Source organism: Delftia sp. 60 (genome assembly GCF_002754395.1).
Taxonomy (GTDB): domain Bacteria; phylum Pseudomonadota; class Gammaproteobacteria; order Burkholderiales; family Burkholderiaceae_C; genus Comamonas; species Comamonas acidovorans.
In genome coordinates this window covers 3,285,619-3,341,763 of the sequence record NZ_PEFD01000001.1, presented here as the reverse complement: position 1 = coordinate 3,341,763, position 56,145 = coordinate 3,285,619, and the positions used below count along the sequence as shown (strand labels likewise).

The following is a 56,145-nucleotide window of genomic DNA, read 5'->3' as shown; positions in this document are numbered from 1 at the left end:
GCCAGGAAAGAGTTGACCTCGAAACCCCGCAGGAAGAACTGCGTGCGTTCTCCGCCCCCGATCTGGCGTGTGCTCAGGCCCGTGGCATCCAGGGCAACCTCCTCCAGCGACTGAAAACCGCGGTCATCGATCTGCTCGCGCGTGATCACGCTCAGCGATTGCGGGGTCTCGCGCTGCGACAGGCCCAGCCGTGTCGCCGTGCTGCTGGGTCCGGTGGCCGCATAGCTGCCCGATCCTTGCGTCACGGCGCTGCGCTCGGCCTGCGCCGTGACCAGCACCTCGCCCAGCGCGGTGGCGCCTGCCGCCTGGACGGCCTGGGTCGCCTGCCTGCGCAGCGTGTAGCTGCCATCGCTGCGCGCCACCATGTCCAGCCCGCTGCCGGCCAGCAGGCGCTGCAGCGCCTGCTGCGGCGCATAGTGGCCGGACAGGGCCGGGCTGGTCAGCCCTTCGGTCAGCGCTGGATCGAAGGACAGCGAAATACCCGCCGCCGTGGCCACGCCGGCCAGCGTGCGGCCCAGCGGCCCGGGCGCGATCTGGTAGGTCTGGGCTGCGGGGGCCGGTTCGGCCGCCTGCACGGCGCCTGCGGCCAATGCCATGCCCAGCAGGGCCAGTCGGGCGGCATGCGCCAGGGGATGGAAGACGGGATGCGGCATGGGTACGGCAGGCATGGAAATCGGTCCTTGGAGGCGGTGAAGAAAGAAGCTCTTTCCCCGTTGCCAGCCGAGATCCGAAAAAGTACCAGCCTGCCTCGATTTTTTTAGTTCCTGGCGACCACGGTGATCCAGTAGCCGCGCATGCGTGTCTGCACGTCGACGGGATAGGTGGAGGCCAGCATGGTCAGCGTCCGGTCCGTATCGCCCAGCGGGAAGGAGCCGGACACGCGCAGCGCGCGCACCTCGGGCGCGCACTGCAGCAGGCCGGGCCGGTAGCGCGACAGTTCGGCGCAGAACGCGGCCAGCGGCATGGCGTCGGCCATCAGCATGCCGTGGGTCCAGGCCGTGGCTTCGGGCTGCAGGGGCTGGGGCGCGGTCACCTCCCCCGCTCGCAATACCGTTTGCTGACCGGCTTGAACGACCAGCGCCGGGTGAGCGGCGCCGCGCAGCGTGACCTCCACGGCGCCCTCGGTCACGGCCAGGCGCACGGGGCCGCCGTCCGCACTGTCGCCCTCCTGCCGCACGGTGAAGCGGGTGCCCAGCGCGCGCAGCCGGCCATGGGCGGTGTCCACGACAAAGGGGCGGTGCGGCGTGGCGGTATCGGCCGCCGTTTCTATGGAAATCGCGCCCTGGCGCAGGGTGAGCAGGCGCAGTGCGCCATCAAACCGGATGTCCACCGCGCTGGCCGTGTCCAGCAGGAGGCGGCTGCCATCGGCCAGATGCTCGGTGCGGCGCTCGCCGGTGGCGGTGCGCAGGTCGGCGCCCCAGCCGCGCTGGTCCGCCGCGCTCCATACCAGCCAGCTTGCAGGCGCCACGGCCAGCAGCGCGGCCAGCCGGGCCACGGCGGCGCGGCGCTGGGCGCGGTGGCTTCGGGGCCGGTCCAGCGCCGGCATGGCCAGAGCTGCAGGCAGGCCGCCCAACTTGCCCAGCAGCCGCTCGGCACGCTCCCAGGCCAGCGCATGCTGTGGGTCGGCCTGGCGCCAGCGTTCGCAGGCGGCACGGTCGGCATCGGTGGCGCCGCTGTCGTGCAGGCGCATCAGCCATTCGGCGGCCTCGTCGAGCACGCGCGCTTGCAGGGGGGTCTCCATCACGCCATTGCCACCAGGCATTGGCGAAACGCCTGGGCCATGTAGCGCTTGACGCTGGTGAGCGAGACCTCCAGCTGCTGCGCGATGTCCTCGTACTTCATGCCGTCCAGTTGGGACAGCAAAAACGTGCGCCGCACGATGGGCGGCAGCGCGTCCAGCATGGTGTCTATCTCGTGCAGGGTCTCCAGCACCAGGGCGCGCTGCTCGGGCGAAGGCGCCACGGGCTCGGGCAGCGCGGCCAGGGCTTCGAGGTAGGCCCGCTCCAGCGCCTGGCGCTTGTACCAGTTGACGAGCACGCCCTTGGCTACCGTGGTCAGGTAGGCACGCGGCTCCTGCACACCGGCCAGGTCGCGCACGCCCAGGATGCGCACGAAGGTGTCCTGCGCCAGGTCCGCCGCATCCGCCCCGTTGCCCAGCCTGCGGCGCAGCCAGCCCTGCAGCCAGCCATGGTGGGCGGTGTACAGGGAGGCGGCTTCTCGGTGCTGGGGGTGGAGGCGGATGGCATGGCAGGTCCCGATTCCCTTGAGGGCGGGGCCCGCAATCAAACAAGAATCATTCTTATTCGATTGTATCCATGCCAGGAAGCGTGCAACCGCGCTTTCGACCGGCCTGATGGCGCAAGGCCTACCAGATGTACCCGAACCGAACCACCATGTTGCGCGCTTCGCCGTAGTTGCAGGCATTGGCGGAAAAGCACGACGCCGTGTGGTACTTGTCGAACAGGTTCTTGACCGTCAGGCTCACGCTGGCCCCGCGCCAGTCACTGCGCATCTTTCCCAGGTCATAGCGCAGCGAGGCATCCACCAGGGTGAACGACGGTACGCGGAAGCTGTTGTCCGCATCGCCCCAGCTCCAGCCGATGTAGCGCGCCCCCACGCCCGCCCCCAGCCCCAGCAGGTCGCCCCCAAAGGCATAGTCCACCCAGGCCGACACCATCTTGCGGGGCACTTCGTAAGGCGACTTGCCCTGCACGTTGCCGCCCCACTGGTCTGGCTGGGCCCGGGTCACCTTGACGGGGTTGTAGGTCAGCGCTGCCAGGAGCTTGAGCCCGCGCGTGGGCTGGACTGCCGCCTCGAACTCGATGCCGCGAGAACGCACTTCGCCCTGCTGTATGGAATAGCGGACGTTCTCGGGGTCGGTGGTGAGCACGTTCTGCCGGCGCAGCTCGAAGGCGGCCAGCGTGAAGCTGCTGCGCTCGTCGGGCGAGTACTTGACGCCGACCTCGACCTGTTTGCCGGTTTCCGGATCAAAGGGCCGGTCGTTGCGGTCAGCGCCCATCAGAGGGACAAACGACTCGCTGTAGCTGACATAGGGCGCCACGCCGTTGTCTGCAAGATAGGTCAGGCCCACGCGGCCGGTGAAGGATTTGGGCTTGCGCACGCTGGTGGACACGGGGTCGGCCAGGCGGCTGGACTGCTCCAGGCGGCTCCAGTCGTGGCGCCCGCCCAGGGCCAGCACCCAGCGGTCCTTGCGGATGCGGTCCTGCACGTAGAGGCCTGCCTGCTGGGCGCGCTCATCGCGCAGCGCATCGGGCTGCAGCAGCGAGGTGTCGATGAAGCTGCCATAGACGGGCCGGTAGATGTCCAGCTGCGGCCCGTCGGCAATATAGGAGTCGAAACTCGAGCGGCTGCGGTTGTAGTCCAGCCCCACGATGAATTCATGCTGCAGGCCGGCCGCCGCGAATTGGCCCGACAGGCTGGTGTCCACGGTGTAGACGCCGCCCTTGCCATCGCGCGAATCGATCTCCCGGTTGGTGATGGAGCCGTCGATCAGCGGCCCGTAGCGGAACATGTACTGCTCGTGGTTGCGTGCGTGCAGGTAGCGGAAGTTCTGCCGCAGCGTCCAGCCGTTGTCGAATTCGTGCCGTGCGTCGTAGCCCAGCGATGCGACCTCGGTCTCTTCACGGTCGAAGCCCGGCTCTCCCAGGAAGCGGTTCAGGGGCAGCCGGCCATTGGGGTTGCGCCCGTTGAGCGCATCCCACTGCACGTTGGTGGACATCATGGCGTGGTTCTTCTGGTAGAAGCCGCGCAGCGTGACGCTGGTGCGCGCGTCCGGCGCCCAGGTCAGGCTGGGCGCCAGGTAGACGCGGTCATCACGCATGAAGTCGATCTGCTGGTCGGCCGCCCTGGCCAGCCCCACCAGGCGGTAGCTCACCGTGCCATCGTCACCCACCGGCCCTCCGAGGTCGAAGGCCGCCTGCCGGCGAGCATGGCTGCCCACGGACAACTCCATGCCGCGCACCGCATCGGCCGAAGGCCGCTTGGACACGAAGTTCACGATGCCGCCCGGCGAGTTCTGGCCATACAGCACCGAGGCCGGCCCCTTGAGGACCTCCATGCGCTCGGCCCCGTAAGGCTCCATGCCGAAAAAGCCCAGCGTGCCCAGCGGCATGAGGCGCAGCCCGTCCAGGTAGAAATTGCCCGAGAACTGGCTGAAGCCGCGCACCGACAGACTGTCGTCCGCAGGATTTGCCCCGCCCGTGTTGGTGCGCACGCCGGCCGTGTACTGCACGGCGTCGTTGAGCGTGCGCACGCCCTGGTCGTCCATGCGGTCGCGCGTGATGACGGACACCGATTGCGCCACCTCCAGAATCGACGCATCGGTCTTGGTGGCCGTGCTGGCCCGGCGCGCCACATACCCGCTGGTGCTGCCCCAGGGGCTTTCTGCCGGGGCCGCGGCGGTCACCCTGACCTCACCCAGCACGGTCGATGCCTGGGTGGCCTCGGGCACCGCACGCAGCACAAAACCGCCCTCCCCCGCCGCCTGCGCCTGCAGGTCGGTGCCGGCCAGCAACCGGTCCAGCGCCTCGCGCACCGTGAGGCGGCCCTGCACGCCCTGGGTGCGCCGGCCCTGCACCATGGCGGGCGGTGCGCTGATGCTCACGCCTGCGTCAGCGGCAAACGCCGTGAGCGCGGCGGCCAGCGGGCCTGCCGGCACCTGGAACGGACGCTGCACCGCGCTGACCGCCGCCGCACCGGCCTGGGCCAGCGCAGCGCGCGGCAAGGCGGCGCCTGCCACCAGGCCCGCTGCCATGAGCACGGCGAGACCTGTCTGGGACAGTGGAAAGAGCAAGGGGGAGGGAGTGCGCGCCACGCTGCGCATGCCGGGCCGGAGAGCCATGGTCTGTTTTTCCTTCGGAAGTCGTTCGATGAAATCGGTTGCCATCGAACAGGACACGGCCTGCCGCAGAAAGGGGCCAGATTCCGAAAGAAATTTCAAGCCGGTGGTGTACCGCGCGCCGCCACCGTCACCCAGTAGCGCGTGCGGTAGTGGACCTGCACGGGCAGCAGGTGCACGAGGTTGGCGAGCACGGCGTCCGTGCCGGTATCGGCATCGCCCAGTTGAAAGGCGCCGGTGACGCGCAAATCCGCCACAGACGGATCGCAGTGCAGCCAGCCGGAGCGGTAGCGCGACAGCTCGGCCACAAAGTCGGCCAACCGCATGTTGTCTGCGGCCAGCAGGCCGCGCGCCCATTGGGCGGCGCTGGCGTCCGCAGGCTCGGCACGGCCTATGCCCATGGCGTCAAACCACAGTTGCTGGCCTGCCTGCAGCTGCTGCACGGCGCCGCCACGGGTGGTGATCTGCACGGCGCCCTGCAGCACGGCCACCTCGCTGCGCTCCCGGACACTGCGCACGACAAAGCGCGTGCCCAGGGCGCGCACCCTGCCCTGCCCTGTGGTGACCACGAAGGGCCGATGCCGGGACTGCGGGTCGGGCGCGGTCTCTATGAAGACGGCGCCCTCACTCAGGTGGACACGGCGCAGCGCCTCGTCAAACAACACATCGACGGCACTGCCCGTATCGAGCACAAGACGGCTGCCATCGGCCAGCGTCCATTCGCGGCGCTCGCCCGTGGCCGTGGCATGGGTGGAGGTCCACTGCAGCCAGGGCGTGGCGCGCCAGGCGAGCCAGCCCACGGGGGCGGCCGTGATCAGCAGGGCCAGCGCGCGCACGGTATCGCGGCGGCCCATGGCGCCCAGGCGGCGCTGCTTGCGGCCCAGGGCCGGTGCCCCCAGTGCGGGCGGCAGGCTGCCCGCGCGCTGGCTCACGGCCAGGGCGCGCAGCCAGGCCTGCTCATGGACATCGGCACGGGTGCGCCAGGCCTCGAAGGCGCGGTGGTCGGCCTCGCTGGCCTCGCCCGAGTGCAGCAGCACAAACCATTCGGCGGCCTGCAAGGCGATTTCGCGCGACAGCGGCGCTGCGGCCCGGGAGTCCACGGCGTTCATGCCGACAGCAGGATGCACTCGGCCATGGCCTGGGCCATGTAGCGCTTGACCGAACGCAGGCCCATGCCCAGTTGCTCGGCAATGGCCGCATAGGTCAGCCCCTCGACCTGGGACAGGATGAAGACCGCGCGCACCTTGGGCGGCAGGCCGTCGAGCATGGCATCGACCTCCTGCAGCGCCTGCAGGATGAGCAATTGCTGCTCGGGCGACGGCGCCTGCGGCGCTGGCAGCGCGGCCAGGGCCTGCAGCCAGGCCTGCTCCAGCGACTGGCGGCGCAGGTGGTTGATCAGCAGGCGCCGCGCCACCGTGGCCAGGTAGGCGCGTGGCTCGCGCAGGGCGGGCAAGTCGCCCGCAGGCGCGGTGAGCAGGCGGATGAAGGTGTCCTGCGCCAGGTCGGCCGCGTCGCAGGCATTGCCAAGTCGGCGGCGCAGCCAGCCCTGCAGCCAGCTGTGGTGGCCAGCGTAGAGGGCGGAGATTTCGCGGTGCAAGGGGCTGGAGGCGGCGCTGGAGGCTGGGGCGGATGGCATGGTAGGACCCGATGGCTTGAAGGCGGGATACACCATCAAACAAGAATCATTCTCAAATCATTGTAACCAGCGGCAGCACTTGCCTAAGAGTGCCATCAGGCGGACCATCCATGGGCGAACAGAGGGAGCAAGTGCGATCAGGTGTGGCTGGACATTCAGCTGCTGCGCCGGATCGGTATCATTTAGAAACAACCATCATCAGCTCAGCATCCATCAGGAGAGCGAACCATGTTCGAAACGCGGGTAGCAGGCACGGCAGGGCAGCAGGCGCTGTGGAGCACGCTGGACAAGGCCATGGCGCTGGCGGAGTTCACGCCCGAAGGCCGGCTGATGCGCGCCAACGCCAATTACGAAGCCATTCTTGGCTACCCCACCGCGGGCGCCGAGGGCCTGCTGCACAGTGACCTGTGCACCCAGGCACATGCCGATCCCGACGCCTACGGCCGGTGGCGCCAGCGCTGGGGCGCGGGCGAGACGATTTCGCGCGTGGGCGAACACCGCCGCCGCGACGGCAGCACCTGCTGGCTCGAGGCCACCTATGCCCCCGTGCTGGATACCCGGGGCGCGCTCAGCCATGTGCTGTGCATTGCCACCGACATCACGACCCGGGTGCAGGCCGACCGCAGAAGGCAGGAGCATTTGCGGCGCCTGTCCCTGGTGGCCGATGCCACCGACGCGGCCGTGGTGATCGCCGACGGCAACTGGACCATCTCCTATGTCAACGCAGGCTTCACCCGCATGTTCGGCTGGAGCAGCGAAGAGGTTGTGGGCCGTGCGCCCATCGCCCTGCTGGTGCCCCATGCCTCACCCGAATTCACGGCCGCCTACCGCGCCGAACTGGACGCAGGCAAGCCGGTGTACCGCGAGGAGATCCTCGTCGGCAAGGACGGCGAGCGGTATTGGGTCAGCGCCCAGGCCAATCCCGTCATGGGCCCCGACGGCCGCCTCCACACCACGGTGACCGTGATCACCGACATCACCGAGGCCAAGATGCACGAGGTGCTGCAGCGGCGCGCCCTGGAGGCCATGGCGCGCGACCAGCCGCTGACCGAGGTGCTGGACCTGGTCTGCCGCGAGGTCGAGCGCATTGCGCCCGATATCGCGGTGTCGGTGCTGGAAGTCGATGACCAGAACCGCCTGCATCCGCTGGCCGCGCCCAGCCTGCCGGCCTCCTATTCGGCGGCGCTGGACGGCGTGCCCATCGGCCCCAATGTCGGCTCCTGCGGCGCGGCGGCCTTCCACAACCGGCCCGTGCTGGTGGGCGACATCGCCACCGATCCGTTGTGGGCCGACTTCAAGCACCTCATCCTGCCGCTGGGGTATACGGCCTGCTGGTCCACGCCCATCTGCGGGCTGCAGGGCGGCGTGGCCGGCACCTTTGCCTTCTACTACCGCCATTTCGACCGGCCCGGCCCCGATCCCTTCCACCAGCGGCTGGTGGAGGCCTGCACCGACCTGTGCGCGCTGGCGCTGGAGCGCGAGCAGGCACGCCGCCGCATCCGACAGCTGGCCTTCTACGACGGGCTGACCACCCTGCCCAACCGCAGCCTGCTGCTGGCCCAGGCCGAGCAGGCGCTGTCCGTGGCTTCGCACGAGGGCCACGAGCTGGCCGTGGTCTTCATCGACCTGGACCGTTTCAAGCAGGTCAACGATTCGCTGGGCCACCCGGCCGGCGACCGGCTGCTGTGCAGCGTGGCCCAGCGCATCCAGGCGGAGCTGCGCACGGGCGACATTGCCGGGCGCCTGTCGGGCGATGAATTCGTCATCGTGCTGCCACACTGCGGCGGTGCGCAGGCAGCCGAGGTGATAGAGCGGCTGCAGTCGGCACTTGGCGAGCCCTGCATGATCGACGACGTGTCCCTGGCCAGCACGGCCAGTTGCGGCATTGCCGTGTTTCCCGCCGACGGGCGCGACATGGAGACGCTGCTGCACCGCGCCGACATGGCCATGTACCAGGCCAAATCGGGCGGGCGCGGGCTCTACAGCTTCTTCAGCCCCGAGATGAACCGCCTGGCGCAGGAGCGGCTGGTGCTGGAGACGGCGCTGCGCGACGCCCTGCGCAGCGGCGGCCTGCGACTGCACTACCAGCCCCAGCTCGACCTGAAGGACGGGCGCCTCTACGGCGTGGAGGCCCTGGCGCGCTGGAGCCATGCGGAATTCGGCGAGATCTCGCCCGCACGCTTCATTCCGCTGGCCGAGGAATGCGGCCTGATCGGCGAGCTGGGCACCTGGGCACTGCGCGAGGCCTGCCGCCAGCTGGGCGAGTGGCGCAGCCGGGGCATTGACGTGCCGGCCATGTCGGTCAACCTCTCGCCCACGAGCTTTCACAACCTGGACCTGCCGCGCATGATTGCCGACACGCTGGAGCACAACGCGCTCAAGCCGCAGGACCTCACGCTGGAGATCACCGAAAGCCTGCTGCTGGACACCAACCCGGGCACCATGCGCACGCTGCAGGCCGTGCATTCCCAGGGCGTGCGCCTGTCCATGGACGACTTCGGCACGGGCTACTCCAGCCTCAGCTACCTGCGCCGCCTGCCGGTCAGCGAGCTCAAGCTGGACCGCAGCTTCGTGGCCGACCTGGAAAACGACGAAGCCGCCCAGGCCCTGAGCAACGCCATCCTGGGCATAGGCCGCAGCCTGCACCTGACCGTGGTGGCCGAGGGAGTGGAGACGGCGGCGCAGAACACCATCCTGCGCGAACAGGGCTATCCGGTCGCGCAGGGCTATCTGTTCTCGCGCCCGCTGCCGGCAGCGGATCTGGAGCGGTGGCTGCAGGCATCGAGCCTGCAAGCCGGCGTGGCGACGGACGTGTGAACGGGCATGTGAGCGGGTATGTGAACGGACCAGGCCATGCGCGCGGAGACCTTGGCCGACAAAAGTAACAATCCGCAATAAATATTCGGACTGGACCTATTTTTCCCTAAGCCTCGCCGGCAAGTGACCGATAACTGCGGCATGGCGGGGCCGAGTGTCGGTCCCGCTGATCGCCCCCGATCGCCACCGCATCCCCTCGATTCGCAGCCACCGCCGCTCACCCGCTTTCGCTTCTCGCCGTACGGCACTCCCCACCATGATGTTTTTCCGCAATCTGAAGCTGGCCCACAAGCTGCTGGCCTCTTTCATCGCCCTGCTGCTGCTGACCGCCGGCCTGGGCCTGTTCTCCGTGGTCCAGCTGGACCGTGTCAACCGCACGGCCACCGACCTGGCGCACCACTGGATGCCCGCCGAGCGCGTGATCATGGAGATGCGCTACCAACTGCAGCGCTACCGCTCGCAGACCATGCAGCATGTGCTGGCCACCTCGATGGATGAAATGGCCGTCTACGACAAGAGCATGCCGGCGCTGTGGTCCGAGCTGCTCAAGAACCAGCAGGCCTTCGAGCGCTATGCCAACACCGCGCGTGAGCGCGAGCTGATGGCCGGCATCAAGGACGACCTGGGCCAGTACGCGCAGCACACGGCAAAGATCGTGGACCTGTCCCACGCCCTGCGCACCGACGAGGCGTCCGAGGTGCTGCGCGGCGATTCGGTCAAGACCAGCCGTGCCATCAACACCAAGCTGGACGAACTGCTCAAGATCAACGCCCAGGGCATCGAGGATGCCAACCAGGCAGGCGACGACATCTTCACCGCCGCGCGCTGGTGGGTGATCGCCCTGCTGGCGGGGGCCGTCCTCTTCGGCCTGGGCATGGCGCTGCTGATCGCCCGCAGCGTGGCACGCCCCCTGCAGCAGGCCGTGAGCCTGGCACAGGCCGTGGCCGCCGGCGACCTGGGCAGCCGCATCGAGGTGCATGGCAAGGACGAGACCGGCCAGCTGCTGCAGGCCCTGCAGCACATGAACGAGAGCCTGCAGCGCATCGTCGGCCAGGTGCGCCAGGGCACGGACTCCATCGCCACGGCCAGCGGCCAGATCGCCTCGGGCAACCAGGACCTGTCGGCACGCACCGAGGAACAGGCCAGCTCGCTGGAGCAGACCGCCGCCTCCATGGAGGAGCTGACCTCCACCGTCAAGCAAAACGGCGCCAACGCCCAGCAGGCCAACCAGCTGGCCGCCGCCGCCTCCCAGGTCGCCGTGCGCGGCGGCTCGGCCGTGGCCCAGGTGGTGCAGACCATGTCCGCCATCAACGATGCCTCGCGCAAGATCGTGGACATCATCGGCGTCATCGACTCCATCGCCTTCCAGACCAACATCCTGGCGCTGAATGCCGCCGTGGAAGCGGCCCGTGCCGGTGACCAGGGACGCGGCTTTGCCGTCGTCGCCTCGGAAGTGCGCACCCTGGCCCAGCGATCGGCCGCCGCCGCCAAGGAGATCAAGCAGCTCATCGACGACTCGGTGGGCAAGGTAGAGGAAGGCAGCGCCCAGGTCGACTCGGCCGGCAAGACCATGGAGGAGATCGTGGCCAGCGTGCGCCGCGTGACCGACATCATGGGCGAGATCTCGGCCGCCAGCCATGAGCAGACGGCCGGTATCGAGCAGGTCAACCAGGCCGTCACGCAGATGGACCAGATGACCCAGCAGAACGCGGCCCTGGTGGAGGAATCGGCGGCGGCCACCGGCGCACTGCAGGCCCAGGCCAAGGCGCTGGCCGAAGTGGTCAGCGTGTTCAAGCTTTCGCCGTCCACCGGCATGCTGGGCAACAGCCGTGGCGTCAACCACGCCGCTGCCGTGGCAGCGCCCCGCCACGCGCCGACGGCGCCCCGTCCGCATCTGGCGCCTTCCGCGCCCAAACGCGCGGTGCCCGCACGTGCTTCGGCCGCCCTGCCTTCTGCAACCGGTGCCCCCTCTGCTCCGGCTGGCGCCGCGCGCCCGGCCCAGCCAGCACAGCCGGCCCGGCCCGCCGTGACGGCATCGGCCAAAGCCAAGGCCAAGGCGGCCAGCACGGCTTCCGACGACGATTGGGAAACCTTCTGAACCAGGTTTTCGCCCGCCCCGCCGGGGGCGGACATGCCTGCCAAGGCCCGACCAGCTCCTGCTGGCCGGGCCTTTTTTCCGGGAGGTCTGCAGCCAGATCACGCCAGGGTCCACGCTGCAACCTGTGCATTGCCATGGCCAAGCCCTTCAAATCTGCCATGATCGGCCGCTGCAAGCCCTTGTTTTGAAAGCCATCGTCACACGGCAGCGCGCCTCCAGACCCGCGCGGCGGGCGCTTGCCCCGGCACGATGCCCCAGCATGAGAAAATCGGCGATTCGGCCAAGAACACATTCATCAGAAGAACGGAACACATCATGGAAGCAGAACGCATCAACCTCATCGGCAACACCCTCGAAGATCTGTCGCAGCGTGCGGCAGATCTCCGGAGGTATCTTTGACTACGATGCAAAGTACGAACGACTGCGCACGGTAAATGCCTCGCTGGAAGATCCCAGCGTCTGGAACGACCCCAAGAAGGCCCAGGAGCTGGGCAAGGAAAAGAAGCTGCTCGACGGCGTCGTGCTGACGCTGCAAAAGCTCACCACCGAGCTGGCCGACAACGCCGAGCTGTTCGAGATGAGCAAGGAAGAAGGCGATGAGACCGGCCTGCTCACCATCGAGGGCGAGACCGCCAAGCTGCAGCCGCTGATCGAGGAGCTGGAGTTCCGCCGCATGTTCGGCAAGGAAGCCGATCCGCTGAACTGCTTCGTGGACATCCAGGCCGGCGCCGGCGGCACCGAGGCCTGCGACTGGGCCGGCATGCTGCTGCGCCAGTACCTGAAGTACGCCGAGCGCAAGGGCTTCAAGGCCACGGTCGAGGAAGAGACGCCGGGCGACATCGCCGGCATCAAGAGCGCGACCATCCACATCGAAGGCGAGTACGCCTACGGCCTGCTGCGCACCGAAACCGGCGTGCACCGCCTGGTGCGCAAGTCGCCCTTCGACAGCTCGGGCGGCCGCCACACCAGCTTTGCCTCGCTGTTCGTCTACCCCGAGATCGACGACTCGATCCAGATCGAGATCAACCCCTCGGACGTGCGCACCGACACCTACCGCGCATCGGGCGCGGGCGGCCAGCACATCAACAAGACCGACTCGGCCGTGCGCCTGACGCACATGCCCACCGGCATCGTCGTGCAATGCCAGGACGGCCGCAGCCAGCACAGCAACCGCGACGTGGCATGGCAGCGCCTGCGCTCCAAGCTCTATGAGCACGAGATGCAAAAGCGCATGGTGGAGCAGCAAAAGCTGGAGGACACCAAGACCGATGTGGGCTGGGGCCACCAGATCCGCTCGTACGTGCTGGACAACAGCCGCATCAAGGATTTGCGCACCAACGTCGAAATCTCGGCCACCCAGAAGGTGCTGGACGGCGACCTCGACGCTTTCATCGAAGCCTCGCTCAAGCAAGGCCTCTGATTTCAAGCCCCTGGGCGGCACCGGCCGCACAGGGGCTTGAACTCTGTCCCCTGATATTGGCATAGGAAGGAATCTGTATGCTGCAACTGCGTGACGGGCAGGCCCCTGCCACCGCCATCCACCGCGCCGACTACCAGGCTCCTGCCTGGTGGATCGACACCGTGGACCTGACCTTCGATCTCGATCCGGCCAAGACCCGCGTGCTCAACAAGATGCGCGTGCGCCGCAACACCGAGGTGCCGGCGCAGCCGCTGCGCCTGGACGGCGATGAACTGAACCTTGCGCGCGTGCTGGTCAACGGCGGCGGCACCTCGTTCAAGATGGACGGCGACCAGCTCGTGCTGGAGAACCTGCCCGAGGGCGGCGATCCCGTCGATCTGGAAATCTTCACCACCTGCGCGCCCGCCAAGAACACCAAGCTCATGGGCCTGTATGTGAGCCAGGGCACGTTCTTCACCCAGTGCGAGGCCGAGGGTTTCCGCCGCATCACCTATTTCCTGGACCGTCCCGATGTGATGGCCATGTATACCGTGACGCTGCGCGCCGACAAGACCGCGTACCCGGTGCTGCTGTCCAACGGCAACCTGGTCGAGCAAGGCGCGCTGGAAGACGGCCGCCACTTCGCCAAGTGGGCCGATCCGCACAGAAAGCCCAGCTACCTGTTCGCCCTGGTGGCCGGCAATCTGGTTGCGCGCGAGCAAAAGATCAAGAGCCGCGCAGGCCGCGACCACCTGCTGCAGGTCTTCGTGCGCCCCGGCGACCTGGAGAAGACCGAGCACGCCATGAACTCCCTCATGGCCAGCGTGGCCTGGGACGAGGCCCGCTTCGGCCTGTCCCTGGACCTGGACCGCTTCATGATCGTCGCCACCAGCGACTTCAACATGGGCGCCATGGAGAACAAGGGCCTGAACGTCTTCAATACCAAGTACGTCCTGGCCAGCCAGTCCACGGCCACCGACACCGACTACGCCAACATCGAGTCCGTCGTCGGCCACGAGTACTTCCACAACTGGACCGGCAACCGCGTCACCTGCCGCGACTGGTTCCAGCTGTCGCTCAAGGAAGGCCTGACCGTCTTCCGCGACCAGGAATTCAGCATGGACATGGCGGGCAGCCCCTCGGCACGCGCCGTCAAGCGCATCGAGGACGTGCGCGTGCTGCGCACCGCCCAGTTCCCCGAAGATGCGGGCCCCATGGCCCACCCGGTGCGGCCCGACAGCTACATCGAGATCAACAACTTCTACACCGTCACCATCTACGAAAAGGGTGCCGAGGTCGTGCGCATGCAGCACAACCTGGTGGGCCGAGAAGGCTTTGCCAAGGGCATGAAGCTGTACTTCGAGCGCCATGACGGCCACGCCGTCACCTGCGACGACTTCGCCCAGGCCATGGCCGACGCCAACCCCGGCAGCGAGCTGGCCCAGCGCCTGGACCAGTTCAAGCGCTGGTACAGCCAGGCCGGCACGCCCCAGCTGCACGCCGAAGGCAGCTACGACGCCGCCGCACGCACCTACACGCTGACCCTGAGCCAAAGCTGCGCGCCCACGCCGGGCCAGGCAGAGAAGCTGCCCTTCGTCATCCCCGTGCAGATGGGCCTGCTGGGCCAGGACGGCCGCGCGCTGACCCTGCGCCTGCAGGGCGAGGACCAGGCGGCAGCGGGCGACAGCCGCCTGCTCGTGCTGTCCGAGCCCAGCCACAGCTTCGTCTTCACCGACGTGGACCAGGAGCCCGTGCCCTCGCTGCTGCGCGGCTTCAGCGCGCCCGTGGTGCTGCAGCACAGCGACAGCGATGCCGCCTTGCTGACCCTGCTGGCCCATGACAGCGACGCCTTCAACCGCTGGGAAGCCGGCCAGCGCCTGGGCCTGCGCATCGCGCTGCAGGCCATTGGCGACACCTCCATCACGGCAGATGCCAGCGGCCAGATCACGGCCGCCCTGCTGCCGGCCTCCTTCATCGAGGCCATGCGCGGCGTGCTGCGCCATCCCCAGCTGGATGCGGCCTTCAAGGAGCTGATGCTGGCCCTGCCCGGCGAAAGCTACATCGCCGAGCAACTGGCCGTGGTCGATCCGCAGCGCGTGCACGCCGTGCGTGAAGCCATGCGCCAGCAACTGGCGACCGAGCTGCAGGCCGACTGGCAGCAAGCCTGGCAAGAGCACAGCGACACCGGCGCCTACCGCCCCGACCCCGTCAGCTCCGGCCGCCGTGCGCTGGCAGGCCTGGCCCTGTCCATGCTGTGCCTGGCCGCACGCGTCTCGGGCGACAGCGTCTGGCCCGGCAAGGCGCTGCAGCGCTTCAAGGACGCCGGCAACATGACCGACCGCATGAGCGCCCTGACGGCACTGGTGCAAAGCGGCCACCCGCTGGCCGCCCAGGCCCTGGCACGCTTTCACAAGCTGTTCCAGCACGATGCGCTGGTCCTGGACAAGTGGTTCGCGCTGCAAGGCGGCGCCTGCGACCGTGGCGGCAACGTGCTGCCGGCCGTCAAGCAGCTGATGAAGCACCCCGACTTCCAGATCAAGAACCCCAACCGCGCGCGCAGCCTGATCTTCAGCTACTGCAGCGCCAACCCCGGCGCCTTCCACCGCGCCGACGCGGCGGGCTATGTGTTCTGGAGCGAGCGCGTCATCGAGCTGGACGCCATCAACCCCCAGGTCGCCGCCCGCCTGGCGCGCGCCCTGGACCGCTGGAGCAAGCTGGCAGAGCCCTACCGCACGGCCGCACGCGAGGCCGTCGCCCGCGTGGCGGCCCGCGCTGAACTGAGCAACGACGTGCGTGAAGTCGTCACCCGCGCCCTCGCGGATTGACCCAAGGCGCGGCCCAGGCCGCGCCTCCCGGATTTTTAGGAGTTGAACCCATGAAGAAAAACGTCAGCCTGACCCGCTACCTGGTCGAGCAGCAACGCGTGGACGGCCTCATCCCCGGCCAGCTGCGCCTGCTGCTGGAAGTCGTGGCCCGTGCTTGCAAGCGCATCAGCCAATCCGTCAACAAGGGCGCCATCGGCGACGTGCTGGGCACGGCCGGCAGCGAGAACGTGCAGGGCGAAGTCCAGAAGAAGCTGGACATCATCGCCAACGAGGTGCTGATCGAGGCCAACGAATGGGGCGGCCACCTGGCAGCCATGGCCTCCGAGGAAATGGAAGGCATCTACCTGGTGCCCAACCGCTACCCGCACGGCGAATACCTGCTGATGTTCGACCCGCTGGACGGCTCGTCCAACATCGACGTCAATGTCTCCATCGGCACCATCTTCAGCGTGCTCAAGAAGCCCGAAGGCCACCCCGGCGTGACCGAGCAGGACTTCATGCAGCCCGGCACCCAGCAGGTCGCGGCCGGCTACTGTATCTACGGCCCCCAGACCACCCTGGTGCTGACCGTGGGCGACGGCGTGTCCATGTTCACGCTGGACCGCGAGCAAGGCTCCTTCGTGCTGGTGCAGGAAAACATCCGCATCCCCGAAGACACCAAGGAATTCGCCATCAACATGTCCAACATGCGCCACTGGGATACGCCCGTCAAGCGCTACGTGGACGAATGCCTGGCCGGCGTGGAAGGCCCGCGCGGCAAGGACTTCAACATGCGCTGGATCGCCTCCATGGTGGCCGACGTGCACCGCATCATGACCCGCGGCGGCATCTTCATGTACCCCTGGGACCGCCGCGAGCCCAACAAGCCCGGCAAGCTGCGCCTGATGTACGAAGCCAACCCCATGTCCTGGCTCATAGAGCAGGCCGGCGGCGCCGCCACCAACGGCAAGCAGCGCATCCTCGACATCCAGCCCACGCAGTTGCACGAACGTGTGAGCGTCATCCTCGGCTCGAAGAACGAAGTCGAAAAAGTGACGCAGTACCATTCCGAGGCATGAATTTGCCGTTATAATTTTTGTCTGTCGCCGGTGTAGCTCAGTTGGTAGAGCAGCTCATTCGTAATGAGAAGGTCGAGGGTTCGATTCCTTTCTCCGGCACCAAAACATAGCATCCATGCGGGTTCCGCAAGGATTCTGGGGGAAATTGGGGAAACTCAATTTCCCTTTTTGTTTTGCAGCGGCCAAAGCATGCCTGAGCCTCGGCAGCTCAAGCCACCTGTTCAGCCGATGGCGCTTGCAGCTGGCTCGCCCGCAGCGGCGCTTCTTCCTCAGGCCTCTCCGTACCCTCACCAGCACACCAAGTGCCTTCAACTTGCTCGGATTTCAGATCCGACCAAGACAGTTCGCGGGCTGCGCTCCCCCTACCCATAGAACTGCGAATGCAGGCTCACTAGCCGCTGCGCCAGCGTCTCGGCGTCGTGGCGCATGGCATAGAGCGACGTGGTGCCGATGGAGACATGGCCGTACCAGATGTGGAATCCCTCTAGTCGCAGCAAGTTGCCAACGGAGCAACCATCTCGGATTGCACCGGAGAGAGTTGCCGCCTGGAACTCGAAGAGCTCGACATTTCCATGCAAGATCCGGTCCGTATAGCAACCGGAAACCTGCATATCTATGTGCAGCGTGTAGATCATGGCTTGACGGCCTTGCATAAGCTCCTGATACCGGACGCGGAGTGATCTTTATCTTCCCACTCAGTCTTTTAACAAAAAATATGCGCAGCAAATCTTGACGAGATGCGGTCCGGCAATTTCAATAGAAATCCGCTACGGTGTGATAAGTTTTGCATCAACGACAGAAATCGCAACTCCAAAGGAAAAAGCTAAGATATTAAAAGATTCTGCTATTTTTTTCTTCATAACAATACAGTATGTCCAGAATACAATCATGAAAAATGAGAAGCAAATTAATTGTATTGCAATGAATAGCAGAATCTCATAAATATTTAATTCCATGCTCTCACCATTTTCAACAAGATTATCAAGCCTAACTTATTGCTGATTTCCACATGAGAAAAACTTGATAAATTACCACACGATTGGATAGCAAACACCAAATTAACCGCCGGCCTTTAATGCGCGCAACTGCTCAAGAGGCAACAGAGCTTCTTCGTCTGGGTTTTCTGCCCCGCTCATCAACGCACCCATCATGGGCAACTTAATCAATGAATCTGCTTGGGACGGAGTGCAATGCAGCCAAGCATCCCAGTCTTGGCGCTCCAGAACTATCACACACCTCTTTTCTCTGCCAGGCCTATGCATGAGAGAAAGAATTGGGTGCGCGCTGGCATCTTGTGTGATCACCGTATAGTTCGGCACCTTTTCTCCGCTCACCGGATCGATCCATTCACTATACAGCCCCGCCAACATTGCAGGCTTTCCATCGGAACGTCGGAACATCCAGTTAATACTGCGACCAGATAACCCAGAGTAATTCTCGATCCAGCTGCTCACTGGGATAAGACACCTTCGACCCGCATGCCAAGACGGGCCAAAGACGTAATCATTGCTCAACGTTTCTCTGAACGCTTTTTCCGTTGACATAGGGGAACCATCCAAATTTAAAGGACGCCTGCTTAGCGACGTTGTTGGAATCAACCCCCATTGCCCAACTTCTAAGCATTCACATGCTTTAATATATGGACCGCATGCCAATGGAACTATATATACACCCCACCCCTTTTTAGGGGCAGGTCCTTGCAGCGGATAGAGTTCGTCAATATCAGAAATATCGGGAGAGCTATATCTATTACCCATGCCGAGAGCCTCTTGAATAGCTATACAGGACTTCACAGAGCGGAATTCGCAAGCTTACGAAACAAGCATCCGCTTGGAAACAAACCCATCCTGTTTTGCTTAAGCAAAATGCTCAGTTTTGCGTTATCGATAGGCAATTCTCATCATGCCCTACAGCTATCGAAAAGTAACATCTCATGCCAAAAATTAACATTTTTTTATAAAGTCATCCTGCGTTGCAAATCCAACTTCGGCACTGCAAGAGCTGTCACCCAAAACTGACCTGCAATTAACACAAAAATCCATGTTGCATCCATTTCTCACAACAACTACAGGGAATTTAGATGTAGGTATTAACCCTTAAAAATCATGTACCGAGACGCTTTTTCGTTAATCGTTGCTGGATTGTTTGAACCTGCTCTCGGCCTCTTACATACCGCTAGCTAGTAGTGGGCAAAGGCTAAGTGCCCCCAAAATCCTCTTGACAAACTTTCACAAAAACCCTTATTGATAATAAGAATGATTTCCATCACGCTCCCCGTCTTTATAAATTCCCTCTATGGACGATCAACATGCGTTTTGGAATACCGACACTAAAAGAATTGGCCTTTCTGGTGATTTTTTCTTGGGTCACGAGCAGCCAGGCGGCGACATTTTCAACCTTCATCGACGACCAAGCCGGTTTCCTGTCTGCCATTGGTTCAGGGACATTCTCCACCCACGAAGATTTCAGCACCTCTGTAAACCTGAAGCCCATAGGAAGCGCAGGAAATCCGGATATTTGGAATGGCTTCACTGTAGAAGCCTACGGCCCCAATACAAGCACTGCTTGGTCTCCTTCAAAATATTGTCATGCATTAAATTCCGGATCAGGGACATCAAATTATTCGGAGGAGTGTCTATTTTGGAACCCCCTCGCACCAGCAGTTCCAGGAATATTTGCCGCATTGAACACGGAGAATGGCATCTCCTTTAAACTAGCCAACTCAGCAACTGCTGCTTTCAGCTTCGATTTCGTCGATTGGAACGATTTATTTGAGAGATCTAATCTTCAAATTTTTGCAAGCGATGGAACGAGCGCAATAGTTTCTGATGCCACAAACGCTTTTGATGCCCCACCTCAGAAATTCGGAGTGACTTTGTCTCCTTCTGATATTGCGGCCGGTCTTTTCATAAAAGAGATTCGCTGGGTGGGCCTTGATTCAACGGGTGAAGTTGTCGGCTTCTACAACTTCCAGACTTATACCAATCCAAAAATTCAGAACAATCTGCCGATAGCCAATCCGGACAAATACTCTATACCTAACTCGCCCACCATACTAAATATTTTGGCGAACGATACCGACGCAGATTCGGATACTTTGCAAATCATCAGCATTAATGGAAATCCAATTACTCGTGGTACTCCATCAAACATTTTGATAACAGGCGGAAGCATCGGAGTATCGGCAGTAGGAGAAATCACCTTTTCCCCCTCTGGCAATACTACAGATCCTATCTCATTTCAGTATGAGATTTCTGATGGCCGAGGCGGAACAGCGACTGGCAATGTCACCCTTACAAACATAACTTCTCCTAAACCGACAATCACTGCAGTACCAACCATTGGTGAACTTGGATTAGTCGCTTTATCTTCGATGATCGCCTTTTTGTCGCTGTTACTCCGACGCAAAGCCAAATAAATCAAGAGAGCCGCTGCCAATCAGATTCTTTGAAGTTGTCAGATAATTTACTGCACTTACTTCTGCTTTGAGACTAGACGCGTCATCAGGGGTCGCACGCAGGCTGTAAGTGCGGCCAGCAGCCGCGCCTCGTAGCCCTCGCGGCGGTCGATCTCGACCAGGGCGGCTCGACTGTCGCAGGCCGACCCGTTGCTGAAGTTCGGGAAGCACCGAAGCGGACGCTCAGAGCGCCGGAACGATGATGCTTTCTAGCCACAACTACCTGGGTCGAATCCGCGTGACTATCAAATCAATTCTCGGCATACGGCGAAAACCAACATTGAACGAGCTTGCCGGCGAGAGCTACAGCGCTGAGTCATATCGCGCGGCTTCCGAGGTCTCAGCGAACGAGCGGGTAGCTGCGGTGCTGCAGGGCCGCGCGAAGTTCTTGCTTGGAGAAGTCATCGGGTTATCTGAACTTAAGAAGCTGCCGGAGGGATTGATCGCTCAGCGGTTCCGGAGAGAGCTTCCCGTCACAGCGGACCAGGTGTTGCGCTACATCGAGTCGGAGGGTTTGCCAAAGGAGTTTGGCGACTGGGGAATTCAGCTGACCGAAAGCGCCGGGGCTTGGCATCTGACAGAGGTTGACATCAGGGGGTCAAGTCCGCCCGTTCCGTTCTTCACAAGGCATGAAGCAGAGCTAGCTATGGTCCTTCTGCGCCGGCAGACGATTGAACCCTTTGTCAGCGGGGCACTCGACGGAGCTGGCTAGACGAGAGACCGCTCCTGGCCATGAGCGGTCCACTACCGCACGAGCAGCAGGAACAAACGCCGGTCAGCGCGAGACGGTCGGCCACGCATCCCACATCAGCGCGGCGTCAGCGGCGTGGCCATCAGCCGCTCGCGCGATGCCTGCACCGCGCTCTGCCATCCGTCCACCTCGGTCTGCCAACTCTTGGAGTACGGCTGTGCAGGTTGAGGCGTACTGAGCGAAGGCGGGCTGGGCAGCTCCAGCGATGTGCTCGGGGAGGCCGACAAAGTCGCCCCGCATGCCTGCAGTAGCAGTGCGCAGCTCCCGCAGGCTGCGGTCAAAATCCTGCTGCGCGGCCTGGTTGCGCTGGCCCGTGGCCTAGAAGTTGGCGAGTGCATCGGTCAGTCCTTTCTGGAATCCGGCCATGGCGCACAAGGGCTGCCAGTTACTGCGCCGCCAGAACAGCGACTGGTCCCCGCGATGCGGGGTGATGTGGTCAACAACCGTGGCCGCCTCGACCTGCCCTGCACCTAGCACGTGAGGCACAGCGGGTGCTCGCGCAGGAACTGCTCGCGCGCCTTCTGCCACTTGTAGCCGTAGCCCCGCTGCGCTGCCGTCTGGTCGCTGGTGCGCCAGCTGCCGGCCTGCATCGTCTGCACGCGGCGGTTGTCCAGCACGGGCAGCGTACTCTTCAATGTCTGGAGCTTGGACATAAGGAGGCCGCCTGCCTATGGCCGCCAGTTAAGATGCATCTTTAAACCTACTGGGATAAATTTTTGAACAATGAACGTATGGATGTGCTCGCCGGTGAACTGAGCGCGCTGGCCACTGTCGTGGTGCGGCTGATTGAGACCATCACACCTGAGCAAGCGGCCTACGCTCATGAGGCGCTTCTGATTGACCGAGACGCCATCCGCATCGGAACTTCTGCCGGCGGCCCAGAGTTGGAGCTCGCGACAACCGAACGCGCTCTTGACAACTACCTTTCCCTGCTCATTGACGTAGCAGAGAGCTGAGCGATTTGGCGGCGAGTGCCGTTGCACACTCGCAAGCCTCGCATCTCCAATGCCATCCATGCTTTGCATGGATGCGTCTGGTGGCGGCGGAAACAACAAAGCCACCCAAAGGTGACGCAACCACTGAGCGAACATGTGTACTCCCCCCGGTCTGGGATGAGTCACTTAACGTTCTCTATAGACTGGTCCGATGACCGAGCCATTCGACCACGCCGATACAAACGCCATCCGGCTGCGGCTACGCAGCTACGAGGAGCGTTGCACGCTACTGTTGCGCGCAATCGGCGACAACAAAACGGTCACCGCACGGGTCGAGCAGATCAGGGACCAATACATCGCGCTCAAAAGAGATCTCAAGGCCGATGCCGCTGCCACGCGTCGCGCCGGGAAGGACCCAGCTTGCGCAGTTGCTGCATTTTTTTCCCCTGCAGTCAATGAGGCAGCTCTGCACCTGAAGCCAACCTCCGGCTCTCATCCGATAGCGGGAAATTGGTTGTCTGCGGTGTATGACGCGCGGATTGATATCTGCCACTACCTCGCCCAGCTTGACCGCAACTGACCAGGCAGCTTCAGCGGGGTCACTGCAAAAAAAACCTACCAAGGCAAGCCAGGGTAGGTAACTGCTGGACTAAGCCAGCAGGGGAGGGATACGAAGCGTATCAAGAAGAATTTATGGCAGGTAGGACGCCTTCAGGCCTCACGCGCTACTGTCGCCATACCCGCTGCCTCTCCAGCTCCAGCGCCTATCAAGCCTCCAAGGGCGCCGCCAACAAAAATGCCTGCAGGGCCAGCAGCTACGGCACCGACTCCCGCACCCATCACTGCGCCAAGCATCATGAAGCCGGCCACCATGGTTGATTTTGATTCCCGGGATGACTCCTCTTTGGTCATCCGAATCTGTGCGGAGGGATCAGGATCTTGCGAGGGCACACCATGCCCCTGAACGGCCTGCTCAGCAAGATCCGGGTCAACAGGCCGTCCCAGCAGGTACTTAAGCGAAATCGATGAAGTCATGGCACTCTCCCCAGAGATGAGGAAGATAGAAGCACCTCGCCTCACCTTCGTTGTACTCCCTGCTGCTCACTCGCACCTGTGGTCCACTCAGCCGGCGCGGCGTAAGGGAAGGCGCTCTCCCGCCTTCGCAACATTCATTCGCTCTGTACCCGGAAAAACAAAGCCCGCGGGCATTGCCAGCGGGCTAGCCATCTTTAGGGGCGTGTGATGTTTCCCCGTCGCTTCAATGTCTTGCCAGACTCACCGCCTGGGCTGCAACCACCTTCAGGCCCTTCATCAGCTTCAGCGCGGCGATGGTGCCGCAGCGGGCGCGGTCCACATGCTCGCCAATGTGCTCGGAGATCAGCATGCCCTCGGCTTCGTGCGGCACTTCACGGGTGCCAAAGCCCTTGCAGGTCTCGCAGATCGCCATCTTGCCCAGCTTGACGCCGCCACAGCCTGGGCACTTGCGGTCGCACAACCACAGCAGCACGTCGGTCAGCTTGGCGCGGGCATTCTTCATGCCCTGCGCCAGCACCCAGGGCATGAAGCCGGCGTGCGTGTCCACCAGGCGGCTGTACTGCGGCAGGCTGCACAGGATCTGCATGCGGCGCTTCATCTGTCACCGGCACTCGGCAACGCGGGCGCCAACCATGTCGAGTCGGCCGCGGCTCTTGCGAGGCAGCTGCTCGGCCACGTGCTGCAACTGCTCCTCGGTCACCCCCTTCACGTCGATCTGTACTCGGTAGGTGCCGGAGGCAGTTTTCTTGGGCTTCGCCATGGGGGAAAAGTGGCGAAAATTGGGGACAAACGTTGTGCAAACATGTATTTCAGCTGCACATGCCGCTCTTTGAAACGATCATAAATTGTTGATTTGTATGACTTTATGCAAGACAAGCACATACCAACACAGCTATTCGGTTCCTTTCTCCGGCACCAAACAAGAAGCCCCTGGTTCGCAAGAGTCTGGGGCTTTTTCGTTGGGTCATGCTTGTGGCTTCGCGCCTCCTGCGCGCGCCGCCATCCGCACCGCGAGGGCCGACAGTACGGCGCTGCCGCCCGCCAGCAGGATGAACGATGTGTAGCTGCCCGACAGATCGAACAGCAGCCCCGCCAGGCTGCCCCCTGTCACGGCAGCAATACCGACCCACAATCAGCGCCAGCAGCACATGGACAGCGCCCACGATGTACCAACCCCGGAACAGCCTGCCTCGGTCCATATGCATCTCCTTGATAGGGCTGACTGTAGTTGTCTATACATGCTTGGACATTAAGTATCAATCCGGAGATCACCGGCAAGCGAGATCACCGGCAGTTGCCCGTCAGAGATCAGGCAAGCTCAACGAGCCGCCTAACCACCAACGGCTGATCGGTGCTTCGCCTGGAGGCGGCGCCTTCCCTCTGCGCCGGAACCGCGCAGCCTCTCACTTTCAAATTCAGCCCCGAGCAGCCCCCTCCCCCCTTCAGGCATGCGGGACAGCGCCGGGCGCCGGACATCTGGAATCTGCAGTCAGTACCTGGTTTCAGTGATATGTCGCGCATATGCATTGAACAGGTTTTCCAACCATTCGCATCAGACTCAGATTTTTCTGCCTTACATTCTTGATCCGCACAATGCTATTGATAACAAGAAATCAATCACTCACCAAAAACCAACAGCAGCATGCTCAATCGACATAATCAACGACTATTGCAAATGAATTATCAAGAATCATGAAAAATATAAGCATTTACTGATGATCACCAAAAGCACATCTTTTGTACGTCATTCCCCTCTGAAGAAGAAAATAAATGACCAATGGAAGCGCTTGAATCCGGCCACACAACGAAAAACCGCTTCAGCAATTTCTTCTTGAAAACTTCTTACAATCCATCGATATTCCCGCCTACCTGATGCGCTCAGCATCCACTCCAGGCCTTTCCTTCCCGTATTGAATCCATGCTGTTTTCCGGCCAGAATCCGCCGCCTGACATACATGACCAACTGTCTTCCGTTTCAAGGCAAGACCGGGAGATACTCCATGGTCATAAAGCCGTTGCGATATGGCTGACCGGACTTTCGGGATCCGGCAAATCGACCATCGCCAATGCGCTGCAGGCGCATCTGCACGCGGCGGGCCGGCGTACCTATGTGCTGGACGGAGACAACATCCGCAGCCGGCTGAACCGCGATCTGGGCTTTTCCGAAGAAGACCGCGCGGAGAACATCCGCAGGGTCTCGGAGGTTGCCCGGCTTTTCGTGGATGCGGGCACGATCGTGATCGCGGCCTTCATTTCCCCTTTCCGTAGCGAGCGCGACACTGTCAGGGCCTTGTTCGACAAGGGTGACTTCCTGGAGGTGTTCGTGGATGTTCCCCTGTCCGTTGCCGAGCGGCGGGATCCCAAGGGCCTGTACAGAAAAGCGCGCCGCGGCGAACTGCGTCATTTCACCGGAATCGACTCGCCCTATGAACCTCCTGTGGCAGCGGAGCTGACCCTGCGCACGGACCAGCTCAGCGTGGCCGCATGTGTTTCGCGCCTGCAGGCGTTGCTGACTGCGCCGGGCACGCCCGTCCAGGGCATGGCGCCGCTGATGACCTGCCCCCTGCCACTGGCCAAGGCGCTGCAATGAATGCCAGGCCCGCCCTGCCCTGCGCGCATGAAGACGCCTGTGCCGGCACGCCCCTGTTTGCGCGGCTTGATGCCAGGGTTGCGCTGCAGGCGCTGCGCGACGAGGTGGATGCGCTGCTGTCCTCGCCATGGTGCGACCACGTGAACCACGGCGGCTACGAAGGCGTATGGCGTGTGATGCCGCTGCGCTGCCAGCGCCAGCATGTGGCGGCCCACCCCATTCTCCAGAGCTTCTCCATCGAGGAACCCGAGGAGGATTGGGAGGACCTGCCCCTGCTGCAACACTGCCCCGCCATACGCCAGGTGCTGGAGCAACTGCAGTGCCCGCTGCGCTCTGTGCGCCTGATGCAGCTGAAGGCCGGCTCATCCATCAAGCCCCATCGCGACCGTGGGCTGGGCCTGGCGCATGGCCAGGCTCGGCTGCATGTGCCCGTGCACACACATCCCGATGTGCAGTTCATCGTGGAAGGCCGCACGATCCCCATGGCCGCAGGGGAGCTCTGGTATTTCAATGCCGATGCCACGCATGAAGTGGTGAACCGGGGCACCCGGGACCGCACCCACCTGGTCATCGACTGCCTTGCCAACGCCTGGCTGGCAGACAGCATCGGCAAGGGACACGCCCATGCATGAGCTGCAGGCGGCCTTTGCCGAACTGATCGCAAGCCCCCGGCAGCACACCCTGTTCCAGCAGGCCAGGAGCATGGAGTCGCTACTGGTGCAGCTGCGCCTGCTGTGGTGTCTTCCCGCCTGGAACGATGGTCGCCTCATGCAGGCGCTGCAGCAGTTGAACCAGGCGGCCGCCGTGCCAACTGCCGCACTGCTGGCCGGTGGCTGGCTGCCACACAGGTATGAGGCACGCACGCGCAGCATTCTTTGGTGCCTGCCGGACGGCGCTGCCACCGAGCCGTTTCATGACGAGTACATCAGCCGCTGCCTGCAGCGCAGGCTGCTGAACCAGTTCATCCGGCCGCGCACGCCGCTGGCCGGCCTGTGCGCGGAATCCCTTCCCAGGCCCGGGGGCCATCCGCCTGCCGGCTTCATCTTCCACCTCTCGCGCTGCGGCTCCACCCTGGTCTCGGGCTGCCTTTCCGAACTGGACGGCACGCTGGTCCTGTCGGAGCCACCTGTGTTCACCGAGTTGCTGCTGGACAGCTCGCTGGACCGGGCGCAAAAGCGCGATGGCATTGCCGGCCTGGTGTCGGCCATCACCGCGGCCGTGCCGGGGCGTCGCAACCTGGTGGTCAAGTGGAATGCCTGGGACATTTTCCAGTGGGAGCTGCTGCACGATCTCTACCCCGAGGTGCCCGGCCTGATGCTGGTCCGCGATCCTGTGGAGATCCTGGCCTCACACCACAGGCAGGCCGGCCGGCACATGTCGGGCGACCCGTCGCTGGCTGGCGCCGGTCCGGTTTTCTGTTGCGGCAGTGGTAACCAACCCTTTGTCTCCGTGCTCGACCACCGCATGCGCGTGCTGCAGGCAATGATGGAGCGGATGCGGGATCTGCACGAAAGCCAGGGCGTTCCTGTGCTGCACTATCGCCAGCTGGATGCCGAAGCCATGGAGCAGATAGCCCGGCGCTTCGACCTGCATGCAGGCGAGGCGGCGCGCCAGCGCATCGCCGCACGCCTTCGCCAGCATGCCAAGGCGCTGGACCAGCGCTTCGAGCCTGACGGGCGGGACAAAGCGGCCGTCTTTGGCGAAAGCGAACGCCAGCGCATCGAAGCGCGCCTGGGTCCGCTGCACGCACAGCTGCTGCGGCGCGCGCAACCCGTGAACGAATAGGCCGCGCCAAAGATCAGCGCCAGCAGCACATGGACAGCGCCCACGATGTGCCAGCCCCGGAAAAAACGGCGAGTCGATCTGCGGCTTTGCCCGTTCCTTTGATTTGCGCAGCACAGATCCTTTGGTAGTCCGCGCTGTGTATGAACAGCTTCAGGAAGAACTGCTCAGCTACCAAAAGAGCTTCCCTGTCCGCGCACCCGACCGGCTTGAGGAAGAACTCGGTTTGGACGGTGATGATCTGGACATGAGCGTTGCGCCAGCCATTGCACGCCGCTCGGGCAGGTCACTGGAAGGCGCGCAATCCAATCCCCATACGGCCGCGTCATGACAGCGTCCGACCTTGTGTATTTCTTCAACTGCCAGTCTGAAGCGGCACCGCAGCCCACCGCATTTCACTGACGACAGTGCCTTGCTCAAAGCACGGCACAGACCGCTGCAACGCCCTCAGGAAATCACATTGCGAATGAACCGCGTCACGCCTTCGTGCAGGTTCACGTAGGCGTAGTCCTGGGCGCTGCCGTAGATGGCATAGTCGCCGGCCTCGATGGTCATGGGACCTTCGCTCAGGTCCACCAGCAGGCGGCCTTCGACCACGACGATCATTTCGTGCCAGCCTTCCGGGTCGGGTTGGGCCTGGTAGCGTTCGCCGGGCCCAAGGGACCAGGACCACAGCTGAGCTTCGCGCGTGGCGGGCACGCTGCCCAGCAGCATGGCCTGGCTTTCGGGCCGGGTGCCGCGCCAGGCCATGGCGTCCATGCGCAGGCGCTGCGCGGCCGGGTCGCTGACGATTTCTATGAAGCTGGCGCCCAGCGCGTCGGCCAGCCGATCCAGGCTGGACAGGCTGATGTTGGTGTCGCCGCCTTCCAGCTGCACGACCATGCGCCGGCTCAGGCCTGCGGCCTCGGCCAGGGCCGCCTGGCTCAGTCCTGCACGCTGGCGCAGGCGGCGCAGGTTTTCGCTGACGAAAGCCAGGACATCGGAGCGCTCGCCAGCGCTGTGCAATATATTTCTCATATGATCTGCGCAATATGTTGCACACGTCATCTTCTCACAGTTCGCGCACGCCACTGCTCAGCCGGCAGGAGCTGGCCCTGATAGCCGTCACCATGGTCTGGGGCGGCACCTTTCTCGTGGTCCACCTGGCAATGCAGCACAGCGGGCCGCTGTTCTTTGTGGGCCTGCGCTTTGTCACGGCGGGTTTGATCGGGCTGCTGGTGTTTCGCAAGGCCATGGCCGGGCTCACGCGCACCGAGCTGGTGGCAGGCATCGCCATCGGCGCCAGCATCTTCCTGGGCTATGGCCTGCAGACCTTCGGGCTGCAGACCATCAGCAGCAGCAAGTCGGCGTTTCTGACGGCGCTGTATGTGCCGCTGGTGCCTCTTGTGCAATGGTTGGTGATGGGCAAGCCGCCGCGATTGATGAGCTGGATAGGCATTGGCCTGGCCTTCACGGGCCTGATGCTGGTGGCGGGACCGGAGTCCGGCGGCATGGAGTTGAACGTGGGCGAGATGGCAACCATGCTGAGCACGCTGGCCATTGCGGCCGAGGTGCTGCTGATCGGGCATTTCGCGGGCAAGGTCGATGCGCGGCGCGTGACCACGGTGCAGTTGCTGGCGGCCGGCGTCATGGCGCTGCTGGCCATGCCGGTGGCGGGCGAATCCGTGCCCGATTTCTCCTGGGTCTGGCTGTCCGCCGCGGTGGCCATGGCCTGCGCCAGCATCCTGATCCAGCTGACCATGAACTGGGCCCAGAAGTCCCTGTCGCCCACGCGTGCGACCGTGATCTATGCCAGCGAGCCGGTCTGGGCCGGCATCGTGGGACGCATGGCCGGCGACCGGCTGCCGGGGCTGGCAATTCTGGGGGCCGCGCTGATCGTGGGCGGGGTGCTGGTCAGCGAGCTGCGCCTGGGCAGGCAAACACCCAAGCCGTAACGCACCCCGGCTGCGGCCCCTGCGTGCTGGGCCGCACCTGTCCAACCCTGCGGCAAGGCCACAGGCGAATTGCTGCGCAGGACAAATCGCGGGGGCATGCCAGGCGCCTCGAAAACCCGGCCAGGACACTTCTCAGAAGCTCTTGAAAAACGGTATTTTCATAATCAATCAGAAACATCCGAGACCAAATAAGCTATTCCTAGGATAAATCCCATTTCCTCAATAATCCTAGGACGACTCTGAAAATCCGATTTTCATCAAAAAGATCATTACAAAACGCAATCAACCCTTTAGATTCCGCTTTTGAAAACAGGCAAGCCATTCATCGGCTTGATGGTCATTCAATTCAGGAACTCATGAAAGGGCGATGGCATGCAAAAGCGTGGCAAGGGGAATTGGCGGAAATTGACCGGCTTTACGGCGGCAATGGCAGTCAGCTGCACAATCGTTTTGGGGACGGGTGGCACCGCATGGGCCGCCTCGGCAGGGCAAGGTCGCGGCTATGCGCTGGAAGTGAAGGCCGGCGTTTCATTGGTAGACCTCGGGCTGGATATCCCGCTGGTAGATACCGGACTGCAAAGTGCGCCGCCGGCGTTCAACGTCTCCGGGAAAATGCTTGCTGCAGACATCGGGGGCGCCACCGACAGCTTGATTTCATTGAAGGCGGGTGTGCTCTCGGCAAGCACCGGGAGCTCGCTGGCGCAAAACCGCGTCGAATCAACCGCAGGCATCGGTGACATCAACCTGTCCATCGCTGGCGTCGTGGCCATCAAGGCTGATGTGCTGCAGTCCCAAGTGCATGCAACCTGCGTCAATGGCGCCGTCCAGCCCACCGGGGCCGCGACCATCGAGAACCTGAGCATCTCCGTGCTCGGTATCCCTGTCCCAATTCCACTGAATCCATCCCCCAATACCGGACTGAATTCCGGAATCCTGGAAATCGTATTCAATGAGCAAACTCCCGTGGATGGAGGAATGGAAGTCAATGCCCTGCGCATTGGCGCGAAAATACCCACCCTCGCCGACGTCAACCTCGTCTTGGGCCATTCGCAAGCCTCGCTTGCCGACTGCGCCGCAGCGCAAGGAGATACCACGCCACCTGCGGTAGACATCACCACGTCCCCGGTGATCAATGCAGGCAACCAGGAGGCCTACATCGTCGCAGGCAGTTGCACCGCGGGCGATGGCAATGTGAAGGTGACCATCGGCACGGCCCCGAAGTTCGTGACCATGACGACGGCCTGCAATGCAGCCGGAGCCTGGACGGCACCGGCTGCCAATGTGGCCAGCCTGCCCCTGGGTCCGGTGGACATCACGGCCACCCAGACCGATGCGGCCGGCAACACCGGCACGCGAAGTGTCATCACCACCAAGACCACGGCCGCAGCCACGGACACGACGGCACCCGTGGTCGCGGTGGACAACGCAGCCGCGATCAATGCCGGCAATGAGCACGACTACACCGTCTCGGGCACCTGCACGGCCGGCGATGGCGATGTCAGGGTGCGCATCGGCACGGCGCCCAACTCCGTGGAAGCCATCGCAGCATGCGGCAGCAACGGCCAATGGACCACTGCCGCCACCGACCTGGGCGGGCTGCCTGCGGGCACGGTGCCCATCCAGGCAAGCCAGACCGATGCGGCGGGCAATACAGGGACCGCCAATGTCTCCGTCACCAAGGCAGACACCACGCTGCCGGTGGTCACAGTGGGCACCCCGCCCCAGATCAATGCGGGCAACCAGGGCGCCTACATCCTCTCTGGCACCTGCACAGTCGGCGCAGGCAGCGTCACGGTGACCATAGGCACGGCGCCCAACGCGGTGGTGGCCACTGCGCCCTGCGACAGCAATGGCGATTGGACCACCCCCGCCACCGACGTGAGCGCACTGCCTGCGGGCACGGTGGGCATCCATGTGGCTCAGACCAATGCCGCCGGCAATTCGGGCACGGCCGATGCCACGGTCACCAAGGTCGATACCACGCCGCCCACCACGCCCTCGGTCACGGTGGTGAATCCTCCCCCGATAGACGCGGGCAACCAGGGCGGCTACATCCTCTCTGGCACCTGCACGGTCGGCGGCGGCAGCGTGACGGTGACCATCGGCACGGCACCCAAAGCCGTGGTGGTGACCGTGCCCTGCGATGGCAATGGCCACTGGACCACTCCTGCCACAGACGTGAGCGGCCTGCCCAAGGGATCGGTGACCATCACGGTCACCCAGACCCAGGCGACGGGCGATGTCGACTCAAGCACTGCGACCACCACCAAGACCACGCCTGGCGCGGGCGATGCCCCAGGCAGCGACTCCGTCGCAGCCATCCCCGTGGGCGGGGCCTGGGCCTCCCTGCTCCTGCTGGGCGCGGCGGCGCTGGGACTGCGCCGCCGTGGCAGGCAGCCGAGCCCGCAGCGCTCCGGGCGGCACCACGATTGACGGAGTTGCCACCATCAAAGGCGCCACGGCCGTGGCGCCTTTTTGCGTTGGGCCTGCGCAAGGCATGGGGCGGCCTTGATGCGGCCTTGATGGCGTTGTGCGCAAACACAATCCGCCCTTGAGGCAGCCGTCCCTAGAGTCAAGGCCTCACAACAAATGGCTTCCCGATGAAGCCGCGCCGCCATGAGACCTGTCGCCATCCTCCAGCACGAATCCGCCCAGGGCCCCGGCGTTCTGCGTGAACACCTGGAGCAACAGTGCATTCCCTACCGACTGTTGCAGCCTGCCCTCGATGGCACAGCCCCTGTGCACGCCGCCGATTACAGCGGCATCGTGGTGCTGGGCAGCAACCACAGCGTGAACGAGGGCCTGCCGTGGATGGAGGATGAACAGGCCCTGCTGGCCGATGCGCTGCGCAGCGACATCCCCGTGCTCGGCCACTGCTTTGGCGCACAGATGCTGGCGCGCGCCATGGGCGCCAGGGTCTGGCGCAACCCCTGCCCCAACATTGGCTGGAGCCGCATCTGGGTAACGGCCGCCGCCCAGCAGGTCATGGACCTGCCGCGCGAGGCGACGATCTTCCATTGGCACTACGACACCTTCGAGATCCCGCGCGGCGCCGTGCGCACCATGTACGGCAGCCACTGCCTGAACAAGGGCTTTCGCCACGGCCGGCACTGGGCCTTCCAGGGCCACATGGAAGTGACCGCCGCCAGCGTGGCTGCCTGGTGCACCGAAGGCCATGACGAGCTGCTGCGCGCACGCGGCCCTGCGGCGCAGACCGAGAGCGAGATCCTGCGCCACCTGGACCTGCGCATTCCCGTGCTGAACGCCCTGGCCCACCGGACCTACCGGGCCTGGACGGCGCAGTTGCAGCGCCCGGTGGTCGTGAATCTGGGCGTGGCCAGCCGATAACCCTCCCCGGAGCGGACGCCCCGGTGAATACCCGGGGAGCGCTTGACGTGGCGTTTGCACGCAGGGAAACTTTCGACACGAAATAAAAAGCTTTCGAATCGAAAGAATCCATGCAGGACCAAGGCAACAGTTCACTCAAGCGCAGGCTGCAGATCGTGGAGCTGGCGCGCAAGACCGACGAGGTGCGGGTGGAGGCGCTGAGCGTGCTCTTCGGCGTCTCCACCGTCACCATCCGCAACGACCTGCACTACCTTGAGCAGCAAGGCTATGTGGTGCGCGCCTTCGGCAAGGCGCGCTACAACCCGGCCCTGCTCAAGACGGCCGCCGAGCTGCCCGGCGCCCCTGCCGCCGCGCAAGGCCCGGCGCAGGCCCAGGTGGCCCAGGGCGCGCTGGGCTGGATCGAGGACGACGCCTCGGTCTTCCTGGGCAGCGGCCGCATCACCCACCGCGTGCTGCCGCTGCTGGCAAGCCGCCAGGGCATTGCGCTGACGCTGCACGACCTGGCCATGGTGGCGACGGCGCGGCAGTTTCTCGATTGCGCCATCCACGTCACGGGCGGCGCGCTGGCCGGCGACGAGCCCGGCCTCATCGGCCCCGGGGCAGAAGCGGGTCTGCGGGCCCGGCCGCTGGACATCTGCCTGTTCGAGATCTGCGGCATCGACGACCGCAACCGCCTGCTGTGCCGCGACCCGGGCGCGGCTCGCCTGTATTCGGCGGCCGCGGAGCACAGCACCAAGGCCGTGGCGCTGGCCCTGGATCTGGACAGCACCACGGGCGGTCACCCGGTCTGCGACATCGCCCAGATCGACGGCCTGTGCGCCCACCAGGACATGGAGCCGGGCGCCTTCGATCTGCTGGCGCACCACCGGCTGCAAGCCACCCGCAAGGCCGAGGGCCGCATCGAATTCGCCAGAACCTGAGCTTTTCCACAACGACAGAGGGAGGGAGACAGCCATGGACCGCAACACGTTTCTCCGGCGCATGCTGGCCGGCGCATTCACATTCGGCCTGCCGGCCAGCCCGGCGCTTGCACAGCCGGGCCCCGGCCCCAGCCCTGGCCGCACCCTCGGCGTGTCCCTGCTCACGCAGCAGCACCCGTTCTATCTGGAGCTGGCACAGGCCATGCAGCAGGAAGCCGCGCGACAGGGGCTGAAGCTGGACCTGAGCATTGCCAACCAGGACCTGGGCAAGCAGATCTCCGATGTGGAGGACTTCGTCAGCAAGAAGGTCGATGCCATCATCCTGTCTCCCGTCGATTCCCGGGGCGTGAAGGCCGCCGTGCTCAAGGCTGCCGCCGCCCGCATTCCCGTGATCACCGTGGACATTGCGGCCAGCGGGGTCGAGGTCGCATCGCACGTGGCCACCGACAACCGCGCCGGCGGCGTGCTGGCCGGCCAGCTCATGGGCCGCGCCACGGGCGGCAAGGGCCAGATCGGCGTGCTGCACTACCCGTCCATACAGTCCGTCGTCGATCGCGTGGAGGGTTTCAAGGCCGCCATCGCCACCTTCCCCGGCATGAAGATCGTCTCCGTGCAGCCGGGCATCACGCGGGCCGAGGCCCTGGCCGCTTCGCAGAACATGCTGCAGGCCCACCCCGACCTGGCAGGCATCTTCGGGTTTGGCGACGATGCGGCCCTGGCTGCACTGGCCAGCGTCAAGGGCGCAAGAAAGCTGGAGCAGGTCAAGATCGTCGGCTTTGACGGCATGGCCGAGGCGCGCGCGGCCGTGGACCGCGAACCAGCCTTTGTGGGCGTGATCCGCCAGTACCCCGACCAGCTGGGACTGCAAGCCGTGGCCATTGCCGCGCAGCTGCTGCAGGGCAAGCCGGTGGAAAAATTCCACCCCGTGCTGCCCGGCGTGTACACGGCTGCCGCCAGGTAAATGGACCTGCGGAGCCCGCCATGCCAGGCCCCACTGCACACAGCCACCCAGGCCGTGCCATGCTCGCCGCCGTTGCGCCGCCCCCCATGCTCGAGGCCCGGGCGCTGGCCAAATCCTTCGGCGCCGTGCAGGCGCTCAAAGGCGTTTCCTTCCGCCTGCGCGCAGGCACGGTGCACACGCTGCTGGGCGAGAACGGGGCCGGCAAATCCACCCTGCTCAAGATCCTGGCCGGCGTGCACCGGCCCGATGGCGGCCAGCTGCTGATCGATGGTGCCGGCACCGAGCTGGCCAGCCCCGCCGATGCGCAGCGCCACGGCATCGCCATCGTTCACCAGGAGCTGAGCCTGGCGCCCAACCTCAGCGTGGCGGACAACCTGTTTGCCGCGCGGCTCCCGCAGCGGGCCGGCTGCGTGGACCGCCGCGCACTGCGCCGCGACGCCGCCGCGCTGCTGGCCCGCCTGGGCATGGACCTGAACCCCAACGCGCAGGTGGCCGAACTGTCGCTGGCCCAGCGCCAGCTGGTGGAGATCGCCAAGGCGCTGGCCCAGCCCGCGCGCATCGTCATCATGGACGAGCCCACCTCCTCCCTCAGCGACAGCGAGGCGCAGATTCTCTTCACCCTCATCGCCCGCCTCAAGGCCGAGGGGCGCGCCATCATCTACGTCTCGCACCGCATGGACGAGATCATGCGCATCTCCGACGAGATCACCGTCATGCGCGATGGCAGCTCCATCTGCACCCTGGCGCGGGACGAAACCGACATCGGGGCGCTGATCGCGCTCATGGTGGGGCGCCAGATGCAGGACATCTATCCGCCGCGCGGCCCCGCCCCTGACCGCAGCACGCGCGCCCTGCTCCAGGTGCGCGGCCTGGGCCTGGCCGGGCGCTTCGAAGGCATTGACTTCGAGGTCCACGCGGGCGAGATCGTGGGCTTCTTCGGGCTGGTCGGCTCGGGCCGGTCCGATGTCATGGATGCGCTGTTCGGCATGCACCGCTGCACGGGCAGCATCCTCATGCACGGCCGGCCGCTGCGCCTGCGCTCGCCGGCCGACGCCATCGGCCAGGGCATGGCCTTCGTGACCGAGAACCGCAAGGAGCAAGGCCTGGTGCTGGACCAGTCCGTGCAGCACAACATCTGCATGGTCCAGGTGCACAGCGGGCGCGGCGGCGCACTGCTCACCGACGAGGCCGCCGAGCAATCGCTGGCCCGCGCCTGCGTGCAGCGGCTGAAGATACGCGTTGCCGGCCTGTACCAGCCCGTGCGCCAGCTGTCGGGCGGCAACCAGCAAAAGATCGTGTTCGCCAAATGGCTGGCCATGCGCCCCCGGCTGCTGGTGCTGGACGAGCCCACGCGCGGCATCGACGTAGGCGCGAAGTTCGAGATCTATGCCCTGATCCGCGAGCTGGCAGCGGCCGGCACGGCCGTCATCCTGGTGTCGTCGGAACTGCCCGAGGCACTGGCCCTGAGCGACCGGCTGCTGGTCATGCGCAACAAGCGCCTCGTCCAGAGCCTGGACACCCTCCATCTGCGCCAGGAGACCGTGATGGCGCACGCCACCGGAGCAGGACTGCCATGACCCCTTCCGAACTGAGCATCACCGCGTCTGGCTCCTCCAAGGCCTCCAACGCCTCCAACGCCTCCGACGCTGTCGACGCCGCCGAAGGCATCCCGGACAGCCAGGAAACATGGCGAGACGGCTTGCGAGGTGGCTGGCGATCGCTGCGGCGCCACGCCGGCACCCTCATAGGCCTGGCCGCCCTGGTGCTGCTGTTCTCCCTGCTGTCGCCGGCCTTTCTGACGGGCGGCAACCTGCGCAACGTGCTGCTGCAGGTGTCCATCATCGCCATCGTGGCCTTCGGCATGACCTATGTGCTGCTGCTGGGCGAGATCGATCTCTCGGTGGGATCGGTGGTCGCCCTGGCAGGCAGCGTGGCCGGCCTGATGCTGGGCCAGGGCCTGGCGCCCGCCCTGGTGCTGCCCGCCGTGCTGCTGTGCGGCCTGCTGCTGGGGGCACTCAACGGCTCATTGTCGGCGCTGCTGCATCTGCCGTCCTTCATCGTGACGGTGGCGACCATGGGCATCTTCCGGGGGCTGGCCTATATCGTCTCGGGCGGCATGCCGGCGCCGGTGGACAACGAGGCCTTTCTGTGGATCGGCAACGGCGAATGGCTGGGCATGCCCGTGCCCATCTGGATCCTGGCCGCACTGCTGGCCGCCAACCACTTCGTGCTGGCCCGTACCGTCTTTGGCCGCAAGACCTATCTGGCAGGCGGCAATGCAGAGGCGGCCACCTATGCGGGCATACGGGTGGGGCGGCTCAAGATCGCCATCTTCATGCTGTCGGGGCTGATGGCGGCCGTGGGCGGCCTGCTGCTCACCTCGCGCCTGTACTCGGCCCAGCCCAACGCGGCCATGGGCTGGGAGCTGGACGCCATTGCCGCCGCCGTGCTGGGCGGCACGCGCCTGGCCGGAGGCCACGGCAGCGTTGCGGGAACCTTGATAGGGGCGCTGATGATCGGCGTCATCAACAACGGCATGAACCTGATGAGCGTGCCCTACTTCTATCAGCTCATCGTCAAGGGCAGCGTGATTCTGGTGGCCGTGTGCATCGATGTGCACAGCAGGCGCAGGCGCTGACGCATGGGCCGGCGGTGCAGCGAACGGCGCACGGGGTTTGATTCCAAAGGGAGGGAGAGCATGCAATCCATCATGACCATGGGCGAGATCCTCGTCGAAATCATGGCCGAGCGAAAAGGCCAGAGCTTTCGCGCGCCGGGGCCGCTGGCCGGGCCCTATGCCAGCGGGGCGCCCGCCATCTTCATCGACCAGGTGGCCCGGCTGGGGCATCCGGCCGCCATCATCGGCTGCGTGGGCGATGATGATTTTGGCTGGCTCAACATCGACCGCCTGCGCCGCGACGGCGTGGACACCAGCGCCATCGCCGTGTGCAAGGGTGCCGTCACGGGCAGCGCCTTCGTCACCTACCGCGACAGCGGCGAGCGCGACTTCATCTTCAACATCACCAACAGCGCCTCGGCACAGCTGCAGCCCGAGCAGGTCAACCAGGCCGTGCTCAAGGACTGCGCGCACTTCCATGTCATGGGCTCGTCGCTGTTCTCGTTTCGCATCATCGATGCCATGAAGAAGGCCATCGAGATCGTCAAGGCCCAGGGGGGCACCGTGTCCTTCGATCCGAATGTGCGCAAGGAGATGCTGCGCATCCCCGAAATGCGCGAAGCCCTGGCCTACATCCTGGAGTTCACCGACATCTTCCTGCCCAGCGGCCACGAGGTCACCCAGCTGGCCCGCTCGGCCGACGAGGCCGGCGCCATCGCCGAGATCTTTGCGCGCGGCGTGCGCGAAATCGTGGTCAAGCGCGGCGCCGACGGCTGCAGCTACTTCAGTGCCGACGAGCGCATCGACCTCGACGCCCTCACCGTGGACGTGGTCGATCCCACGGGCGCGGGCGACTGCTTCGGCGCCACCTTCATCGCCTGCCGGCGCCTGGGCAAGACCGCGCTGCAATCGCTGCGCTACGCCAATGCGGCCGGCGCGCTGGCCGTCTCCAGCAAGGGGCCGATGGAGGGGGCATCCGGCTTTGCCGGGCTCGACGCGCTGCTGGCACAACAGCCGCAGCACCTGCGGCATGCGGTGATGGAGGGCTGAAGCCATGCCGGCCCATCTCACCCACTTCACCCGCCTGGCGCAGTCACGCTCCATGCAAACGCCAGCAGCCGCAGGCGATGCGCACGGAATAGGCAGCGCACTCGGCATCTACTCAATCTGCTCGGCCCATCCCCTGGTCATCGAGGCCGCCATGCACCAGGCGCTGGACGACGGCACGCCGCTGCTGGTGGAGGCCACCGCCAACCAGGTCAACCAGTTCGGCGGCTACACCGGCATGCAGCCCGCCGACTTCCGCCGCTTCGTGCTGGCCATCGCCCACCGCGTCGGCCTGCCGCCAGACCGCGTGCTGCTGGGCGGCGACCACCTGGGCCCCACGGCGTGGACCCATCTTCCAGCCGCCGAGGCCATGGATCTGGCGCAGGACCTGGTGCACGCCTATGCGGCAGCCGGCTTCGTGAAGCTGCACCTGGACGCCAGCATGGCCTGCGCAGACGACCCCCAGGCGCTGGACGACGAAACCGTGGCCCGCCGCGCTGCCCTGCTCTGCCAGGCGGCCGAGCGCGGCAGCACCTGCCCGGCGCCCGGTCCCGTCTACGTGATCGGCACCGAAGTGCCCGTGCCCGGCGGCGCCGCGCATGCGCTGGAGCATGTGCAAGTCACTGCCCGCGCCGACGCCCAGCGCACGCTGCAGGTGCACCGTGAAGTCTTCGCGCAACAGGGGCTGGACCCTGTCTGGCAGCGCATCATTGCCATGGTGGTCCAGCCCGGCGTGGAGTTCGATCACACACGCGTGGTGGACTACGCGCCCGGTGAAGCGGCCGACCTCAAGCAGTTGCTGCGCCAGCACCCGCAACTGGTCTTCGAGGCCCACTCCACCGACTACCAGCGGCCCGAGGCCCTGCGCCAGCTGGTGCAGGACGGCTTTGCCATCCTCAAGGTCGGCCCCGGCGCCACCTTTGCGCTGCGCGAGGTGCTGTTCGCGCTGGCCTCCATCGAAGAGCAGCTCATCGACGCGCACCAGCGCTCCCACCTGCCCGCCGTGCTGGAGTCCGCCATGCTGGGCCGCCCCGCCAGCTGGGAACGCTACTACCGCGGCGAGCAGCCCGATCCCGGCGCCCAAAGGCTGCTGCGCATCTACAGCTACAGCGACCGCATCCGCTACTACTGGGCCGACCCCACGGTGAACGCCGCCGTGGCGCGGCTGCTGGACAACCTGTCCGCCTGCACCCTGCCCGAGAACATGCTCAGCCAGTTCCTCCCCGCCCAATACCAGGCCGTGCGCGCCGGGCGGCTTGCGCCCTCGCCCCACGCGCTGGTGCTGGACCGCGTGCGCGAGGCGATCAGGCCGTATGCGGCGGCTTGTGGGGGCTGCCCTGACAATCCAACTCGGGGTGGTTGCCATGCACAAACTCACACTTGATCTGGATGACGTCTCGTACGGCTTGTTGGAGCAGGCAGCCAAGGCCCAGGGCATGTCAAAGAGCCGCTGGATGGCCCTGGCCATTCAGGACCACTTCAGGGGAGAGTGGCCTCAGGACTGTCTGGAACTGGCGGGCCGTTTCGCTGACTTTCCGCTACGCAATGAGCCGGCGCAGCTCACAGCTGCCCCGCCTCCCCCCTGATCAAATCCCACACGCTTTGCGCCACGGGCGACAGCTCGCGCTGGCGGCGGCGCACCAGCATGATGTCGCGCTGCACGCGCGGCAGCAGGGGGCGGCTGGCGAGGGCGTCGGGGGTGGTGGCGCCACTCGCGGGAGCTCGCCATTCCTGCGGCACGGCCAGTTCCGGCACCACGCTCAGGCCGAGGCCCGCCTGGAGCATGCAGAAGATGGTGGTGGTGTGGCCGACTTCCTGGACCACGGCGGCCTCGGCGTCGTGGGCCTGCAGCGCGGCGTCGATCAGGCGGCGGCTGCCCGAGGCGTGGTCCAGCAGCACCAGCGGCTGGCCGGCCAGGTCGCTCCAGGCCACCTGGCGCTTGCGGGCCAGCCTGTGCGTGGCCGGGCAGACCAGGCAAAAGGGCTCGCTGAGTATGGTTTCGCAGTACAGGTCGTCGCGGCCCTGCGGGTCGATGACCACGCCGAAGTCCACCTCGCCGCTGCGCACGCTTTGCAGCACGTCGCTCTGGATGCGGTCCAGCAGCAGCAGCTCGATGCCCGGCGCCTGCTCGCGGCAGCGCGCAATGCAGCGTGGCATCAGATGCGCCGACAGCGTGGGGCTGCTGGCTACGCGCACCTTGCCCAGGCGCTGGGTGGCCAGGCCGCTGACTTCGAGCAGGCATTCATCCAGCGCGTCCAGCACGCGCGTGGCATGGCCCTGCAGCAGGCGGCCGGCGTCGGTCAGCTCCACCTCGCGCGTGGTGCGGTGCAAAAGCTGCACGCCCAGGGCCTGTTCCAGCTCGGTGACATTGCGGCTGACGGCGGGCTGGGTGAGCGCCATCAGCTCGCCCGCGCGGCTGAAGTTGCGGCTTTCCGCCACGGCCAGGAAGGCGCGCAGCTGGCGCAGGCTGATATTCATACGGAAAAATTATAAAACCATCAGATAAATCCATTTCTCTTTTCAATGGCCGTGGCGTCCAATCGGGGCCTTGCAGCCTGGCTGCACGAACCGATAGTTAGTTGGAGAGAGTTTTCCCATGGCACGCCCCCGCTTCGCCCCTGACAATTTCACGCTGATGCTGCTGTCCACCGTGGCACTGGCCAGCTTCCTGCCCGCCTCGGGCGCCGTCTCGCAATGGCTGGAGGTGGCGACCACGCTCATGGTCAGCCTGCTGTTCTTCCTGCACGGCGCCAAGCTCTCGCGCGAGGCCATCTTTGCCGGCATAGGCCACTGGCGCCTGCACCTGACCATCTTCGCGGCCACCTTCGTGCTCTTTCCTCTGCTGGGCTGGGCGCTGCGCCCCGTGCTGGAGCCGCTGGTCACGCCCGAGATGTACATGGGCGTGCTCTTCCTGTGCACGCTGCCGGCCACGGTGCAGTCGGCCATCGCCTTCACGGCCATGGCGCGCGGCAACATGCCCGCCGCCGTGTGCAGCGCATCGGCCTCCACGCTGATGGGCATCGTGATCACGCCCATCCTGGTCAGCATGCTGCTGCACAAGAGCGCCGAAGGGGGCGACGCGCTGCAGGCCATCGGCAAGATCGCGCTGCAGCTGCTGCTGCCCTTTGTGCTGGGCCATCTGCTGCGGCCCGTGATCGGCGGCTTCATCTCGCGCCATGCCAAGCGCGTGAAGTTCGTGGACCAGGGCTCCATCCTGCTGGTGGTGTACACGGCCTTCAGCGCCGCCGTCATCAGCGGCCTGTGGCAGCAGACGCCCCTGCCTGCGCTGCTGGGCCTGCTGCTGCTGTCGTCCATCCTGCTGGCCCTGGTGCTGGTCATCACGTCGTGGACGGCGCGCCGCCTGGGCTTTTCCAAGGAGGACGAGATCACCCTGGTGTTCTGCGGTTCCAAGAAGAGCCTGGTCAGCGGCGTGCCCATGGCCAAGGTGCTGTTCGAGTCCAGCGCCGTGGGCGCCATCGTGCTGCCGCTGATGGTCTTCCACCAGCTGCAGCTCATGGTCTGCGCCGTGCTGGCCCAGCGCTATGCACGCCGCCCCATGCATCCCGAGGCGATCGAGGATGGCGCCGTGCCCGCCAGCGCTGCGCCGGCCGCCAAGGCCGAAACGGCGCCGGCCAAATAAGGCGCGGGCGCGCTCCCATCACAAAAAAGCCTGGCTCTCGCGCCAGGCTTTTTTGCATCTCAGCCCTTCAGGGCCAGGTTGTTGAGCTTGTCCAGGCGCTCGGGCCAGCTTCCCTGCTGCGCCGACTGCAGCAGGATGCGCGTCCAGGCGATCCAGGCGTCCCACTGCACGCGCTTGTCCCAGGCATTGCCCCAGCCGCTGAAGCACTGCAGCGCACTGGTGGCTGCGCGCGCGGCGTCGTCGGCGCGGCCGGCAGACAGGTAGAGCTGGGCCAGCACCATCTGCGGCTCGCCCACCCAGGGGTTCAGGCGCACGGCGCTTTCCAGCACGGCCGTGGCGGCGTCCAGGTCCACCAGCGGCTGGTCCAGCTGGATCACCGACCAGTACAGCGACACGGCAGCGGCCTCGTCGCCGGGCGAAAGCTGCCGGCTGCAATGGTCGAACACCGGCGGCAGCGGCAGCTGGGCGCGCAGCGCCGGGTGCTGCAGCGCACGGCCCAGGTCGCTGATCTGGCTGAGCATGCGGCTGGCAGGCCGCATGGGACCGGGCCACAGCGAGGCCGCCCAGTGCACGCCCTGCTGCCGCTGGTTCTGCACCTGCGGAAACTGCGAATAGATGTCTTCCTGCCAGCTGAACCACTGCTCCATGGCATCGGCCATGCTCACGATGGTGAAGGCCGCCACTTCATAGGCACTCAGGCGCTGGCTACGGCCGGCGGATTCCAGCGCCATGGAGCCGTCTTCGGCCAGGTCGCCGGCCAGGATCTTCTGCATGAACTGCGTGCGGCTCATGGTGCAAAACAGGTAGACCAGGTGCTCGGCGCCCTCGCCCACCAGCTCGCGCAGGCGGCCGCGCTCGCTGCCCGCGTCGAACTTGACCAGGTCCACGAAGGCGTTGCCGTAGACGCTGTGCAGCAGGCCCAGCAGGCGCACGTCGCGCGGCTGGCGCCACAGCGCCAGCGAACGGGCCACGCCCGCCAGGTGGTGGCGGAAGGTGCCGGCCTTGTGCCAGTCCTGGCCCACGCCGCGCGCCAGCACCACGGGCAGCACGGGGGCGAGGTCGGCATCCTTGGCCAGCCATTCCTCGTCCAGCAGGTCCTGGGCGCGCGTGAACAGTGCCTCGTCAAGTGTCTGGAACAGTGTCGGGACAGGCAGGCTCATGCAGGTACCTCCATGGCAGCGGCGGGCCGCTGGGTATATTGCGCCACCCAGCCCGCCGTGTCGGCGAACAGACGCAGCGCCTTGATACGCCGCGTGGCGGTCAGCGTGAAGCGGTGCTCCACGCCCGCCGGTATGCGCAGGTAGTCGCCGGGCTGCACGCGCAGCACGCGCTCTTCGCCGCCGGCATCGAAGAAGCCGAACAGGCCTTCGCCTTCGAGGATGTAGCGCACCTCGTCATCGGCATGGGTGTGGGGCTTGTCGAAGCGCTCCAGCGCCTCGTCCAGGCCCGGCGTGCCCGGGTGCAGCACAACCAGGTCCATGCTGTGGTAGCCATGGGCCACGCATTCGTCGACCACCAGCATGCCCACGGCCTGGACCACGGTGGCCTTGCCGCCGTCGTCCAGCTGGGCCTGCGCCAGCAGCGCGGCCAGGCCGGGCTCGGGCGTCAGCGGGCGGCGCTGCCATTGCACGCCGATGGCGGCCACGAAGTCCGCGTCGGAAACCCGGTGGGATGCGAGGGTGCCCATGCTCTTACCAGGCCGCCGTGTAGGCGCCCTTGAACTGCGTGTCGATGAACTGGCGCACCTCGGGCGATTGGTAGGCCTTGACGAAGGCCTGCAGGCCCGCGTCCTTCTCATGGCCGGCGCGCGTGGCGATCAACACGGTCACATAGGGCGTGTCCGTGGCTTCCAGCGCCAGCGAATCCTTTTGCGGCGACAGGCCTGCGGCCACGGCATAGCTGCTGTTGACGGCGGCGGCGTCCAGATCGTCCAGCGAGCGCGCCAGCTGGGCGGCCTCCAGCTCGACGAACCTCAGCTTCTTCGGATTGGCCGTGATGTCCAGCACCGAGGCACGGGCGCCCGCGCCGGTCTTCAGTTCGATCAGCTTTTGCGCGGCCAGCACCATCAGCGCGCGCGAGCCATTGGTGGGGTCGTTGGGGATGCCCACGCGCGCACCGCTCTTGAGGTCGGCCAGGCTTTTGATCTTTTTGGAGTACACGCCCATCTGCTGGTTGACCGCACGGGCCACGGGCACGAGCTTGTAGCCGCGGTCCTTGTTCTGGGCGTCCATGAAGGGCTGGTGCTGGTAGATGTTGGCATCCAGCTCGCCCTGGGACAGGGCAGCGTTGGGCTGGATGAAGTCGCCGAACTCGACCAGCTTCACCTTGAGGCCGTTCTTCTCGGCCACCTTCCTGGCCACCTCGGCGATCTGGGCATGCGGGCCCGAGGTCACGCCGATGGTGACCGAGCCGTCGGCCGCATGAGCCGGCAGTGCGACCAGCCCGGCAAGGGGCAGGACGGCGGCCAGGGCCAGCGATTGAAGCAATGCGCGCTTTTTCATGGAATCCCTCTTTCAGACAATCTCGCGGCAGCTTGCCGCCCCGGCCGCGCCAGCCGCACCGGCCGCCGGGGTGTGTGGATCAGCGGTGGCTGAGCCTGCGCACCGCCCAGTCGCCCAGGCTCTGGATGGCCTGCACGAAGAAGATCAGGATGATGACCACGGCCAGCATCACATCGGGCAAAAAGCGCTGGTAGCCGTAGCGGATGCCCAGGTCGCCCAGGCCGCCGCCGCCGATGGCGCCGGCCATGGCCGAGTAGCCGGTCAGGCTCACGAAGCTGATGGTCAGGCCCGCCACGATGCCGGGCAGCGCCTCGGGCAGCAGGATCTTCCAGACGATCTGGCCCGTGGTGGCGCCCATGGACTGGGCCGCTTCCACCAGGCCGTTGTCCACCTCGCGCAGCGCGGTCTCCACCAGGCGCGCCACGAAGGGCGCTGCCGCAATGGTCAGCGGCACCACGGCCGCCCAGGTGCCGATGGACGAGCCCGTGATCAGACGCGTCAGCGGGATGATGGCCACCAGCAGGATGATGAAGGGCGTGGAGCGCAGCGCATTGACGATCCAGCCCACGATCTTGTTGGCCGGGCCGTTCTGCAGCACGCCGCCGTGGTCGGTCAGGCGCAGGAACACACCCAGGGGAATGCCGATCAGGCCACCCACCAGGCCCGAGACGCCGACCATGATGATGGTCTCCCACAGCGAGCTGACGAACAGCTCCAGCATCATTTCCGAAAAATTCTCAAACATCGCTCAATCCCTGGTGGAAACGATCTGCACCTGCACGCCGGTGGCGCGCAGATGGTCCACGGCTGCATCGATCTTTGCCGCGTCGCCGCTGGCGAAGACGGCCAGCGAGCCGAAGGTCTGCTCCTGGATCTCGTCGATCTGGCCATGCAGGATGGACAGGTCCAGCCCCAGCTCGCGGATCAGGTGCGACAGGATGGGCTGGTAGGCGCTCTCGCCCGCATACGACAGGCGCAGCAGCCGGCCTTGCTGGCCGGGCGCCAGCTGGGCGGCCAGCGCGTTCACGCGCACGGCCACCGACTCGGGCAGTTGCTGGGGCACGATCTCGTCGATCAGGCTGCGCGTGATGGCCTGCTGCGGGCGCGTGAACACGTCGATCACGGGGCCCAGCTCGGCGATCTCGCCGCCGTCGATCACGGCCACGCGGTCGGCGATCTGCTTGATCACCTGCATCTGGTGCGTGATCAGCACCACGGTCAGGCCCAGCTCGCGGTTGACCTTGCGCAGCAGGTCCAGGATGGAACGCGTGGTCTCGGGGTCCAGGGCCGATGTGGCTTCGTCCGACAGCAGCACCTTGGGGTGGCTGGCCAGCGCGCGCGCAATGCCCACGCGCTGCTTTTGCCCGCCCGAGATCTGCGCCGGATAGCGGTCGCGCAGCGCGCTCAGGCCCACCAGGTCCAGCAGCGGGTCCACGCGCTTCTTGATGTCGTCGGCCGACATGCCCGCCATCTCCAGCGGCAGCGCGGCGTTGTCGAACACCGTGCGCGAGGACAGCAGGTTGAAATGCTGGAACACCATGCCGATGTCGCGGCGCGCCGTGCGCAGCTCGGCATCGCTCAGCTGCATCAGGTCACGGCCGCCCACCAGCACCTGGCCCGAGGTCGGGCGGTTGAGCAGGTTCAGGCAGCGCACCAGCGAGCTTTTGCCCGCACCGCTGCGGCCGATGATGCCGAACACCTCGCCCGACTCGATCTGCAGGTTGATGCCCCGCAAGGCATGGACGGGCCCGGTGGGGCCCTTGTAGGTCAGGGAAAGATCCCGAATCTCGATCATGAAAAAACGCCGCGGCGCAGGACGGCCTGGGGACGCCGCTGCGCATTGTTGGGAAGTGGGAGCAAATATAGGTTGCGCGTATAAAAACGCAAACTATAAAAAAATAAAGTAATAAGAAGCTCCGGTTATGCCCGGGACTTCACTACTTTCTGCACAACCCTCAACTATGCCTGAATGTGGACACGCCCTGGCCCTGCCGGGCTATGCGCGGCGCCACGGAGCACTGCGGCAAGGCCCTTCTTGCGCCGGCGTCTGATTGACAGTGCGGCCGGCACGCTGCCGTCGCGGCCTGGCGGCCCTGGCCCGCTCCTGCTTTTGACGATGGCAAGCACCCGCCGCTGCCGCCGCGCTGACGCCAGAAGCAGCCTTTGCTGACAGGCCGCGCGGCATGCGCCCTCCTACAGTGGGCTCAACCCCACAGGAGAAGAGCGCCATGCGCCCAGAACAACACTCCGGCGCCGGCAGCCAGGCCGGCACGGCTCCCTTGTCGCGGCGCGGCTTTCTGCAGGCCGCCAGCATCGCAGGCGTCAGCGTCTGGGTGGCGCCGCTGGCCAGCCAGGCCTATGCAGCCCTCTTTGAAGACCGCGTCCTGGGCAGCGTGGCCCGCGAGCCGGCCACCCAGCTGCCGCGCATGCGGCTCGATGGCCGCTCCAAGGTCATGGGCGCCAAGGTCTTCGCCCGCGATATCCGCGCACGCGACATGCCGCACTGGCCCCAGCAGCAATCCCATGCCTTCATCGTGCGCACCACGCTGGCCGACCGGCTGTTCGATGGAATGGACCTGTCTTCCCTGGACGGCGAACTGGCGCCCGACCGCGTGGTAACGGCCGAGGACCTGGCGCGCGATGGCCTGGCCTTTCCCGAGTTCTATGGCGAAGACATGCTGCTGCCCGCAGGCAAGACCCCCGCCTACCTGGGCCAGGCCGTGGCCATCCTCATCTACCACGACTTCGCGCGCTTTCGCTTTGCCAAGGAAAGGCTGCAGGCCACGGCCGGCGTCATCCGCTACGGCCGCATCACGGGCGCGCTGGACCGTCCGCCCTGGGGCGTGTTCCGCTATGTGCGCCAGGGCGGTGCCACGGCCTTTGACGACGACGTGTTCTCCAGCCTGCGCGATGCCCCGCTGTTCCCCGCCGAACGCAAGCCGCTGGTCTGGCCGCAGATCTCCAAGGCCGACGCGGTCACGGCGCGCGGCCTGCGCGCGGCCGAGCAAATCGCCCAGGAGCTGGCCACGCCGCCTGCCGACTGGCTGGTGCTGCAGCGCCACTACGCCACGCAATCGGTGGACACGGCCGCGCTGGAGCCCGACAACGCCAACTGCTGGTATGACGCGGCCACGCAAAGCCTGCACATGGTGCTGGCCACGCAATCGCCGCACGAGGTGGCCGAATGGGCAGCGCAGATGGTGCAGGCCAGCAGGTTCCCGCTCAAGAACCTTTTCGTGCACCCGTGCTACACGGTGGGCTACGGCTCCAAGGACCACGCGCCCATGCCCTACTACGGCCTGGTCTGCGCGCTGTATGCGGACGGCAAGCCCGTGCGCCTGGCCAATGACCGGTTCGAGCAGTTCCAGTCCTCGCTCAAGCGCCATGCCTTCGAGATCGACTACACCATGGCCATCGACAGGAAGACCGGCCTCTTCCAGAGCCTGGTGGCCAACATGACGGCCAATGGCGGCGGCCGGGCCAACTTCTCGCCCTCGGTGGCCATGGTCGGCGGCACGGCGGCGCAGTCCATCTACTACTTTCCCAAGAACGACATCACCGCCGTGGCCCTGGCCAGCCGCGCGCTGGACGCGGGCTCGGCACGCGGCTACGGCACGCTGCAGAGCATGGCGGCCACCGAGATGATGGTGGACGAAATCGCCGAACTGCTGCAGATCGACCCCATCGAGCTGCGGCTGCGCAACGTGCTGACCTCGGGTGCCAAGAACACCCAGGGCGCCATTGCCGCCGGTGCCCTGCGCGCCGACGAGGTGCTGGAGCGCGCCCGCCGCCATCCGCTGTGGACCGAGCGCGCCAAGCGCAAGACCGCCTACGAGGCCAGCCACCCGGGCCAGCGCTACGGCGTGGGCTTTGCCTGCGTGCAAAAGGACTTCGGCACGGGCGGCGAGGCGGCCTTCGCCCGCATCGAGATATCGCCCCAGGGCCGCGTGCTGCTGCACCACTCGGGCACCGAGATCGGCACGGGCATGGGCACCTCGCAGGCCCAGCTGTGCGTGCAATGGTTCGGCAAGCCCGCCGACGAGCTGCAGACCGCCTGCCTGGACTGGCCGGAGCTGCCGCTCAAGGCCGAGGGCGACAACTACACCATGCCCCAGGCCGACCAGGACCGCTTCGCCGCCCGGCCGCTGTGGACGCCGGTCTACGCCTCGCCGGCCAGCGCCAGCAACTCGGCCTACTACTACAGCCACGCCACCAGCGAGACGGCGCGCGTGGTCTTCGAGCACGGCCTGTGGCCGGCCGCCGTCGCCATCTGGAGCCAGGGCACGGGCGGCGGCCAGAAGGCGCCCTACATGGTGCGCCGCGAGGACGCTCGCTGGGTCAACGGCATGCTCACGGCCAACGGCATGCAGCCGCTGTCACTGCAGGCGCTGGCCCAGAAGGCCCATGCCATGCAGCTGGTCACGGGTGCCGTGGGCCATACCTTCAACCGCTGGCAATGGGCCGAGGCCGACTTCGACATCCTGGGCACCAGCGCGCGCCGGCCGCTGGACGCGCTGGCCGTGCGCCTGGGCAGCGCGCCCGATGCCGGCGCCGTCACGCCGGCCCCTGACACCACCGACACGCCGCAGGCGGCCACGCCCGTCGAGGCCTCTGTCACCGCGCGGCGCAGTGCCGCCGGCTACCGCATGATTGCGCGGCGCAATCTGTTCTATCCGCCCATGCAGCGCAACAACGCGGGCGTCACCTACTACAGCGCCAATGCGGCCCTGGTCGAGCTGGCGGTGGACACGGGCACGGGCGCGGTCGAGCTGCTGGCCCACCACTCCATCATGGAGTGCGGGCGGCCCATCGTGCCCGAGCTGGTGCACGGCCAGCTCGAAGGCGGCATCGCCATGGGCATAGGCCATGCGCTGTACGAAACCATGCCGCTGTACGAGGGCGGCCCCGGCGACGGCAACTGGAACTTCCACCGCTACCACCTGCCGCGCGGCAGCGAGGTGGCGGTCTGGAAGCAGACCGCCGAGCTGCTGGCACCGCTGTCGGACACCGATCCGCCCAAGGGCATTGCCGAGGTGGTGATGATTCCCATCGTCGCCGCCATCGTCAACGGACTGCACCACGCCATAGGCAAGCGCTTCCACGACCTGCCCGTGACCCCGCAAAAGATCAGGGAGGCACTCGCACCATGAGCCTTGTCCCGCTCCCCTTGTCGCTGACCGTCAACGGCCAGACCGTCGGCCCCATGGACGTGCCCGAAGGCATGCCCATGATCGACTTCCTGCACGAATACCTGAACCTCACCGGCTCGCGCCTGGGCTGCGGCATCGGCGAATGCCGGGCCTGCACCGTCATCGTGGACGGGCCCGAGGGCAGCCGCGAAATGCGCACCTGCATCACCGGCGCCCACTACTTCCAGGGCCGCAAGGTCCGCACCATCGAAGGCATTGCCGACCCGGCCGGCGCGGACACCGCGCCCCCATCAGCCCCGGGCGCCTCGGGCGCCTCGGGCCAGCCGCGCAAGGTCATCGCCATCAGCCCCGTGCAGCAGAAGTACCTGGAGCATTTCAGCTTCCAGTGCGGCTACTGCACGCCGGGCTTCGTCATCGCGGCCACGGTGCTGGTCGAGCGCCTGGCCAAGGCGCCCATCCGCGCGGCCGATGTGGAACAGGTCGTGGGCGAGGCGCTGCAGCCCCACCTGTGCCGCTGCACCGGCTATGTGCGCTACTACGCGGCCGTGAAGGACCTGGTCCTGAACACGCCCGGGCTGACCTTGAAAGGATGAGCGCCATGTCCGCCGCCGACCCCAGCGCAGCCGCCCCCGCCGCCGCGCCACCCGCAGACTACAGCGGTGCCCGCCCCCCGCCACCGCGCAGGCACAGGCGCCGCTGGCGCGGGCTGCTGCTCATCCTCCTGCTGCTGGCCGTGCTGTTTGCCATTGCCGCCGTCTGGGGCAACCGGCCCCATGTGCCCCAGCGCGAGCCGCAGGCCGTGCACCGCAGCCCCCAGCAGCTGGCCCAGGGCCTGTACCTGGCGCGCGCCGCCGACTGCATGGCCTGCCATGACGGGGTGGGTGGCATGGGTGGCGCCCGGGAAGGCCAGCCCTTTGCGGGCGGCAAGCCCCTGCCCACGCCCTTCGGCACCCTCTACGGCACCAACATCACCCCCGACCCGGACCACGGCATAGGCCGCTGGACGGCCGAGGAATTCCACGCCGCCGTCACCCGCGGCACGGCGCCGGGCGGGCGCCAGCTCTACCCGGCCATGCCCTATGCCTCCTACCACCTGATGAGCCGCGAAGACTCGGACCTGATCTACGGCTACCTGATGAACATCCGGCCCGTGGCCCAGCCCAACACCAAGCCCGCCCTGCCCTTCCCCTTCAACCTGCGCGTGCTGATGTTCGGCTGGAAGACGCTGTTCCTGTCCAGCGCGCCCCTGCCCGTGGGCTCGCAGGGCCAGAGCCCGGCCTGGCTGCGCGGGCAGTACCTGGGCAATGTCATGGGCCACTGCGCCGAATGCCACACGCCGCGCGGCATGTTCGGCCAGATGCAGAAGGACCGCTGGCTGCAGGGCGGCACGCTGTCGCTGTTCACGGCCCCCGGCATCACCGCCGAAGCCCTGGCCGCACGCGGCTGGACGCGCGAGGGCATGGCCCAGTTCCTGCAGACGGGCTTCTCGGCCCACGGCAGCGCCTTCGATGAAATGCACGAGGTCATCGCCAACAGCACCCGGTACCTCACGGCCGAGGACATGACGGCGCTGTCCACCTTCCTGCTGGGCGATAACCCGCCCGCGCCCCAGCCCCTGCCGGCCGCCGCGCCCCCGGATTCCGGCACCGGCAACAGCGGGGGCAACGGCGCGGGCACGCTGGACGCGGGCCGGGGCCACTACATGGCGCTGTGCGCCAGCTGCCACGGCAGCGAGGGCCTGGGCCGCAGCCTCACCATGCCCCCGCTCAAGGGCAACAGCACCGTGCGCCAGGCCGACGCCCGCAACCTGGTGCTGGCCATCCTCGTCGGCCTGCCCAAGCACCCGGCCACCCAGCAGGGCCCCACGCCCCTGCCCGGCATGCCCGGCTTCATGCAGGAGCTGACCGATGGCGAAGTCGCCGCCCTGGCCAACTACACCCGCACGGCCCTGGGCGGCCAGCCTGCCGATGTGACCGCCGCCCAGGTGGCCGACCTGCGCAGCGCAGCGGGCAAGGCGGGGCACAGGGCTGCGCCCTGAACCCCCGGGCGGTTCTGCAGACCCCACCCCGTATGCCCCCGCCTGCGCCTTGCAGCTTGCGGCGGTTGCGGGGTTGCAGTCCTGCCGAAGGGCAGGACTGTTTCGTCAACTGGCTGTGATCACAGCCCGAAACCCCGCCCATTGTTTCCACCACGGAACCAACCGCGTTCCACCACCCTCCTTTGCCAGCCGCCCCTGTCTCCCTAGAGTGAAAGCAAAAGGAGACAAGCATGTTCGAAGCCAATCTATTCCAGGGCCAGCGCGTCCTGATCACCGGGGGCGGCACGGGGCTGGGCCTGGCCATGGCGGCCAAGCTGGCGGAACTGGGCGCCGAGCTGCACCTGTGCGGCCGGCGGCGCTCCGTGGTGCAGCAGGCCTGCGAGATGCTGAACAACGACACGGGCGCGCAGGCTTTTGCGCATGAACTCGACATTCGCCAGCCCGAGGCCGTGCACACCGTCATCGACCGCATCTGGGCCGAACACGGCCCGCTGACGAGCCTGGTCAACAACGCGGCCGGCAACTTCGTCAGCCGCACCGAGGACCTGAGCATCAACGGCTTCCATGCCATCTCGGACATCGTCTTCCGAGGCACCTTCTACGTCACCCAGGCCGTGGGCCGCCGCTGGATCGCCGAAGGGCTGCCGGGCTCGGTGCTGTCCATCGTCGTCACCTGGGTGGACACGGGTTCGCCCTTCGTCGTGCCCTCGGCCATGTCCAAGGCCGGGCTGGACGCCATGACCAAATCGCTGGCCGTGGAATGGGGTCCCAAGCGCATACGGTTCAACGCGATTGCGCCGGGCGTGATTCCCACCCAGGGCGCCAGCCAGCGCCTGCGCCCCAGGATCGACGGCAACGAGGACTCGGCCGACCGCCGCCGCCTGGACAACCCCACGCGCCGCCTGGGCACGGGCGAGGACATCGGCAACATGGCCGCCTTCATCCTGGCCCCGGGCAACACCTGGCTCAACGGCCAGACCATCACGCTGGACGGCGGCGACGCCCTGGCCAACGGCGCCTACTTCACCGAATACCAGGCCTGGGACGATGCCGACTGGGCGCGCGCCCGGCAGATGGCCAAGGCCGCCAACCAGCCCAACGTCAACGATGGGGAGCAGGAGGCCACGCCCACATGAGCGCCGCCGCCACGCCCCATTCCACCCTGGTCTTCGAACAGCGCACGCTGACCGGCGCCGCCCAGCAGCAGCGCGGCCGCCAGCTGGCCCAGGGCCTGCGCAGCCTGGGCCTGGCCGAAGGCGACGTGCTGGCCGTCTTCCTGCGCAACGGCATCGAATACGCCGACGTGGTCCATGCCTGCCGCATTGCGGGCATCTACTACTGCCCCGTCAACTGGCATTTCACGGCCACGGAGATCGACTACATCCTGGCCGACAGCGGCGCCCGCGCCCTCATCACCAGCCAGGACCTGCTCGACGGCCTCAAGGGCGAACTCTATGCGGACCTGCCCCGGCGCGTCGCCCACGCACGCGAGCCGGAGCAGGACTACGAAACCTGGCTGGCCGCCCAGGCCCCCTACGACGGGCCGCTGGTCGCGCCGCGCGGCCACATGGCCTATACATCGGGCACCACGGGCCGCCCCAAGGGCGTGCTGCGCAAGGCGTTTCCCGTGGAAGAACTGCCCCGGCGCCTGGCCGTGAACCAGGCGCTGATCGCCACCGCCTACGGCCTGCAGCCCGGCGCGCGCACCCTGCTGACCGCGCCCATCTACCACAGCGCGCCCAGCCTGTACTTCCAGAACGCGCTCATGCTCAGCGAGCTGGTGGTGCTGGAGCAGCGCTTCGACCCCGAGCGCTTCCTGCAGCTGGTGCAGGAGCACCGCATCGACACGGCCTACATGGTGCCCATCATGTACGTGCGCCTGCTCCGGCTGCCGCGCGAAGTGCGCGAGCGCTACGACATCTCCTCGCTGCGCTTCATCGCCTCCACCGGCTCGCCCTGCGCGCCCGAGGTCAAGAAGGCCATGATCGAGTGGATGGGGCCCATCATCAACGAGACCTATGCCTCCAGCGAGTCGGGCCTGGTCACCTTCATCGGCTCGGCCGACGCCCTCACCCACCCGGGCAGCGCGGGCCTGCCGCTGCAGGATGCCGAGGTCCGCATCCTCGACAGGCAGGGCCAGGCCCTGCCCACGGGCGAGGTCGGCCTGATCTACGTGCGCCAGCCCGCCTATGCCGACTTCACCTACAAGGGCAACGAAGAGGCCCGCCGCAAGATGGACCAGGGCGGCCTGATCACCCTGGGCGACATGGGCTACCTGGACGAAGAAGGCTTTCTCTACGTCTGCGACCGCGACTCGGACATGGTGATCTCCGGCGGCGTGAACATCTACCCGGCCGAGATAGAGAACGAGCTGCTCAGGCACCCCGGCATAGCAGACTGCGCCGTCATCGGCGTGCCCGATGCCGAGTACGGCGAACGGCTGCTGGCCCTGGTCGAGCCCGGCCAGTCAGGCACACTGCCCGAGGCGGAACTGAAAGAATGGCTGCGCGGCCGGCTGGCGGCCTACAAGCTGCCGCGCAGCTTCGTCTTCCAGCGCCTGCCCCGCGACGACAACGGAAAGATCGCCAAAAGAAAGCTGCGCGACGCCCACTGGGGCGCGACGCAGCGCAAGATCTGAACCCGCCAACACCGAAAGAGAAGGAGACAACGCATGAACAAGGCCATTGCATTGCTGCTTGCCGCTGCGGCCACCGCAGCCGCAGCCCCCGGGTTCGCCCAGTCCGACTACCCCAGCAAGCCTATCAAGCTCATCGCCCCGTATGCGCCGGGCGGCTCGGTCGATGTGCTGGCCCGCACCCTGGCCACGCACCTGTCCACGGAGCTCAAGCAGTCCGTGGTCGTGGAGAACCGGCCGGGCGCCAACACCATGATTGCCGCCTCGGCCGTGGCGCGCTCGCCGGCCGACGGCTACACCCTGCTGCTGGCCAGCAATGCCAGCATGGTGCTCAACCCCCTGCTCTACAAAAAGCTGAGCTACAACCCCGACCGGGAACTGAAGCTCACCAACATCCTGGCCGAGGCCCCGCTGGTGCTGGTCACCAACAGCCAGACCGGCATCAAAAACGTGGCCGACCTCAAGGCCTACTCCAAGGCCCACGCGGGCAAGCTCAACTACAGCTCGGTCGGCCTGGGCAACCCGCTGCAGCTGACCACCGAGCTGATCAAGTCCCGCCTGGACGTGGCCGCCACCCACATTCCCTTCAACGGCAGCGCGCCGGCCCTCACCGCCCTCATGGCCAACGACACCCAGCTCATGGTGGACGTGGCCGGCACCTCCCTGCCCCACATCAAGGCCGGCAAGCTGGTGGCCATTGCCACCACCGGGCCGGAGCGCTCGCAGTTCCTGCCGCAGACGCCCACCATTGCAGAATCGGGCGTGCCGGGCTTCAGGGCCTCCACCTGGTTCGGCATTGCCGTGCCCGCAGGCACGCCAGCCGACGCGCGCAACACCCTGCAGGCCGCCGTCAACAAGGTCATGCTCAACCCCGAGTTCGCCAGCGCCCTGGGCAACCAGACCCTGGCCGCCAGGAAGCCCCAGACCCAGGCCCAGCTCGACGACTTCCTGGCCGCTGACGGCCAGATGTGGCGCAAGGTGATCGCGGACAACGCGATTGCGCTGGAGAACTGAAGACCGAAAAGGTGATGAACTAAGGACCTAAGGGCCGGACACCTCGGCCTGCTCCACGAAGCGCAGCAGGCTGGCCCTGAGGAACTCGGTCATCACCTTGACGGCATGCGAGGGCCGCCGGTCCTCGGCCGTGATGATGTACAGCCGGTCGCCCAGGCCGGACACCGTCCAGTCCGGGCACACGCGCTGCACGGCGCCCGATCGCAGCTCGTCCATCACCATGTAGTTGGGCAAGGTGGCCACGCCGCTGCCCCGGAGCATGGACTGCTTGAGGAAGGGGAAATGCTCGCTGGTGATGCAGGGCTCGCACTTGAGCGCAATCTCCTGCTGCCCCTTTTTCACCGAGACGGCATAGGTCTTGCCATCGCCGGGCGGCGTCAGCAGCACGCCGTGGGGAATCTCGGCGGGGTCATGGAACGGCCGCGCCTTGGCATAGGCGCTGCTGGCATACAGGCCAAAGCCCACCGGCCCCAGGTCGCGCGCCACCAGGTGCTCCTGCACGTCGCGCGCCACGCGCACGGCCACATCCACCTGGGCGCTCATGGGATCGCTCACCCGGTTGGAGAACAGCACGCGGATGCGCACCTGCGGGTGCCGCTTCTGGAAGGCCAGCAGCATGTCGGCCAGGTACAGCTCGCCCAGGCCCGTGGGAATGCTCAGCCGCACCGAGCCCGTCACCACATGCTGCAGCGCGTCGATGGCGCCCTGCGCCGCCTCCACCTCCTGAATGATGCTGCGCCCATGCTCGTACAGCACCTCGCCCGCCGCCGTCAGCAAAAAGCTGCGCGTCGTGCGGTGCAGCAGGGTCACGCCCAGCGCCGTCTCCAGCGCCTTGAGCTCCTTGCTCACCTTGGAGCGCGTGATGTCGCGCTTGCGCGCCGCAGCGCTGAGGCTGCGCGCGTCCACGATCTCTACGAAATTGCGGATGAGGTTGATGTCCATGGCTTGAGAGCGGCAGGTCAGGCGGTCCGCCTTGTTCGCGGCCTTGTTCGCGGCCGCAGGCAACGCGCCCGGACCGCCACCCCCGGACTATGGCACCGTCACGACACTTGGCCCCGCCACCCGTGGGCGCCGGGACACAGGGCTTTCCCCGGTGCCC

The 56,145-nt window shown here is 65.9% G+C and carries 51 protein-coding genes and 1 tRNA gene (1 of these 52 only partly in view); 30 read left to right on the top strand and 22 right to left on the bottom strand.

Translation table 11 applies throughout. The features are described 5' to 3' along the window. From CLV01_RS15145 to CLV01_RS15120, 6 genes are all read right to left on the bottom strand, one after another. A protein-coding gene (locus CLV01_RS15145) for a TonB-dependent siderophore receptor (RefSeq protein ID WP_099733929.1) crosses the window boundary here: on the bottom strand, positions 1-668 show its 5' end (the start). Its footprint begins 1,777 nt before the window's first position; 668 of the gene's 2,445 nt are visible here — the first part of the coding sequence; the start codon lies at positions 666-668; the stop codon falls past the left edge of the window. Positions 669-757: 89 nt separating this feature from the next. Next, positions 758-1,762 (bottom strand): FecR domain-containing protein, encoded by a 1,005-nt coding sequence (locus CLV01_RS15140; RefSeq protein ID WP_099733930.1) that lies wholly within the window; start codon positions 1,760-1,762, stop codon positions 758-760. Continuing rightward, positions 1,741-2,181, bottom strand: a complete 441-nt coding sequence (locus tag CLV01_RS15135; RefSeq protein ID WP_306563460.1) for a sigma-70 family RNA polymerase sigma factor — start codon at positions 2,179-2,181, stop codon at positions 1,741-1,743. Before CLV01_RS15135 ends, CLV01_RS15140 begins: the two co-directional genes overlap by 22 nt. Positions 2,182-2,365: 184 nt before the next feature. Continuing rightward, positions 2,366-4,861 (bottom strand): TonB-dependent siderophore receptor, encoded by a 2,496-nt coding sequence (locus tag CLV01_RS15130; RefSeq protein WP_099735140.1) that lies wholly within the window; start codon positions 4,859-4,861, stop codon positions 2,366-2,368. Between the two features lie 95 nt (positions 4,862-4,956). Then, positions 4,957-5,967, bottom strand: a complete 1,011-nt coding sequence (locus CLV01_RS15125) for a FecR domain-containing protein (RefSeq protein WP_099733932.1) — start codon at positions 5,965-5,967, stop codon at positions 4,957-4,959. After that, positions 5,964-6,494 (bottom strand): sigma-70 family RNA polymerase sigma factor, encoded by a 531-nt coding sequence (locus CLV01_RS15120; protein WP_099735141.1) that lies wholly within the window; start codon positions 6,492-6,494, stop codon positions 5,964-5,966. Before CLV01_RS15120 ends, CLV01_RS15125 begins: the two co-directional genes overlap by 4 nt. Positions 6,495-6,722: 228 nt before the next feature. Between CLV01_RS15120 and CLV01_RS15115 the strand changes: the two genes are divergently transcribed. From CLV01_RS15115 to CLV01_RS15090, 6 genes are all read left to right on the top strand, one after another. Next, on the top strand, positions 6,723-9,311 hold the full coding sequence (locus CLV01_RS15115) for a sensor domain-containing protein (protein ID WP_099733933.1): 2,589 nt from the start codon (positions 6,723-6,725) through the stop codon (positions 9,309-9,311). Between the two features lie 256 nt (positions 9,312-9,567). Then, positions 9,568-11,409, top strand: a complete 1,842-nt coding sequence (locus tag CLV01_RS15110; protein ID WP_099733934.1) for a methyl-accepting chemotaxis protein — start codon at positions 9,568-9,570, stop codon at positions 11,407-11,409. Between the two features lie 315 nt (positions 11,410-11,724). Then, positions 11,725-12,829, top strand: a protein-coding gene (gene prfB, locus CLV01_RS15105) for a peptide chain release factor 2 (protein ID WP_013802816.1) whose coding sequence is annotated in 2 segments (ribosomal slippage) — positions 11,725-11,805 and positions 11,807-12,829 — 1,104 coding nt in all. Because the reading frame shifts where the segments join, the coding sequence is not laid out codon by codon here. Between the two features lie 77 nt (positions 12,830-12,906). After that, positions 12,907-15,633, top strand: coding sequence for an aminopeptidase N (gene pepN, locus CLV01_RS15100; RefSeq protein ID WP_099733935.1), 2,727 nt, complete (start codon positions 12,907-12,909; stop codon positions 15,631-15,633). A gap of 50 nt (positions 15,634-15,683) precedes the next feature. Next, on the top strand, positions 15,684-16,691 hold the full coding sequence (locus tag CLV01_RS15095) for a class 1 fructose-bisphosphatase (RefSeq protein ID WP_013802818.1): 1,008 nt from the start codon (positions 15,684-15,686) through the stop codon (positions 16,689-16,691). A gap of 26 nt (positions 16,692-16,717) precedes the next feature. Continuing rightward, positions 16,718-16,793 (top strand) — tRNA-Thr (locus CLV01_RS15090). Positions 16,794-17,053: 260 nt separating this feature from the next. On the opposite strand, the gene CLV01_RS15085 is transcribed toward CLV01_RS15090, so the two are convergent. Further along, positions 17,054-17,326, bottom strand: coding sequence for a hypothetical protein (locus tag CLV01_RS15085; protein WP_099733936.1), 273 nt, complete (start codon positions 17,324-17,326; stop codon positions 17,054-17,056). Between the two features lie 423 nt (positions 17,327-17,749). Then, on the bottom strand, positions 17,750-18,448 hold the full coding sequence (locus CLV01_RS15080) for an SOS response-associated peptidase family protein (protein ID WP_099733937.1): 699 nt from the start codon (positions 18,446-18,448) through the stop codon (positions 17,750-17,752). A gap of 551 nt (positions 18,449-18,999) precedes the next feature. Here CLV01_RS15080 and CLV01_RS28735 point away from each other — a divergent pair. Continuing rightward, entirely contained in the window at positions 19,000-20,109 is a 1,110-nt protein-coding gene (locus tag CLV01_RS28735) for an Ig-like domain-containing protein (protein ID WP_143290063.1), read from the top strand. 241 nt (positions 20,110-20,350) lie between these two features. Further along, positions 20,351-20,860 (top strand): hypothetical protein, encoded by a 510-nt coding sequence (locus tag CLV01_RS15075; protein ID WP_143290064.1) that lies wholly within the window; start codon positions 20,351-20,353, stop codon positions 20,858-20,860. Positions 20,861-20,955: 95 nt separating this feature from the next. Here the strand turns inward: CLV01_RS15075 and CLV01_RS29140 are convergent, their stop codons facing one another. Together CLV01_RS29140 and CLV01_RS29830 are read right to left on the bottom strand one after the other, a co-directional pair. Further along, complete coding sequence (locus tag CLV01_RS29140; RefSeq protein WP_180288399.1) at positions 20,956-21,126, bottom strand: hypothetical protein; 171 nt, start codon at positions 21,124-21,126, stop codon at positions 20,956-20,958. 243 nt (positions 21,127-21,369) lie between these two features. Next, positions 21,370-21,552, bottom strand: coding sequence for a hypothetical protein (locus CLV01_RS29830; protein ID WP_306563447.1), 183 nt, complete (start codon positions 21,550-21,552; stop codon positions 21,370-21,372). A 78-nt stretch (positions 21,553-21,630) separates the two neighbouring features. Here CLV01_RS29830 and CLV01_RS15060 point away from each other — a divergent pair, with 78 nt between their 5' ends. Next, positions 21,631-21,855: a hypothetical protein gene (locus CLV01_RS15060; RefSeq protein WP_099733939.1), complete on the top strand. Its 225-nt coding sequence runs from the start codon at positions 21,631-21,633 to the stop codon at positions 21,853-21,855. A 190-nt stretch (positions 21,856-22,045) separates the two neighbouring features. After that, a complete protein-coding gene (locus CLV01_RS15055; RefSeq protein ID WP_071955357.1) occupies positions 22,046-22,414 on the top strand; it encodes a hypothetical protein in 369 nt (122 codons plus the stop codon). A gap of 131 nt (positions 22,415-22,545) precedes the next feature. Here the strand turns inward: CLV01_RS15055 and CLV01_RS28730 are convergent, their stop codons facing one another. The 3 genes from CLV01_RS28730 to CLV01_RS29565 all read right to left on the bottom strand — a co-directional run bounded on the left by CLV01_RS28730 (position 22,546) and on the right by CLV01_RS29565 (position 23,629). Beyond that, entirely contained in the window at positions 22,546-22,869 is a 324-nt protein-coding gene (locus CLV01_RS28730) for a bacteriocin (RefSeq protein WP_143290065.1), read from the bottom strand. 223 nt (positions 22,870-23,092) lie between these two features. Continuing rightward, positions 23,093-23,455 (bottom strand): hypothetical protein, encoded by a 363-nt coding sequence (locus tag CLV01_RS15050; protein ID WP_257221310.1) that lies wholly within the window; start codon positions 23,453-23,455, stop codon positions 23,093-23,095. Positions 23,456-23,470: 15 nt separating this feature from the next. Then, positions 23,471-23,629, bottom strand: a complete 159-nt coding sequence (locus CLV01_RS29565; RefSeq protein ID WP_257221309.1) for a hypothetical protein — start codon at positions 23,627-23,629, stop codon at positions 23,471-23,473. A 1,158-nt stretch (positions 23,630-24,787) separates the two neighbouring features. On the opposite strand from CLV01_RS29565, the gene cysC reads away from it, so the two are divergent. From cysC to CLV01_RS28725, 4 genes are all read left to right on the top strand, one after another. After that, positions 24,788-25,459: an adenylyl-sulfate kinase gene (gene cysC, locus CLV01_RS15040; protein WP_099733940.1), complete on the top strand. Its 672-nt coding sequence runs from the start codon at positions 24,788-24,790 to the stop codon at positions 25,457-25,459. Further along, positions 25,456-26,091, top strand: coding sequence for an aspartyl/asparaginyl beta-hydroxylase domain-containing protein (locus CLV01_RS15035; RefSeq protein WP_099733941.1), 636 nt, complete (start codon positions 25,456-25,458; stop codon positions 26,089-26,091). Before cysC ends, CLV01_RS15035 begins: the two co-directional genes overlap by 4 nt. Then, positions 26,084-27,244, top strand: a complete 1,161-nt coding sequence (locus CLV01_RS15030; RefSeq protein WP_099733942.1) for a sulfotransferase family protein — start codon at positions 26,084-26,086, stop codon at positions 27,242-27,244. Before CLV01_RS15035 ends, CLV01_RS15030 begins: the two co-directional genes overlap by 8 nt. Positions 27,245-27,380: 136 nt before the next feature. Then, positions 27,381-27,572 carry a hypothetical protein gene (locus tag CLV01_RS28725; protein WP_143290066.1) on the top strand — a complete coding sequence of 64 codons (192 nt, stop codon included), beginning with the start codon at positions 27,381-27,383 and terminating at the stop codon, positions 27,570-27,572. A 116-nt stretch (positions 27,573-27,688) separates the two neighbouring features. Here the strand turns inward: CLV01_RS28725 and CLV01_RS15025 are convergent, their stop codons facing one another. After that, positions 27,689-28,258: a helix-turn-helix domain-containing protein gene (locus CLV01_RS15025; protein ID WP_013802832.1), complete on the bottom strand. Its 570-nt coding sequence runs from the start codon at positions 28,256-28,258 to the stop codon at positions 27,689-27,691. Between the two features lie 14 nt (positions 28,259-28,272). Between CLV01_RS15025 and CLV01_RS15020 the strand changes: the two genes are divergently transcribed. Beyond that, a complete protein-coding gene (locus tag CLV01_RS15020) occupies positions 28,273-29,175 on the top strand; it encodes a DMT family transporter (RefSeq protein WP_013802833.1) in 903 nt (300 codons plus the stop codon). 717 nt (positions 29,176-29,892) lie between these two features. Here CLV01_RS15020 and CLV01_RS29560 read toward each other — a convergent pair. After that, on the bottom strand, positions 29,893-30,222 hold the full coding sequence (locus CLV01_RS29560; RefSeq protein ID WP_257221308.1) for a hypothetical protein: 330 nt from the start codon (positions 30,220-30,222) through the stop codon (positions 29,893-29,895). On the opposite strand from CLV01_RS29560, the gene CLV01_RS15015 reads away from it, so the two are divergent. The 8 genes from CLV01_RS15015 to CLV01_RS14980 all read left to right on the top strand — a co-directional run bounded on the left by CLV01_RS15015 (position 30,214) and on the right by CLV01_RS14980 (position 39,452). Continuing rightward, positions 30,214-31,608: a hypothetical protein gene (locus CLV01_RS15015; RefSeq protein WP_257221307.1), complete on the top strand. Its 1,395-nt coding sequence runs from the start codon at positions 30,214-30,216 to the stop codon at positions 31,606-31,608. The two genes, CLV01_RS29560 and CLV01_RS15015, sit on opposite strands and share 9 nt — an antisense overlap. Positions 31,609-31,791: 183 nt before the next feature. Further along, positions 31,792-32,523: a type 1 glutamine amidotransferase gene (locus tag CLV01_RS15010; RefSeq protein WP_012205023.1), complete on the top strand. Its 732-nt coding sequence runs from the start codon at positions 31,792-31,794 to the stop codon at positions 32,521-32,523. Between the two features lie 110 nt (positions 32,524-32,633). Further along, on the top strand, positions 32,634-33,443 hold the full coding sequence (locus CLV01_RS15005) for a DeoR family transcriptional regulator (RefSeq protein WP_099733944.1): 810 nt from the start codon (positions 32,634-32,636) through the stop codon (positions 33,441-33,443). Between the two features lie 34 nt (positions 33,444-33,477). Next, entirely contained in the window at positions 33,478-34,404 is a 927-nt protein-coding gene (locus tag CLV01_RS15000; protein WP_099733945.1) for a substrate-binding domain-containing protein, read from the top strand. 59 nt (positions 34,405-34,463) lie between these two features. Beyond that, the gene (locus CLV01_RS14995; RefSeq protein ID WP_180288398.1) at positions 34,464-35,981 is read left to right on the top strand and encodes a sugar ABC transporter ATP-binding protein; all 1,518 of its coding nucleotides are present in this window, start codon (positions 34,464-34,466) and stop codon (positions 35,979-35,981) included. Next, complete coding sequence (locus CLV01_RS14990; RefSeq protein ID WP_099733947.1) at positions 35,978-37,042, top strand: ABC transporter permease; 1,065 nt, start codon at positions 35,978-35,980, stop codon at positions 37,040-37,042. Before CLV01_RS14995 ends, CLV01_RS14990 begins: the two co-directional genes overlap by 4 nt. Before the next feature lie 60 nt (positions 37,043-37,102). Then, entirely contained in the window at positions 37,103-38,071 is a 969-nt protein-coding gene (locus CLV01_RS14985) for a tagatose kinase (protein WP_099733948.1), read from the top strand. 4 nt (positions 38,072-38,075) lie between these two features. Next, positions 38,076-39,452, top strand: a complete 1,377-nt coding sequence (locus tag CLV01_RS14980; RefSeq protein ID WP_099733949.1) for a D-tagatose-bisphosphate aldolase, class II, non-catalytic subunit — start codon at positions 38,076-38,078, stop codon at positions 39,450-39,452. 176 nt (positions 39,453-39,628) lie between these two features. Here the strand turns inward: CLV01_RS14980 and CLV01_RS14970 are convergent, their stop codons facing one another. Then, positions 39,629-40,546 (bottom strand): LysR family transcriptional regulator, encoded by a 918-nt coding sequence (locus tag CLV01_RS14970; RefSeq protein WP_065348011.1) that lies wholly within the window; start codon positions 40,544-40,546, stop codon positions 39,629-39,631. Positions 40,547-40,664: 118 nt separating this feature from the next. On the opposite strand from CLV01_RS14970, the gene CLV01_RS14965 reads away from it, so the two are divergent. Further along, a complete protein-coding gene (locus tag CLV01_RS14965) occupies positions 40,665-41,708 on the top strand; it encodes a bile acid:sodium symporter family protein (protein ID WP_012205015.1) in 1,044 nt (347 codons plus the stop codon). Positions 41,709-41,767: 59 nt separating this feature from the next. On the opposite strand, the gene CLV01_RS14960 is transcribed toward CLV01_RS14965, so the two are convergent. The 5 genes from CLV01_RS14960 to CLV01_RS14940 form a co-directional block, all read right to left on the bottom strand. Then, positions 41,768-42,868, bottom strand: coding sequence for a DUF6817 domain-containing protein (locus tag CLV01_RS14960; RefSeq protein WP_099733951.1), 1,101 nt, complete (start codon positions 42,866-42,868; stop codon positions 41,768-41,770). After that, positions 42,865-43,395 (bottom strand): 1,2-dihydroxy-3-keto-5-methylthiopentene dioxygenase, encoded by a 531-nt coding sequence (locus CLV01_RS14955; protein ID WP_099733952.1) that lies wholly within the window; start codon positions 43,393-43,395, stop codon positions 42,865-42,867. The genes CLV01_RS14960 and CLV01_RS14955 overlap by 4 nt, the downstream gene beginning before the upstream one ends. Before the next feature lie 4 nt (positions 43,396-43,399). Continuing rightward, entirely contained in the window at positions 43,400-44,209 is an 810-nt protein-coding gene (locus CLV01_RS14950) for a MetQ/NlpA family ABC transporter substrate-binding protein (protein WP_034368322.1), read from the bottom strand. Positions 44,210-44,288: 79 nt separating this feature from the next. Continuing rightward, positions 44,289-44,954: a methionine ABC transporter permease gene (locus CLV01_RS14945; protein WP_012205011.1), complete on the bottom strand. Its 666-nt coding sequence runs from the start codon at positions 44,952-44,954 to the stop codon at positions 44,289-44,291. 3 nt (positions 44,955-44,957) lie between these two features. After that, positions 44,958-46,004 (bottom strand): methionine ABC transporter ATP-binding protein, encoded by a 1,047-nt coding sequence (locus CLV01_RS14940; RefSeq protein ID WP_012205010.1) that lies wholly within the window; start codon positions 46,002-46,004, stop codon positions 44,958-44,960. A 433-nt stretch (positions 46,005-46,437) separates the two neighbouring features. On the opposite strand from CLV01_RS14940, the gene CLV01_RS14935 reads away from it, so the two are divergent. From CLV01_RS14935 to CLV01_RS14910, 6 genes are all read left to right on the top strand, one after another. Continuing rightward, a complete protein-coding gene (locus tag CLV01_RS14935; RefSeq protein WP_099733953.1) occupies positions 46,438-49,359 on the top strand; it encodes a xanthine dehydrogenase family protein molybdopterin-binding subunit in 2,922 nt (973 codons plus the stop codon). Next, entirely contained in the window at positions 49,356-49,952 is a 597-nt protein-coding gene (locus tag CLV01_RS14930) for a (2Fe-2S)-binding protein (RefSeq protein WP_099733954.1), read from the top strand. The genes CLV01_RS14935 and CLV01_RS14930 overlap by 4 nt, the downstream gene beginning before the upstream one ends. Positions 49,953-49,957: 5 nt before the next feature. Continuing rightward, the gene (locus tag CLV01_RS14925) at positions 49,958-51,397 is read left to right on the top strand and encodes a c-type cytochrome (protein ID WP_099735142.1); all 1,440 of its coding nucleotides are present in this window, start codon (positions 49,958-49,960) and stop codon (positions 51,395-51,397) included. Between the two features lie 230 nt (positions 51,398-51,627). Continuing rightward, complete coding sequence (locus tag CLV01_RS14920) at positions 51,628-52,533, top strand: SDR family oxidoreductase (RefSeq protein ID WP_013802852.1); 906 nt, start codon at positions 51,628-51,630, stop codon at positions 52,531-52,533. Continuing rightward, the gene (locus tag CLV01_RS14915) at positions 52,530-54,035 is read left to right on the top strand and encodes an acyl-CoA synthetase (RefSeq protein WP_099733955.1); all 1,506 of its coding nucleotides are present in this window, start codon (positions 52,530-52,532) and stop codon (positions 54,033-54,035) included. Before CLV01_RS14920 ends, CLV01_RS14915 begins: the two co-directional genes overlap by 4 nt. A 33-nt stretch (positions 54,036-54,068) precedes the next feature. After that, a complete protein-coding gene (locus CLV01_RS14910; RefSeq protein ID WP_012205004.1) occupies positions 54,069-55,046 on the top strand; it encodes a Bug family tripartite tricarboxylate transporter substrate binding protein in 978 nt (325 codons plus the stop codon). A 27-nt stretch (positions 55,047-55,073) separates the two neighbouring features. Here CLV01_RS14910 and CLV01_RS14905 read toward each other — a convergent pair whose 3' ends face one another. After that, complete coding sequence (locus CLV01_RS14905) at positions 55,074-55,988, bottom strand: LysR family transcriptional regulator (protein WP_016448094.1); 915 nt, start codon at positions 55,986-55,988, stop codon at positions 55,074-55,076. Between the last annotated feature and the right edge of the window lie 157 nt (positions 55,989-56,145).

Excerpts from the sequence above, each read along its gene's own strand:
- CLV01_RS15060 (WP_099733939.1), top strand. The coding sequence starts at position 21,631 with ATGGATGTGCTCGCCGGTGAACTGAGCGCGCTGGCCACTGTCGTGGTG.
- CLV01_RS15140 (WP_099733930.1), bottom strand. The coding sequence starts at position 1,762 with ATGCCTGGTGGCAATGGCGTGATGGAGACCCCCCTGCAAGCGCGCGTG.
- CLV01_RS15055 (WP_071955357.1), top strand. The coding sequence starts at position 22,046 with ATGACCGAGCCATTCGACCACGCCGATACAAACGCCATCCGGCTGCGG.
- CLV01_RS14945 (WP_012205011.1), bottom strand. The coding sequence starts at position 44,954 with ATGTTTGAGAATTTTTCGGAAATGATGCTGGAGCTGTTCGTCAGCTCG.
- CLV01_RS29565 (WP_257221309.1), bottom strand. The coding sequence starts at position 23,629 with ATGGCGAAGCCCAAGAAAACTGCCTCCGGCACCTACCGAGTACAGATC.
- pepN (WP_099733935.1), top strand. The coding sequence starts at position 12,907 with ATGCTGCAACTGCGTGACGGGCAGGCCCCTGCCACCGCCATCCACCGC.
- CLV01_RS28730 (WP_143290065.1), bottom strand. The coding sequence starts at position 22,869 with ATGACTTCATCGATTTCGCTTAAGTACCTGCTGGGACGGCCTGTTGAC.
- CLV01_RS15035 (WP_099733941.1), top strand. The coding sequence starts at position 25,456 with ATGAATGCCAGGCCCGCCCTGCCCTGCGCGCATGAAGACGCCTGTGCC.
- CLV01_RS14930 (WP_099733954.1), top strand. The coding sequence starts at position 49,356 with ATGAGCCTTGTCCCGCTCCCCTTGTCGCTGACCGTCAACGGCCAGACC.
- CLV01_RS14995 (WP_180288398.1), top strand. The coding sequence starts at position 34,464 with ATGCTCGCCGCCGTTGCGCCGCCCCCCATGCTCGAGGCCCGGGCGCTG.
- CLV01_RS14905 (WP_016448094.1), bottom strand. The coding sequence starts at position 55,988 with ATGGACATCAACCTCATCCGCAATTTCGTAGAGATCGTGGACGCGCGC.
- CLV01_RS14980 (WP_099733949.1), top strand. The coding sequence starts at position 38,076 with ATGCCGGCCCATCTCACCCACTTCACCCGCCTGGCGCAGTCACGCTCC.
- CLV01_RS14965 (WP_012205015.1), top strand. The coding sequence starts at position 40,665 with ATGGCACGCCCCCGCTTCGCCCCTGACAATTTCACGCTGATGCTGCTG.
- CLV01_RS15115 (WP_099733933.1), top strand. The coding sequence starts at position 6,723 with ATGTTCGAAACGCGGGTAGCAGGCACGGCAGGGCAGCAGGCGCTGTGG.
- CLV01_RS14985 (WP_099733948.1), top strand. The coding sequence starts at position 37,103 with ATGCAATCCATCATGACCATGGGCGAGATCCTCGTCGAAATCATGGCC.
- CLV01_RS14990 (WP_099733947.1), top strand. The coding sequence starts at position 35,978 with ATGACCCCTTCCGAACTGAGCATCACCGCGTCTGGCTCCTCCAAGGCC.
- cysC (WP_099733940.1), top strand. The coding sequence starts at position 24,788 with ATGCTGTTTTCCGGCCAGAATCCGCCGCCTGACATACATGACCAACTG.
- CLV01_RS15125 (WP_099733932.1), bottom strand. The coding sequence starts at position 5,967 with ATGAACGCCGTGGACTCCCGGGCCGCAGCGCCGCTGTCGCGCGAAATC.
- CLV01_RS15000 (WP_099733945.1), top strand. The coding sequence starts at position 33,478 with ATGGACCGCAACACGTTTCTCCGGCGCATGCTGGCCGGCGCATTCACA.
- CLV01_RS14950 (WP_034368322.1), bottom strand. The coding sequence starts at position 44,209 with ATGAAAAAGCGCGCATTGCTTCAATCGCTGGCCCTGGCCGCCGTCCTG.
- CLV01_RS14935 (WP_099733953.1), top strand. The coding sequence starts at position 46,438 with ATGCGCCCAGAACAACACTCCGGCGCCGGCAGCCAGGCCGGCACGGCT.
- CLV01_RS15130 (WP_099735140.1), bottom strand. The coding sequence starts at position 4,861 with ATGGCTCTCCGGCCCGGCATGCGCAGCGTGGCGCGCACTCCCTCCCCC.
- CLV01_RS29830 (WP_306563447.1), bottom strand. The coding sequence starts at position 21,552 with ATGTCCAAGCTCCAGACATTGAAGAGTACGCTGCCCGTGCTGGACAAC.
- CLV01_RS15110 (WP_099733934.1), top strand. The coding sequence starts at position 9,568 with ATGATGTTTTTCCGCAATCTGAAGCTGGCCCACAAGCTGCTGGCCTCT.
- CLV01_RS15005 (WP_099733944.1), top strand. The coding sequence starts at position 32,634 with ATGCAGGACCAAGGCAACAGTTCACTCAAGCGCAGGCTGCAGATCGTG.
- CLV01_RS14970 (WP_065348011.1), bottom strand. The coding sequence starts at position 40,546 with ATGAATATCAGCCTGCGCCAGCTGCGCGCCTTCCTGGCCGTGGCGGAA.
- CLV01_RS15085 (WP_099733936.1), bottom strand. The coding sequence starts at position 17,326 with ATGATCTACACGCTGCACATAGATATGCAGGTTTCCGGTTGCTATACG.
- CLV01_RS15095 (WP_013802818.1), top strand. The coding sequence starts at position 15,684 with ATGAAGAAAAACGTCAGCCTGACCCGCTACCTGGTCGAGCAGCAACGC.
- CLV01_RS14915 (WP_099733955.1), top strand. The coding sequence starts at position 52,530 with ATGAGCGCCGCCGCCACGCCCCATTCCACCCTGGTCTTCGAACAGCGC.
- CLV01_RS14940 (WP_012205010.1), bottom strand. The coding sequence starts at position 46,004 with ATGATCGAGATTCGGGATCTTTCCCTGACCTACAAGGGCCCCACCGGG.
- CLV01_RS15075 (WP_143290064.1), top strand. The coding sequence starts at position 20,351 with ATGCTTTCTAGCCACAACTACCTGGGTCGAATCCGCGTGACTATCAAA.
- CLV01_RS14920 (WP_013802852.1), top strand. The coding sequence starts at position 51,628 with ATGTTCGAAGCCAATCTATTCCAGGGCCAGCGCGTCCTGATCACCGGG.
- CLV01_RS28735 (WP_143290063.1), top strand. The coding sequence starts at position 19,000 with ATGCGTTTTGGAATACCGACACTAAAAGAATTGGCCTTTCTGGTGATT.
- CLV01_RS14960 (WP_099733951.1), bottom strand. The coding sequence starts at position 42,868 with ATGAGCCTGCCTGTCCCGACACTGTTCCAGACACTTGACGAGGCACTG.
- CLV01_RS14925 (WP_099735142.1), top strand. The coding sequence starts at position 49,958 with ATGTCCGCCGCCGACCCCAGCGCAGCCGCCCCCGCCGCCGCGCCACCC.
- CLV01_RS14910 (WP_012205004.1), top strand. The coding sequence starts at position 54,069 with ATGAACAAGGCCATTGCATTGCTGCTTGCCGCTGCGGCCACCGCAGCC.
- CLV01_RS15025 (WP_013802832.1), bottom strand. The coding sequence starts at position 28,258 with ATGAGAAATATATTGCACAGCGCTGGCGAGCGCTCCGATGTCCTGGCT.
- CLV01_RS14955 (WP_099733952.1), bottom strand. The coding sequence starts at position 43,395 with ATGGGCACCCTCGCATCCCACCGGGTTTCCGACGCGGACTTCGTGGCC.
- CLV01_RS15030 (WP_099733942.1), top strand. The coding sequence starts at position 26,084 with ATGCATGAGCTGCAGGCGGCCTTTGCCGAACTGATCGCAAGCCCCCGG.
- CLV01_RS29560 (WP_257221308.1), bottom strand. The coding sequence starts at position 30,222 with ATGGCCCAAGACGAGGTTGACGTCGGCGAGGGTGGGTATTTTCGCGCC.
- CLV01_RS15020 (WP_013802833.1), top strand. The coding sequence starts at position 28,273 with ATGTTGCACACGTCATCTTCTCACAGTTCGCGCACGCCACTGCTCAGC.
- CLV01_RS15050 (WP_257221310.1), bottom strand. The coding sequence starts at position 23,455 with ATGCAGATCCTGTGCAGCCTGCCGCAGTACAGCCGCCTGGTGGACACG.
- CLV01_RS15120 (WP_099735141.1), bottom strand. The coding sequence starts at position 6,494 with ATGCCATCCGCCCCAGCCTCCAGCGCCGCCTCCAGCCCCTTGCACCGC.
- CLV01_RS15080 (WP_099733937.1), bottom strand. The coding sequence starts at position 18,448 with ATGGGTAATAGATATAGCTCTCCCGATATTTCTGATATTGACGAACTC.
- CLV01_RS15010 (WP_012205023.1), top strand. The coding sequence starts at position 31,792 with ATGAGACCTGTCGCCATCCTCCAGCACGAATCCGCCCAGGGCCCCGGC.